Source organism: Spirochaeta lutea (assembly GCF_000758165.1).
GTDB classification, from domain to species: Bacteria; Spirochaetota; Spirochaetia; order DSM-27196; family Salinispiraceae; genus Spirochaeta_D; species Spirochaeta_D lutea.
This window is the reverse complement of record NZ_JNUP01000023.1, coordinates 1-57,671: the sequence shown is the minus strand read 5'-3', so window position 1 is coordinate 57,671 and position 57,671 is coordinate 1. Positions and strand designations below refer to the sequence as shown.

Annotated in this window: 58 protein-coding genes (1 of these 58 running past the window's edge); all 58 read right to left on the bottom strand. The window is 50.6% G+C overall.

The window, feature by feature from the left end:
• A protein-coding gene (locus DC28_RS02415; RefSeq protein WP_037545401.1) for a hypothetical protein crosses the window boundary here: on the bottom strand, nt 1-1,855 show its 5' portion. The gene continues 41 nt to the left of window position 1, outside the view; the window shows 1,855 of its 1,896 coding nt (coding positions 1-1,855); it begins with the start codon at nt 1,853-1,855; its stop codon lies off the left edge, out of view.
• A gap of 54 nt (nt 1,856-1,909) precedes the next feature.
• The gene (locus tag DC28_RS02410; protein ID WP_037545398.1) at nt 1,910-2,560 is read right to left on the bottom strand and encodes a DUF6115 domain-containing protein; all 651 of its coding nucleotides are present in this window, start codon (nt 2,558-2,560) and stop codon (nt 1,910-1,912) included.
• Between the two features lie 20 nt (nt 2,561-2,580).
• On the bottom strand, nt 2,581-2,922 hold the full coding sequence (locus tag DC28_RS02405) for a hypothetical protein (RefSeq protein WP_037545395.1): 342 nt from the start codon (nt 2,920-2,922) through the stop codon (nt 2,581-2,583).
• A gap of 2 nt (nt 2,923-2,924) precedes the next feature.
• Complete coding sequence (locus tag DC28_RS02400) at nt 2,925-4,841, bottom strand: FapA family protein (RefSeq protein WP_238565751.1); 1,917 nt, start codon at nt 4,839-4,841, stop codon at nt 2,925-2,927.
• A gap of 44 nt (nt 4,842-4,885) precedes the next feature.
• A complete protein-coding gene (whiG, locus tag DC28_RS02395) occupies nt 4,886-5,674 on the bottom strand; it encodes an RNA polymerase sigma factor WhiG (protein ID WP_037545389.1) in 789 nt (262 codons plus the stop codon).
• 9 nt (nt 5,675-5,683) lie between these two features.
• On the bottom strand, nt 5,684-6,376 hold the full coding sequence (locus tag DC28_RS02390) for a hypothetical protein (protein WP_037545385.1): 693 nt from the start codon (nt 6,374-6,376) through the stop codon (nt 5,684-5,686).
• 94 nt (nt 6,377-6,470) lie between these two features.
• Nucleotides 6,471-7,334: a MinD/ParA family protein gene (locus DC28_RS02385; RefSeq protein ID WP_037545382.1), complete on the bottom strand. Its 864-nt coding sequence runs from the start codon at nt 7,332-7,334 to the stop codon at nt 6,471-6,473.
• 3 nt (nt 7,335-7,337) lie between these two features.
• A complete protein-coding gene (gene flhF / locus DC28_RS02380; protein ID WP_052078349.1) occupies nt 7,338-8,543 on the bottom strand; it encodes a flagellar biosynthesis protein FlhF in 1,206 nt (401 codons plus the stop codon).
• Between the two features lie 11 nt (nt 8,544-8,554).
• Nucleotides 8,555-10,645, bottom strand: a complete 2,091-nt coding sequence (gene flhA / locus DC28_RS02375) for a flagellar biosynthesis protein FlhA (RefSeq protein WP_037545376.1) — start codon at nt 10,643-10,645, stop codon at nt 8,555-8,557.
• Nucleotides 10,645-11,826, bottom strand: coding sequence for a flagellar biosynthesis protein FlhB (gene flhB / locus DC28_RS02370; RefSeq protein WP_238565750.1), 1,182 nt, complete (start codon nt 11,824-11,826; stop codon nt 10,645-10,647). The genes flhA and flhB overlap by 1 nt, the downstream gene beginning before the upstream one ends.
• Nucleotides 11,823-12,620: a flagellar biosynthetic protein FliR gene (fliR, locus tag DC28_RS02365; protein ID WP_037545373.1), complete on the bottom strand. Its 798-nt coding sequence runs from the start codon at nt 12,618-12,620 to the stop codon at nt 11,823-11,825. The genes flhB and fliR overlap by 4 nt, the downstream gene beginning before the upstream one ends.
• A 12-nt stretch (nt 12,621-12,632) precedes the next feature.
• Nucleotides 12,633-12,902 (bottom strand): flagellar biosynthesis protein FliQ, encoded by a 270-nt coding sequence (gene fliQ / locus DC28_RS02360; RefSeq protein WP_037545370.1) that lies wholly within the window; start codon nt 12,900-12,902, stop codon nt 12,633-12,635.
• A 12-nt stretch (nt 12,903-12,914) separates the two neighbouring features.
• Nucleotides 12,915-13,700: a flagellar type III secretion system pore protein FliP gene (gene fliP / locus DC28_RS02355; protein ID WP_156104542.1), complete on the bottom strand. Its 786-nt coding sequence runs from the start codon at nt 13,698-13,700 to the stop codon at nt 12,915-12,917.
• A 26-nt stretch (nt 13,701-13,726) separates the two neighbouring features.
• Nucleotides 13,727-14,431 (bottom strand): flagellar biosynthetic protein FliO, encoded by a 705-nt coding sequence (gene fliO / locus DC28_RS15085; RefSeq protein ID WP_156104541.1) that lies wholly within the window; start codon nt 14,429-14,431, stop codon nt 13,727-13,729.
• Nucleotides 14,432-14,555: 124 nt separating this feature from the next.
• A complete protein-coding gene (gene fliN / locus DC28_RS02345) occupies nt 14,556-15,659 on the bottom strand; it encodes a flagellar motor switch protein FliN (RefSeq protein WP_037545364.1) in 1,104 nt (367 codons plus the stop codon).
• Nucleotides 15,660-15,701: 42 nt separating this feature from the next.
• Nucleotides 15,702-16,736, bottom strand: a complete 1,035-nt coding sequence (fliM, locus tag DC28_RS02340; RefSeq protein WP_037545361.1) for a flagellar motor switch protein FliM — start codon at nt 16,734-16,736, stop codon at nt 15,702-15,704.
• 148 nt (nt 16,737-16,884) lie between these two features.
• Nucleotides 16,885-17,442 carry a flagellar basal body-associated FliL family protein gene (locus DC28_RS02335; protein WP_037545358.1) on the bottom strand — a complete coding sequence of 186 codons (558 nt, stop codon included), beginning with the start codon at nt 17,440-17,442 and terminating at the stop codon, nt 16,885-16,887.
• 318 nt (nt 17,443-17,760) lie between these two features.
• Complete coding sequence (motB, locus tag DC28_RS02330) at nt 17,761-18,489, bottom strand: flagellar motor protein MotB (RefSeq protein WP_037545356.1); 729 nt, start codon at nt 18,487-18,489, stop codon at nt 17,761-17,763.
• Between the two features lie 9 nt (nt 18,490-18,498).
• Complete coding sequence (locus tag DC28_RS02325; protein WP_037545353.1) at nt 18,499-19,281, bottom strand: motility protein A; 783 nt, start codon at nt 19,279-19,281, stop codon at nt 18,499-18,501.
• Between the two features lie 6 nt (nt 19,282-19,287).
• Nucleotides 19,288-19,485: a flagellar FlbD family protein gene (locus DC28_RS02320; RefSeq protein WP_037545351.1), complete on the bottom strand. Its 198-nt coding sequence runs from the start codon at nt 19,483-19,485 to the stop codon at nt 19,288-19,290.
• 26 nt (nt 19,486-19,511) lie between these two features.
• Complete coding sequence (gene flgE / locus DC28_RS02315; protein WP_037545349.1) at nt 19,512-20,957, bottom strand: flagellar hook protein FlgE; 1,446 nt, start codon at nt 20,955-20,957, stop codon at nt 19,512-19,514.
• Nucleotides 20,954-21,490 (bottom strand): flagellar hook assembly protein FlgD, encoded by a 537-nt coding sequence (gene flgD, locus DC28_RS02310; protein WP_081941808.1) that lies wholly within the window; start codon nt 21,488-21,490, stop codon nt 20,954-20,956. The genes flgE and flgD overlap by 4 nt, the downstream gene beginning before the upstream one ends.
• Nucleotides 21,491-21,503: 13 nt before the next feature.
• Nucleotides 21,504-23,306 (bottom strand): flagellar hook-length control protein FliK, encoded by a 1,803-nt coding sequence (locus tag DC28_RS02305; RefSeq protein WP_156104540.1) that lies wholly within the window; start codon nt 23,304-23,306, stop codon nt 21,504-21,506.
• Nucleotides 23,307-23,349: 43 nt separating this feature from the next.
• Entirely contained in the window at nt 23,350-23,973 is a 624-nt protein-coding gene (locus tag DC28_RS02300) for a periplasmic-type flagellar collar protein FlbB (RefSeq protein ID WP_037545344.1), read from the bottom strand.
• 27 nt (nt 23,974-24,000) lie between these two features.
• A complete protein-coding gene (fliJ, locus tag DC28_RS02295) occupies nt 24,001-24,447 on the bottom strand; it encodes a flagellar export protein FliJ (protein ID WP_037545341.1) in 447 nt (148 codons plus the stop codon).
• A gap of 11 nt (nt 24,448-24,458) precedes the next feature.
• Nucleotides 24,459-25,802: a FliI/YscN family ATPase gene (locus DC28_RS02290; protein ID WP_037545339.1), complete on the bottom strand. Its 1,344-nt coding sequence runs from the start codon at nt 25,800-25,802 to the stop codon at nt 24,459-24,461.
• 1 nt (nt 25,803) lies between these two features.
• Nucleotides 25,804-26,739, bottom strand: coding sequence for a flagellar assembly protein FliH (gene fliH / locus DC28_RS02285; protein WP_037545336.1), 936 nt, complete (start codon nt 26,737-26,739; stop codon nt 25,804-25,806).
• 54 nt (nt 26,740-26,793) lie between these two features.
• On the bottom strand, nt 26,794-27,852 hold the full coding sequence (gene fliG / locus DC28_RS02280; RefSeq protein ID WP_037545333.1) for a flagellar motor switch protein FliG: 1,059 nt from the start codon (nt 27,850-27,852) through the stop codon (nt 26,794-26,796).
• A 3-nt stretch (nt 27,853-27,855) separates the two neighbouring features.
• On the bottom strand, nt 27,856-29,562 hold the full coding sequence (fliF, locus tag DC28_RS02275) for a flagellar basal-body MS-ring/collar protein FliF (protein WP_037545330.1): 1,707 nt from the start codon (nt 29,560-29,562) through the stop codon (nt 27,856-27,858).
• A 182-nt stretch (nt 29,563-29,744) separates the two neighbouring features.
• On the bottom strand, nt 29,745-30,074 hold the full coding sequence (fliE, locus tag DC28_RS02270) for a flagellar hook-basal body complex protein FliE (RefSeq protein WP_052078347.1): 330 nt from the start codon (nt 30,072-30,074) through the stop codon (nt 29,745-29,747).
• Between the two features lie 57 nt (nt 30,075-30,131).
• On the bottom strand, nt 30,132-30,590 hold the full coding sequence (flgC, locus tag DC28_RS02265) for a flagellar basal body rod protein FlgC (protein WP_037545327.1): 459 nt from the start codon (nt 30,588-30,590) through the stop codon (nt 30,132-30,134).
• A 4-nt stretch (nt 30,591-30,594) separates the two neighbouring features.
• Nucleotides 30,595-31,017 (bottom strand): flagellar basal body rod protein FlgB, encoded by a 423-nt coding sequence (flgB, locus tag DC28_RS02260; RefSeq protein ID WP_037545325.1) that lies wholly within the window; start codon nt 31,015-31,017, stop codon nt 30,595-30,597.
• 137 nt (nt 31,018-31,154) lie between these two features.
• Complete coding sequence (hslU, locus tag DC28_RS02255) at nt 31,155-32,624, bottom strand: ATP-dependent protease ATPase subunit HslU (protein WP_037545322.1); 1,470 nt, start codon at nt 32,622-32,624, stop codon at nt 31,155-31,157.
• Nucleotides 32,624-33,166, bottom strand: coding sequence for an ATP-dependent protease subunit HslV (gene hslV, locus DC28_RS02250; protein ID WP_037545319.1), 543 nt, complete (start codon nt 33,164-33,166; stop codon nt 32,624-32,626). Before hslV ends, hslU begins: the two co-directional genes overlap by 1 nt.
• Nucleotides 33,153-34,118 (bottom strand): tyrosine-type recombinase/integrase, encoded by a 966-nt coding sequence (locus DC28_RS02245; RefSeq protein ID WP_037545316.1) that lies wholly within the window; start codon nt 34,116-34,118, stop codon nt 33,153-33,155. The genes hslV and DC28_RS02245 overlap by 14 nt, the downstream gene beginning before the upstream one ends.
• 8 nt (nt 34,119-34,126) lie before the next feature.
• Entirely contained in the window at nt 34,127-35,017 is an 891-nt protein-coding gene (gene dprA, locus DC28_RS15080; protein ID WP_052078346.1) for a DNA-processing protein DprA, read from the bottom strand.
• Nucleotides 35,017-35,775 (bottom strand): tetratricopeptide repeat protein, encoded by a 759-nt coding sequence (locus DC28_RS15075; protein ID WP_052078345.1) that lies wholly within the window; start codon nt 35,773-35,775, stop codon nt 35,017-35,019. The genes dprA and DC28_RS15075 overlap by 1 nt, the downstream gene beginning before the upstream one ends.
• A 9-nt stretch (nt 35,776-35,784) precedes the next feature.
• Nucleotides 35,785-36,621 (bottom strand): deoxyribose-phosphate aldolase, encoded by an 837-nt coding sequence (deoC, locus tag DC28_RS02230; RefSeq protein WP_081941857.1) that lies wholly within the window; start codon nt 36,619-36,621, stop codon nt 35,785-35,787.
• Between the two features lie 17 nt (nt 36,622-36,638).
• Complete coding sequence (xerD, locus tag DC28_RS02225; RefSeq protein ID WP_037545312.1) at nt 36,639-37,541, bottom strand: site-specific tyrosine recombinase XerD; 903 nt, start codon at nt 37,539-37,541, stop codon at nt 36,639-36,641.
• A gap of 14 nt (nt 37,542-37,555) precedes the next feature.
• Entirely contained in the window at nt 37,556-38,800 is a 1,245-nt protein-coding gene (gene ftsZ / locus DC28_RS02220) for a cell division protein FtsZ (protein WP_037545309.1), read from the bottom strand.
• 86 nt (nt 38,801-38,886) lie between these two features.
• Nucleotides 38,887-40,146, bottom strand: a complete 1,260-nt coding sequence (gene ftsA / locus DC28_RS02215) for a cell division protein FtsA (protein WP_037545306.1) — start codon at nt 40,144-40,146, stop codon at nt 38,887-38,889.
• Nucleotides 40,143-41,051, bottom strand: coding sequence for a cell division protein FtsQ/DivIB (locus tag DC28_RS02210; protein WP_037545305.1), 909 nt, complete (start codon nt 41,049-41,051; stop codon nt 40,143-40,145). Before DC28_RS02210 ends, ftsA begins: the two co-directional genes overlap by 4 nt.
• Nucleotides 41,044-42,186, bottom strand: a complete 1,143-nt coding sequence (ftsW, locus tag DC28_RS02205; protein WP_037545303.1) for a putative lipid II flippase FtsW — start codon at nt 42,184-42,186, stop codon at nt 41,044-41,046. The genes DC28_RS02210 and ftsW overlap by 8 nt, the downstream gene beginning before the upstream one ends.
• Before the next feature lie 15 nt (nt 42,187-42,201).
• Nucleotides 42,202-43,281 carry a phospho-N-acetylmuramoyl-pentapeptide-transferase gene (gene mraY / locus DC28_RS02200; RefSeq protein ID WP_037545302.1) on the bottom strand — a complete coding sequence of 360 codons (1,080 nt, stop codon included), beginning with the start codon at nt 43,279-43,281 and terminating at the stop codon, nt 42,202-42,204.
• Nucleotides 43,274-44,737, bottom strand: a complete 1,464-nt coding sequence (locus DC28_RS02195) for a UDP-N-acetylmuramoyl-tripeptide--D-alanyl-D-alanine ligase (RefSeq protein WP_052078344.1) — start codon at nt 44,735-44,737, stop codon at nt 43,274-43,276. The genes mraY and DC28_RS02195 overlap by 8 nt, the downstream gene beginning before the upstream one ends.
• Entirely contained in the window at nt 44,730-45,041 is a 312-nt protein-coding gene (locus DC28_RS02190) for a hypothetical protein (RefSeq protein ID WP_037545300.1), read from the bottom strand. The genes DC28_RS02195 and DC28_RS02190 overlap by 8 nt, the downstream gene beginning before the upstream one ends.
• Complete coding sequence (gene rsmH, locus DC28_RS02185) at nt 45,038-45,991, bottom strand: 16S rRNA (cytosine(1402)-N(4))-methyltransferase RsmH (protein ID WP_037545298.1); 954 nt, start codon at nt 45,989-45,991, stop codon at nt 45,038-45,040. The genes DC28_RS02190 and rsmH overlap by 4 nt, the downstream gene beginning before the upstream one ends.
• A 25-nt stretch (nt 45,992-46,016) precedes the next feature.
• Nucleotides 46,017-46,457 carry a division/cell wall cluster transcriptional repressor MraZ gene (gene mraZ / locus DC28_RS02180; protein WP_037545296.1) on the bottom strand — a complete coding sequence of 147 codons (441 nt, stop codon included), beginning with the start codon at nt 46,455-46,457 and terminating at the stop codon, nt 46,017-46,019.
• Nucleotides 46,458-46,698: 241 nt separating this feature from the next.
• Nucleotides 46,699-48,336, bottom strand: a complete 1,638-nt coding sequence (locus DC28_RS02175) for a glycoside hydrolase family 57 protein (RefSeq protein ID WP_037545294.1) — start codon at nt 48,334-48,336, stop codon at nt 46,699-46,701.
• Between the two features lie 16 nt (nt 48,337-48,352).
• The gene (locus DC28_RS15070; RefSeq protein ID WP_052078343.1) at nt 48,353-49,096 is read right to left on the bottom strand and encodes a DUF4912 domain-containing protein; all 744 of its coding nucleotides are present in this window, start codon (nt 49,094-49,096) and stop codon (nt 48,353-48,355) included.
• 69 nt (nt 49,097-49,165) lie between these two features.
• A complete protein-coding gene (locus tag DC28_RS02165) occupies nt 49,166-50,020 on the bottom strand; it encodes a class I SAM-dependent methyltransferase (protein ID WP_037545292.1) in 855 nt (284 codons plus the stop codon).
• Nucleotides 50,021-50,052: 32 nt separating this feature from the next.
• Complete coding sequence (locus DC28_RS02160) at nt 50,053-50,934, bottom strand: hypothetical protein (protein ID WP_156104539.1); 882 nt, start codon at nt 50,932-50,934, stop codon at nt 50,053-50,055.
• Complete coding sequence (locus DC28_RS02155) at nt 50,927-52,087, bottom strand: hypothetical protein (RefSeq protein ID WP_037545288.1); 1,161 nt, start codon at nt 52,085-52,087, stop codon at nt 50,927-50,929. The genes DC28_RS02160 and DC28_RS02155 overlap by 8 nt, the downstream gene beginning before the upstream one ends.
• 128 nt (nt 52,088-52,215) lie before the next feature.
• Nucleotides 52,216-53,034, bottom strand: a complete 819-nt coding sequence (locus tag DC28_RS02150; protein WP_037545279.1) for a hypothetical protein — start codon at nt 53,032-53,034, stop codon at nt 52,216-52,218.
• Nucleotides 53,035-53,042: 8 nt separating this feature from the next.
• Entirely contained in the window at nt 53,043-54,737 is a 1,695-nt protein-coding gene (gene recN, locus DC28_RS02145; RefSeq protein WP_037545276.1) for a DNA repair protein RecN, read from the bottom strand.
• Nucleotides 54,730-55,590, bottom strand: coding sequence for an NAD(+)/NADH kinase (locus DC28_RS02140; RefSeq protein ID WP_037545273.1), 861 nt, complete (start codon nt 55,588-55,590; stop codon nt 54,730-54,732). Before DC28_RS02140 ends, recN begins: the two co-directional genes overlap by 8 nt.
• 94 nt (nt 55,591-55,684) lie before the next feature.
• Nucleotides 55,685-56,749, bottom strand: a complete 1,065-nt coding sequence (locus DC28_RS02135; protein WP_037545271.1) for a DegT/DnrJ/EryC1/StrS family aminotransferase — start codon at nt 56,747-56,749, stop codon at nt 55,685-55,687.
• A 47-nt stretch (nt 56,750-56,796) separates the two neighbouring features.
• Nucleotides 56,797-57,267: a chemotaxis protein CheW gene (locus DC28_RS02130; protein WP_037545268.1), complete on the bottom strand. Its 471-nt coding sequence runs from the start codon at nt 57,265-57,267 to the stop codon at nt 56,797-56,799.
• Between the last annotated feature and the right edge of the window lie 404 nt (nt 57,268-57,671).

Sequence of the window (57,671 nt, the reverse complement as noted above, 5' to 3'; positions counted from 1 at the left end):
GGGTATGTTGACTGTAGACAGAACCGGTCTGGTGATACCGGGGACCAGCCGCCAGGACCTCTAAGCCAAGGAATTCATCAATGAGTAGAATACGTGCCGATTCGGCTCCCCAGGAAAGAAGCAGGCTTGGCTGATCCATGGATTCCTCCTGAAGCTCCGGTACGGGACGCACCATGAGCCGACATCCGGCTGAATCGGGATAATAGCCTTTGGAGGTTTGTCCAGTGGATTGTGGACTCCGAGGACTCTCAGCTAAGTCCAGATCTCTGGGTAGGCCGGCCGATCCGGGGATGGCGGGGAACCGACTTTGACCGGTGGCAATTGAATCCCCAAGAATCTTTTCACATTCAAGAATCTGAAAGAGTCGGTGCTCCCACAGACCAAACCATTGGGCTGAGATGCGGCGTGGTCTGGCTAAGCCTAGGCGGTGTAAGGGTTCCAGGACCCTGGCCATGGGTAATGCCAGGGCCTGATCCTTTACTCGAATGAGAAAGACATGGAGACTGCCCAGGGCGCGGGGAATTCCGATGCGTATTCGGGTACCGCGACGGGGTTCGCTGGTGTAGGAGTAGCTGCCCTGCAGAAGGGTCTGAACCTGCCACTGTACCGTTCCCTTGCCAAGACTGTGGCCGGATAGAGGCTCTTGGGGAATTGTTGCCCTTCCTGCTGAGGTCTTAGGAGGATCCCCGGTTGCCGTCAAGGAACTAGCGGTGTTTTCACCATCTCCCACCACCGGCGTGTCAGGGGCCCCATCAGAGTCCTGGAGTAGATTCTTCGGGCTGTCACCAGTAGAATCACCCCCGCCATCATCCTCCAGGATTATGACGTGTTCTTGAATGAAGCGTTGGAAGATCACCGTCAGCTGCCCCTCGGGATCCTTACCCCGGGCAAGGCGGGTTTCAAGGGATTCGATTCCATGTTCCAGCGCATTGGATACAAGCTGCCCGAGTATTGCTTCCACGGTATCCGCGATATGGGTTTCCAGGTTCAACTCGCCAACAATTCGTGGATGCACCGTCTTCCCCAATGACCGGCTTTGGTTCAGTACCAAAGAATAAAGCCGCTTCACTAAGGCACCAGGATCCTCCCGTTCGGTATTCAGGGGTAGATCCAAAGCAATGCCGAGGCGGTGCCGCAGCAAGTCTTGGTAGCTCATGGCCCGAATCTCTACCAGAAATATTCCCGGGACAACAATCTCGCCTAAATCCTCGGTGGGATCAACGGGACTAGAGAACACAACCCCTGCGAACCGTTCCTGGGCCAGAAAGCTGGTATGTGCTACGGGGTATTGTTGTTCCAGGGTGATTTTGAGCTGCTGAAATCTCGGTGATGATGAGCCGGCAGATAGGTAATACAGGGCTGTGTAGCAGGTATATCCCCGGGATATCAATCGGAAAATGCCCTCCAGGTTAGTCTCCAAGCGGGATACAAGGGTCCGGAGAATGGGATCGTTCAAGGTACAGCCCTGATAATCCCCACCAGGGATGCCTGCACCCCCTGGAGAAGAAATCGCCCCTGGTAATGATTCATTTCCGGAACCCATGGATGGGTCGTTTCGTAACTGATCCACCTGATCCGCCGCGATGAGGAACTGCCGCTCAAGGCGGTTAATCAGATCTACTTCCTGGGAGCTCGGAGACTCAATGCCCTTCATTATTCCTTGTAGCAACCCCTCCAAGGTATGAATGTGTTTGGCAAGCCCGGGTTCCCCAACCTGAAGGGCCAGGGATTTTAACGCGTGACTTTGCTGCAACAGCACCGTATCTACTGAACCAAATTGTTGATGGTCCAATAGATGCCGCAGCTGGGAGAATAATCCCGAAATATCCTGTATAAACCGCTCTTTTAATTCCATGGTTGTCTTTTTTCCCTGTTCGAACCGTATCCCAACAATCCACCCCTCATCGGGCTATCGCCGCATCAGGGCGATAATCAACTCAATCTCTCCAAGGGTGAATCCAGTGGTTTCAGCAATATGCTGGGGATCCTGGCCTTGGTGATACAGGGTTAATACCTGAGCCTTCCGGGCTTCCCTGGATTCTGGGTTTTGAGCACCGGGTGGATTGTTATCATCGGACTTGGACCGCTGGGTGGAAGGGCCGGATTGTTTAAGAACCTGTGAATGTTCCTGAACCATCTCCGCAGGCAAGGAACTACCTGAGCCTGGGGTGGTTCGCTGCTGCGGATGATGCTGTCCTTGATGGATGGGGCCCCTGGAATCAGAGTTCTCCGCTGGGGTGGCGGGAACAACCGAGTGCTTGCGCCCAAGGTTTCGGTAACGCTCTAGTTTGGTGGTTTGATGGTCTAATTCTTCCCGTCCACGAACCAATAATGCTTCTGCATGCTTTGATACTTCCCGTAAAGATGACAATTTATGCTCGATAAGCTGAATGTTCCGTTCGGTGGTTTGATTCATTTCGGTGACGATGGCACCTACCTCACGCTCCATGTCATCAATGAATTTGGTACTGTTAAATTCCTTGCGTATCCTATGCCGTAATATGAGATAAAGCACCGCCATGGTCGCAATATTTAGAAGCAACAATAATAAAAAGTCCATGTCTGCACCTTTACCACTATCTAGGTGGATATATCAATATGGGTTCCAAGATCAGGATCTTTGAACAAGGAGTCGTCTGATTCATCGGATGAGTCTTTACCCTTCTTCCGGTTTTTACTACCGGTCCCCCTTCTCCGACCGCTTTCTTCCGGGGACTCTTCGTCGAAGTGAGATTGTTCGGGGCCTTCCTGAATCTCGTCTGGTTTACTGACCCGTTTTTGTTTGGCCTTGGCCGATTCCTCAAGTTCCTGACCTTCAACGCTCTGGGCGTGGGCAGCTGCTTCCTGGGCTGCGGCTTGCTGCTTGCTGATCTGATTCAACCGGAGGAAAAGGTTCTGTAAATCAATGGGCCGCAGGGACATGCTTACTCTCCACCGGTAATGGCGTTCAACTCAACCTGATCATCGCTTTCCACATATTTTGTCACCTTAACCATTCCGGACTCCGCCACGAAGGTGACTGCACGGAATTCATTGCGTACCTCAAGGGGTGCTTCTTTGATTATAACCTTGACCCCGGGAAAGACCCGGGCGCTGGCGGAGACCCTTCCGCTGCTTTTGAGTTGAGCGAGATGGCGCTCGGTGGTTTGAATTTCTTCGGAAACCTCCATGATTTCCTGCTCAAGATCACCGACCTGTTCTTGGAGGTTATCGTAAAAACGCTGTTTATCCTTGGGTAGCTCCTTTTTCAGTTTAAGGGTTTTTTCCAGAGTCGCAAGATTCAACCGGACCTCTTCCAGGGCCTTTTCAGCCTCGCTTCTCCGCTCCTGTAGTTCTTCGAGATGGGCTTTGCTTTTCGGGTCATACCCTACCTCCAAGACTGTTTCCATTCCTGCTACAGACCCAAGGGTTTTTGCTGTTATCTCCTCGGTGGCACGAATATGTCCGCCTACGATACTTGCCCGCTTTCCTCGACAGATCACTTTTTTATCCGAGGTTATCTGGGAATTGATTATTCCGTCACTCACAACAACATACCCGCCGGACTCAACCTCGGAGTTCTCCAAAAATTTCGACCAGATGGAGCCTCCGGATCGCACCAAGCCTGCGGATTTTCCATTTATTCCCTGACGAACCACAATGTCGCCTTCAGCGTCGAGCTCACATTTACCGACACTCCCGAGAATCTCGATGTTACCCGCCGCCTTTACAGCAAATCCATCTTCGACATTCCCTTTCACAACCACCGAACCGAGGAACAGAATATTCCCGCTCTTTAGGTCAACATTCCCGTTGACCACATAGATGGGTTCAACGCTGATTTTTCCGCTGAGAAGCAGTACCTGGCCGTTAGCTGAGGCTATGGCTTGGGTTTTATCATCACTGAGCCTCACATTATTGCCGACCTCCAGGGTCACGGCCTTACCATCCCGAGCCGGGAGCAGCTTTCCGGTAACGGTATGGCCTGGAACCCCACGTTTGGGTGCAATCACCTTTGCGAGAACCTGTCCCTCAACAACGTTGTTTATTTTATTCAGTTCCTTGTAATCTACCTTGCCGTCTATTTCTCTGAGCCGGATTTTATCGGTTTCTTTTTCAAAATTATAGATGATCTTTCCATCCTCACCATTCACCGGGGATTGTCCCTCTGCCACCAGGATCTGCTGGTTGTACACCGGATTATCCACCAGCGACTGGATGGCCTCATCGAGGTATCCGAAAACGATATTATTTGCCCGGAGAAACCCGGTAATTCGTTCTGCATCGGGATCCACCCCACCGGGACCTGGTTGTCGGATGGTTATAAAGGCTTTCATTTCCATCTCTGCAAGCTCAAAATTGAGAAGTGCATCGTTCGTTGGATCCCGGTCTATCTCGGCAATCTTGATGAAGTCGCCCTCGGCACGCTTACAGATTTTAGAAACGAGGCTTCGGTCAAAATCGCCGTGGTGGCGCTCCAGGATGGCTTCGAGTACATGCTTTTCGTTAACCTTTATACCGCCGTTCTGGGGTGGTATTACCTTGAGAAGTACACCAGTTTCATCCCGTCGAAGGAAGAACTGACCATCCCTGGATTCTTGTTGTTGTTTATCGAAGGTAAAGTCTTCAAAATCTGCTGCTTCCGCCTCAGCAGCAGCCTTTGCTCCTGGATAGGCTAGGATAAGGGTGGGTTTTTTCCCTACCCCCATGAATCCTTTGCTCCCCCCATCCAAGATTTCATACTCAATAGCCTTTACCGGGAGACTCAACTCGATGGAGGCCTGCTGCAAGGCATCGGCAAGGGATTCTCCGGAAACATTCACATATCGTTGGCCCCTGTCTTCTTCCAAGCGATTTTTCATGTATTGCTGTATTTCGTTGAAAGAAACCATGATCCTCCCCGGTCCTACATAATCCCCTTGCGGATATTCGTCAGCTTTGCTTTTAACCGTGCAATGGCCTTGGTGTGGAGCTGACTAACTCTCGATTCAGTTACCTCAAGAACCTTCCCAATTTCTTTAAGAGTGAGATCCTCGTAGTAGTATAGAACTAGTACCTTTTTTTCCTTATCAGGCAGTTCTTTGATACTCTGCACGATGACTCTACGAATTTCATCTTTTTCGACTATTGTATCGGGATTCATCGAGTGGGGGCTTTCTATGCTGTCTGCGATGGAAACCTTATCGTTATCATCGCCTGTGTACCACACATCGTTCAGACTCATGATGGAGGTTCCCGATACCTTCATCATAGTCTTTTCAAACTCCTTGGAGGACATACCAAGTTCTTTGGCTATCTCTTCATCGGTTGCCGCTCGTCCCAGGGAGGATTCCAACCGCCGGATTGCATCTTCAACCTCCCTGCTTTTTTGGCGAACGGACCGGGGCACCCAGTCAATGGAACGTAACTCATCAAAAATAGCACCCCGTATCCGAGTAACCGCATAGGTTTTAAACTTTACATGTTTTTCTGGATCAAACTTCTCAATAGCGTCGAACAGGCCGAATACACCGTATCCCACAAGATCATCAAACTCCACGTTCTGGGGCATACCTACTGCGACCTTACCGGCTACGTATTTTACCAACGGGGCATACAGCCGCACGAGAGCATCCCGAATAGCCGGATCGCGTCGTTTTTTATAGTCACGCCAGAGGTCCTGTTCCTCTTTTTCTGTCATGAGCTGTTCAGCCATACCGGTTCCTTACTTTTCTTTCTTTAGTGCAGTTTGAATAGCCCGGGCAATCATAACGGGATCCATATCGCCATGCTGACTCGAAGAAGACGAACCCTGGGATGGTGAACCACCAGAAACGGAATCTTCTACATCCCCGGAACCACTGTCTTCTTCCTCCGATGAAAGTCCGACACTCTTACTGAAGCTATCTTCGAATCCGGATATATCTGGCAGACTATCTACACCGCTGTAGAAGGCCTCCTCATCAAAACCGGATTCTTCGGGAGCTTCATCAGCAATCTCTGTAACCGTATCAGAGTCCTCAGCAACCTCTTCAACCATCTCCTCTAATTCCGAAGCCTGATGGCGAGGCTTTTGTGGGGTGGATTCCGCACCCTGGGTATCGAACTCTTCGGAATCCTGCTCATCATCGATGACGATGTTTACATTACTGCCAGGACCGGGATTGGGAGCCCCCTGAACGAGGTCCGAACCAATATCCGAGATCCTGTCATTAGAATCACCCTCCGCGAATAATTCAGGCACAAAATGGGCTAATAACAAATGTACGCCCCCGGCGGCACCGCCGGCTACTGCAGCTGAGAGTAGAGCCCGCAGAAGTATAACACCGAAACCGTTTCCGGAAAGCAGCCCGAGGATGAAGGCTATAACAAAAAATGCGGCGGCTACTACTGTCCCAGTTTTTAGGTATCCTTTCATCTCTCCATTCCATTGTAACTGTTTACCGGCGAATAGACCAGCCAAAGTCTGGGGTTCTGGTCTCCCATTCCAAAAACGATTTCTTTTCCAGGGTTCAGCCCTGAGCTCCAAAGAGGCGCTTTAAAAATTGCCCGATTCCGCCGCCTTCCTTATACTCGACCTTCTCAAGCCGAGAAACTATCTGGTGTACGCAGGCGCTGGCCTTTCCTTTAGGGTCAACGACAGTAAAGGGTTTCTGTTTAAGGACCGATTGCTGCACCACGGGATCATCGTACACGTAGCCAAGGTAATCGACCCGGAGGTTTAAAAACTGACTGGCTATATTAATAACCCGTTCCGCAACCTTCTTGCCCTCGGTGACGGATTTTACCCGGTTTACTATGAGCTTCAGTCCAAGACTCATGCTCTCTACTTCTGTTGCAATGATTTTTATAATTCCGTAGGCGTCGGTTATGGCAGTTGGTTCCGGAGTGGTTACGATTATTGCCTCATCTGCAGCAGCGATGAAGGAGAGCACGTTGTTAGAGACCCCTGCTGAGGTATCTATGATAATGACATCCGCAGAAGATAATTCGGTGAGCTCCTTTATGAAGTTTTGCCGTTCATCCTCGGAAAGATTCGCAATTTTAGAAAACCCGCTCGCCCCGGCAACAATTTGGATCCCATAGTTTGTATCCATAATTATTTCCTTCATGGTTTTCTGCTTCCGGATGAGGTGGTAGAGATTGTATTTTGGGATGATGCCCAAAACGACGTTCACATTCGCCAACCCGAGGTCAGCATCCATGAGGATGACCTTCTTGCCCAGCTTAGCATAGGCGAGAGCAAGGTTGGTGGAGAGGTTGGTTTTCCCCACACCGCCCTTTCCACTGGCGATGGTAATAATACGTGTTCGCGATTTACCGACCTGGGGATTTTGCCTCATTATCTCCCGCAACGCTTCTGCCTGATCTGCCATATGTTACTCCGTTTCTAGTATGCCGAATGAATCTTCCAGTACAGTCCGGTCCAGTTTAAAACCGTCGAGACTGAGCAGTAGCCGCAATACATGGGCCCCCTGAATATCGTGGGGTACATTTTGACCGGTGGTAACATAACTCACCGTTTTATGCTTTTCCCAGAGTGCGGATATTATACTACCTACCCGGTTTGTTTCATCCATTTTTGTGATAATAACAGATTGGTACCCAAAGGGTTCAAACTGCTGGGATATTTCCAGCATATCGGAGTATTTCGTGGTGGCGCTCATGGCCAGATGGACCTCGGCAGTGGTACCGATCCCCTGAAGCAGGCTCCGCATCTTCCCCAGTGTCTCATAATCCTTCGGGCTTTTTCCAATGGTGTCAATGAATATTATGTCTGCATCATGGTATATGTCCAAGTACTTCCGGAGATCTCCGGGAGATTCCACAGCTGAGACGGGAATTTCCATGATCTCCCCGTAGGTCTCTATCTGCTGACGGGCGCCGATACGATAGTTATCTATGGTAAGAATCCGAACGTCCTGGCTTTTTCCTCGGGTGTGTATTCCCAAACGGTACATGGCGGCTAGTTTTGCAATGGTCGTGGTTTTGCCCACCCCAGTCGGTCCGACCAAAACGAAGATATTCGGCCGTTCCGGCTGCCGGGGGGTATGGACTGAAACCATCTCCCCAATCCAGAGGGCTATGGTTGTTTGCAGGCTCTCAAACTGATCTAGGGTTTCCACACTGAGATCCCGGCGCATTCTTGTGGTGATTTCCCTGGTAAAGGTTGGACTGAACTCATTTGCCATTAGAAGCTCGCGAATTTTACCGATGGAAGGATGTTCAACCTGGGTAGAAGTCTGGGACTGGGATTCCCCGGGAGAACGCGCCAGGGATTGCTTCAATTCACGAAACTCTTTGAGGAGCTCCTCCATGGATTGTTGGTTATCCCGTTTCGCAGCTTCTAGAATCCTGCGCTTCTCCTCTTCCAGATCCGGGTTCGGCCGTTTTGTAATCGGTTCATTTGCAATATAGCCTTGAATTTCTACAACATCCTTTTGGAACATACCCAGGAACCCCCCGGTTTTCGCCTGTCGGGTGGTTACTATTTTCGCGCGGCTTCCGTATCTGCTTTGAACCCGGTCAACCGCCTCTCGGTAGGTTGATCCCTGCTCGATAAAAAATTCGTTTTTGCTACCCATTACTCCACTTCTCATAGTTGTATCTCTGCAATGCCTTCTACTCTAATTTCATCAATGATTTCCGGTACTGAAAGTACAATCAAATCCGGTAAATCCCGCTTCGTGCTTTCCTTGACCAGGGGCCGTGCTGCTTCTTGGCATAGAATGATGGGGTAATACCCCTGCTCCTGGACACTTCTGACGGTGTTCAACACCCCGTTAATCCACCTTCTCTGTTCATCCGGAGGTAACCCGGATACAACTCCTCCCGCCGTTTCTAACCGCGAATCTATGATGGACTGCTCTAGGCTCGGTTCCAGGGTAATCACGTGGAGGGTCTTTTGTTCATCCACGTATTGCATGGTGATTTGCCGAGCCAGAGCCTGCCGGGTTTTCTCAATGAGAAATGATAAATCTTTCGTAAGTTTGCCATAATCGGCCAGGGTTTCCAAGATCGCCACCATGTTCCGAATACTCACCTGTTCTCTCAATAACCCTTGAAGCACCTTCTGCACTTCGCCTATACCTAGTACCCCCTGGATTTCTTCTACCACAGCCGAATAATCCTTTTTCAAGGTGTCCAGGATTGCCTTCACCTCCTGCCTTCCAAGAATTTCCGAGGCATGCCGCTTAATGAGTTCAGTTAGATGGGTGGCGATAATGGAGGGCGGATCGACCACGGTGTATCCAGAACGCTCCGCCCGATCACGCTGGTCCTCGGATATCCACAGGGCTGGTAAGCCGAAGGCCGGATCCCTGGTTTTTTCACCGGGGATTTCTTCGGTTACACCTCCGGGATTAATGGATAAGTACATGCCCATCCGCAGCATCCCCCGGCCTACCTCGACACCTCGTATTTTAAGACAGTACTCCGCGGGGTCTAACCGCATGTTGTCAATTATCCGAATTCGGGGAACCACGAGCCCCAGGTCCAGGGCAGACTCCCGGCGGATTTTTGTTATCCGTTCAAGAAGTTCGGCACCCTGATCCTTGTCAACCAGGGGTACCAGGCCGTACCCAAGCTCCAGGCTGATCGGATCCAGAGGGGCAACAGGGGAGATTTCATTGCTTTGATCGGCGGCAGCCTGCTCTTCTTCCGATTTTTTACCCATAACCCCCTCAGCCTCTCTCCGTACCTCTCTTCGGTTGAGCCGGTAGGCAAGGAATCCAGATGCAATTGACATGGGAAGCAGTACGTACCAGGGGAAGCCCGGCAGGAAGGAAAGAACGAGGAGAAAAATGGCGGCAATCCAATACACCCTGCCCTGTCTACTGAACTGTTGGGTCACATCACTTCCGAATGTACCGTCTGAGATAGAACGAGTAACAATGAGACCCGTCGCAGTAGATACCAGGAGGGCCGGAAACTGGGAAATCAAGCCGTCGCCGATGGTTAGGGAGATATAGGTATTGACCGCAACGTCCAGGGTTTCACCGTGGAGTGTCATGCCGACAATCATTCCGCCGACGATGTTTATGACGGTTATGAGGATTCCAACGGTAACGTTCCCCTGAACGAACTTGCTTGCTCCGTCCATTGCACCGTAGAAGTCTACCTCTTTTTGCAGATCGCTTTTACGTTTTTGAGCCTCGGCCTCGGTTATCAGACCGGAAGAATACTCCTGGTCTATGGCCATCTGTTTTCCCGGGAGGGCATCCAGGGTAAATCGTGCTGCAACCTCGGCAACCCTGGTAGCGCCCTTGGTAATAACCAGGAACTGTACAGCCACGACAATAATATAAATGATAATTCCGATCACGAGCCCCTGGGTACCCTCGGTACCAACAACGAAGTTCCCGAAGGCACGTACTAGCTGTCCGCCGAAGTCACTGCCCTGGGCAAGAATGAGACGCGTACTGGAAACATTCAATGCAAGGGAAAAGACCGTGGACACCAACAAAATGGTCGGAAAAATCGAAAAGTCCATAGCCCGCTGGGTGTAGAGCACAATTAATAGGATCAACAGGGTGATTATGAGGTTAAACGACTGAAACAAGTCCAATAGTACGGTGGGTAATGGGATGATAAGCATCATGACCACAACCACCACTCCCACAGCTACCAGGGCATCGCTACGGTCCTTTAAGAAGGCAGATCCGAGCATTGACGGTATATCACTCACTATACAGCCTCCTTCTTTTTGTTCATTCGGTAAATTTCCTTGAAGACAGCGACCACAGCCTCGTAGTAGCGCTCGGGGATGACATCGCCCAGGTCAACCTCGGCATGGAGGGCCCTCGCCAGGGGTCTGTTTTCTATAACCGGAACATCATGCTCAAAGGCAAGTTGCTTGATACGCTGGGCAATGGTATCCACTCCCTTCGCCGTAACCATGGGAGCCTGCATGGAGTCCATCTTATACTCCAGAGCAATGGCGTAATGGGTCGGGTTTGTAATGACCACATCAGCATTGGGTATTTGCTGCATCATGTTCTGGGAAAGGATTTCCCGCATCCGCTGACGAAGCCGGCTCTTTACTAGGGGATCACCCTCATAGGTTTTCCGTTCTTCCTTGATCTCCTGCTTTGTCATTTTGAGGGAATCCAGGTGCTGTTTGCGCTGAAAAAGGTAATCGAATAGGGATAATACCAGAAGGACGATGGCGGTTTGCAGCACCATCGAAAAGGCAATCTGGGCGATAAGCTGAAAGCTCTGCATAAAACTGACTTTCATGAGCTGCAGAAGCTTATTGAAGCTGCCTTGAATGTTCAAAATCGCAATGGTTGCAATGATGATAATCTTCCCAATGGATTTAAAGAGATTATAAAGCGCTTCGGTGGATAGCAGGGCCCGCTTGAAAAAATTAACGAAATTCGGAGCGATCCGTTTAAAGTCAGGCTTAAGGGGTTTGGTAGTGAATAAAAACCCAACCTGCATCAGGTTGCCCGCCAAGGCTGCTACGAAGCATACGAGGGCGATGGGCGCTACTAACCGGATAAAAAACGAGATAAACGCTCGATCCAGTACCCGGTCGGTTACCACATCCACCTCGGTTGCCAATCGGAGATAGTACCTGACCATCTCTCCCATAGTGTTTACAAAATACTGACCGGCCACCGAAAAGGTTATTATGGCAAATATCAGAATAATAGCACTGGTAACATCCGGGCTTTTCGCAACCTTTCCCTCTTCACGGGCCTTCTTTTTCTTATGCTCCGTAGGGTCTTCGGTCCGGCCCTCATCTTCAGCGGCGAACCACTGATAATCCATGGCACGGAAAAAGTCTTCATTCAGAATCTCAAGGGAAATCCGGGGTCGAATACCGTTTGCAGGGCAGGGTCTTGCCGATAAGCTCACCATCATGGCGTGACCTCCGATGGGATCCGGAGCAGGAAGCTCGCGGTTCGAAAGGCGTCCTCGATTAAACTGCCAAAGGTATCCATGAGGGGGGGTAGGACTATGAAAATCACCATGAAGGCAACAAAGATAGCAATGGGGAATCCAAGCATGAGGAGGTTCATCTGGGGAGCAGCCTTGGCCAGCAGCCCCATGGTAAGGCTCACCAAAAAGAGGGTACCCAGGATTGGGAAAGACAGAACTAGGGCCTGCTGGAATAACTTTCCCACACTTCCTACCAGGGCAGACATTAAGCCCTCGCGTATCAGCAGAAAGTCTTGGGCGCGGATGGTACGGAAGCTGTACTGGATTCCCCCGATGAACAGCTTCTGCATCCCCTGGGTGGTGAGAAAGATGAACATCGCAGCGAGGTTAAAGAATTGGCCCATAAGGGGAACCTCAACCTGGGCCAGGGGATCGAAAACCTGGGACGCACCGAACCCCATCTGCATGGAGAAAAATTGCCCCGCCGTTTGAAAGGCGGAATAGACCAGTTGGATTAGGAAGCCGTAGATTAGTCCGATCAGAATTTCTCCGATGAGAAGGGCAATCCAGAGCAGACTGATCCCGGTTACTATAACCTGGCTGCTGGCTGTCACCACAGGGAAGACAACAAAGCTGGTCATCAGGGCCAGAGCGGATCGCACCAAACCGGGTATCCCGGAGGATGACACCAGAGGGGCGACGGAGAGTAAGGCAAAGATACGTGCGAAAATGAGAAAGAACTGAGGTGCTTGTTCTAGAATCTCATTCCAATTCATTCCTATCCTCTTTTACCGTACCATACCTGGTATCTGACTGAATAATGCCACGGTATAGTTCATGAGCGTTCCGATCATCCAAGGTCCGAAAAACATAAGCACGATGAGAATGGCGGCAATTTTGGGTACGAAGGTAAGGGTTTGCTCCTGAATAGAGGTGGTGGCCTGAAAGATTGAAATGATCAGCCCCACGGCCATCCCGATAAGCAGCATCGGTGCTGAGAGAATCAGGATCTGAAATATGCCGCCGCGTAGAATTGTAACTGCCGTACCCATGTCCATTAGATCTTCCTCCTATCCAAAGCTTGCCACGAGCTGCTGGGTTAACAGCGTCCAACCGTCCACGAGAACAAACAGAATCAACTTAAAAGGCATACTTATCATGACCGGTGGAAGCATGATCATTCCCATGGACATGAGGGTGCTGGAAACCACCATGTCGATGATGATAAAGGGGATGAAAAGTAAAATTCCGATTTTAAAGGCCACGGTCATCTCATTTAAGACAAAGGCCGGTATAAGTACATGGGTGGGAACCTGGCTCAGGTTTTCCGGTCGAGGCAGATCCGAGAGGCGCATAAACAACCGGATGGAATCCGGACTGTTGCGCATCTGGCGGTACATAAATACCCTAAATTCCCCTTCAAGCCGGGTATACGCCTCTTCTATGCCGATCTCCTCATTCGCCATCGGCTGGTAGGCATTTTCATAGACTGCACTAAAGGTGGGCCACATGATAAATATGGTTAGAAAGAGAGCGACCCCCATGAGCACCTGAGTCGGAGGAACCTGCTGAAGCCCGATAGCCCGTTTGATAAAATCAAAGACGATAGCGATGCGTAGAAAACTGGTAGTCAGAATAATAATGGACGGAGCAAGGGATAACACAGCCAACACTAGGAGGAGCTGGACTGCCAGGGCCACCTCCTGGTTCCCCTGGGGCTGCCTGACGGATAGGTCGAAGAAAGGAAGAGGCAATTCCTCCCCTCCCTGCAAGATCAACTCAGGCGAAACAGCACTCAAACCGGTATCATCAATGGTCTGACCGAGGGTAGGTATAAGGGGCAGGAAGAGTCCCATCGCAATAAGTATAAAGCGTTTTGGACCTACCATTTTTTTAACCTCTCGCGTTGGTTTTGTAAAAAATCGTATCCTTGTTTCTGGTCTTGGTGCGGGGGTTTCACCTCCCCATCCGGGGTTTGGGCGGCTCCACCGGGCAGCCACCGGGAGAGCAAGGCGGAAAAACTGCGCCCCTGGTCTGCCTGGTTTTTTTGGGAATTGAGAATTATTTCTTGCTTGGTTTCGTCATCGGTGATTTCGGTTAAGAGTTGGAAGGACGAATCACTTGCCCCCAACAGGAAAATCTGGTTCCCGACCTCCACCAGATATAGATTTCGAGATCCACCCAGGGAGGTCTGTTCTCGAAGGGCAATCATACCTGATTCGGATTTCTGAGGCTTGTTGAGGCGCTTGAGCAGGTAATACAAACCGTAGATAACCAAGATGACCAGAACCAGGACCAGGACCATCCTGATGACATCGCTTAATCCAATTGCCTGGTATGCCGAGGAGTCTTCATCCTCTCCGGGCTGCACATCCTCGGCATCCTCCCCGGGGAAGGCCAGACTCTCCTCATCAGTGGGTACATAGTTCCCTGACCCGGAGGCACCTCTCGTGTTTGAGATTGAGATTTCATTCTGATTGGAATTGGGATCCGTAACAGCGTTGTTCTGCGCCTGGTTCGACTGTACAGCACCAGCTCCTTCCCCAAGGGTTGAGCCTGTAGATTCCGATGTCTGTTGTCCGAACACAGCACCCAGGGCTCCCAAACCCCAGGCAAGCGCCAACGCAACAATGGCGTAGCGTTTCAGTGTTCCCCTCCCTTTTACCGGGGGTGATCTGCAGTCACCCTTGTTCCAGTATCTTTACACTATTCTACGTCATATTATTAATTCTTTCCATAGTAGAAATGATCTCAGTGACACGAACACCGAAATTTTCATCAATTACTACTACTTCTCCTCGGGCAATGAGCTTATGATTGACCAAAATGTCCACTGGCTCACCGGCAAGCTTGTCTAATTCAATGATTGTCCCTTCACCCATTCCAAGGATGTCTTTAATCAGGCGCTTGGTTCGTCCTAATTCTACGGTCATCTCCATGTAGACATCCATGAGTAGACCGATGTTACCCTGCTCACCTTGGCCCTGGGCACCTTGGTTGAAGCTCGGAAATTGCACGGACTGAACCGAGGCGCCGTTACCCTGCATGGCCTGACCGCCTCCCTGGGCGCCTCCCCCTGACATGCCCCATCCTTCAAGGCCGGACATATCGGGCATACTTTGATTCTGCATATTCATGGCTTGACTCAGGGGATCATTGGAAGAGGATCCCCCAGACTTTCCCTTCTCCAGCATGGAAGCGACAGCTGGAAGCTCAAAATACTGGTAGATGGTACCTGCATCGTTGCCTTCGATACTCAGCGGGTAGGCAATCCGTAAGAACTTCTGTCCCCGGACGGCTGGCCTTCCGGTGAATTCCTCGCCCTCGGGAGGTTGAGTCATAAAACTCTTCCCTGTTGAATCCGAGAGAGCGGTAACCACTGGTCCGGAGAGGTTTGAAAACGCCTCCTGCAGGGCATTCATGGCGGCATCGTCCAGATCCACCCCATCCAGACCCATCATGGGTCCGGCTATACCGAGGGCCGTCTCCTTGCTGATCAGGTAGCCATGACTGCCGTCTACTCCGTCCTCGAGATCCAGATGGAGTTGTACGCCGCCATCTTCCAAACCGCCGGCTAGCTCAGCCTTGCTAAGCTGCTCGGATTTAGGGGCTCCAATGGTTACGGATTTGCCAAGTAGCATAGCAAAATTCGAGCCTTGAGTATCTACGGTTCCCTGGATGATAGAGATAAACTGCTTAACCTGTTGATCACTTAATCCGTCAGAACCTGCAGGTTTCGGTTCTTCCAAATCCATTCCGGTAGAACCCTGCAACAATGCATCAATTTCATCTTGAGAGAGGGATCCATCACTCATTCTTTTACTCCTTCGGTTGCCTCTATCATCGGCATAATCCGGTTAAACCTCATCGACCTCTGCTGCCAATTCCTCAAATTCATCGGCGTCCGGACCTTTAATCTGTTTAATAATCTGTACGGCCAGTTTTTTACCCATCAATCCGGGTTTACATAGGAATTTTGTTTTATTTCCAACGTTCAGAGACATAGCATCGCTTATCCGCACGTTCTGTAGACGAATGACATCCCCCACCCTCAGGGATAACACATCCCGCATTGTGAGCTGCAATCGCCCGATTTCTGCTACCACATCAACCTCAATTGCCGAGAGGCGATCTCGAAGGGTATTAAGGTTTTCAGTGGTGGTACCGCGGCGTACCGAGCTATACCAGTATTGGGCGGAAAGCTTTGAAATTATAGGCTCGATGGTAAGATAGGGGATACAGAAATTCATCATCCCCTCCACATCGCCGACCTTCGTCTCCAGGGTTACCAGAACGACCATCTCTGTAGGGGGGACGATCTGGGCGAACTGGGGATTCGTTTCTATCTGACCCAGCCGGGGCCGAAGATCGATAACCTGGCTCCAGGCTTCCCGCATGTTACCGAGAATCCGAACAATGATACCCTCCATGACGGACTGTTCAATATCGGTGAGATCCCTGGTTACCTTGGTTCCCTCACCCTTTCCACCGAAGAGGCGGTCAATGATGGAAAAGGTTATGGCTGGATCAATTTCCAGGATTGCAGACCCCTTAAGGGGATCCATATTTATTACCGCCAGGGTCGTGGGGTTTGGGATGGATCGGATAAACTCCTCGTAGGTCAACTGGTCTACGCTGGCAACATGGACCTGGACCAGGCTCCGCAGATTGGCTGAAAGGGAGGTGGTGGTTAACCGGGCGAAGGTTTCGTGCATGATGGACACAGTTCTGATCTGTTCCTTAGAAAACTTATCCGGTCGCTTGAAATCGTAAATTTTTATCTTACGATTAGAGCTTTCACTGTGAGTTGCAACGTCCTCTGTATCGATATCCCCAGATGAAATCGCGGTTAGTAGTTGGTCAATTTCGTCCTGGGACAAAACCTCAGTCATCTCGGGTTCCCCTTTTCATATTCAGTCCTAAGTTTTGCACACCTACCGTGGTTTTTCAAGCGAAGCTCTACCCCCGCAAGGATAGCGGGTCGTCCACCCGTCACCACCCAGGATGGTTGAGAACAGCAGCATTCGAATCACCATTACCCTAGAATTCCAAAACTTGGAATTTCGTAAACCGCACTTCCCTGATATCTCTGGTGAGTATTCGATTCAGCAGAGCCTTGACCTTGTTGCGGATTTCTTCGCGGTTCGAGTTATTTAGTAGGTACGCGGCTGTCTGTTCGCTGAACCAGCCTAAGAGAATATCCGTCATGGGTACCTTACGCTTCAGGATCTCGTTCAGTGTGGCATCATCACCCTCGTCATACCCAATCTGCACCTCTACGACATAGGTCCTACGCACCTCGTCGCTGGTGATTCCCCGCAGCTCATCCAAGGCATGGTAGGAATACACCGGCAGATCCTGCTGGTAATCCTCGGTAATATCTGTTCGCGCCTGTCCAGGCCCGGTTGCCCCGAGGATGTTCAGAGTGACTATGACGATGGTTACCACCAGGATAATAAGTCCCAGAATGATGGCGCCCCACTTAAGTACCTGGATAACTATCGCAGGAAGAAAGCCAACCTTCTGTTTTGCATCCTTCCCTCCAGCACCTTCCGCGGAAAGGACATCATCATCACCTTCCAAAAAATCATCAGACATGACTAACTCCTCCCATTATCCCGATCAGGGTTACAGTAAGAATATCGGCAGATTCAATAAAAAGACAAGTGAGGAATTTGGAATTTCTCGGCTGACCGGAAAATACCTGTCATCCTCAAACAGATAGTGACGATTGGATGATTCCTCCAATCGGCTTCTTCCTGCGGGGAGGATGAGGTGGTGAGTACAACGGTGTAACGACCTCGAGCATCCCAGGGTGGGGCGGAATCCGGCCCCAGGGTAGGGTGGCCGTCAGAATTGTTCCAATCGTTTGGGTAGTGCGCAAAAGGTTGTAAGGCCCGCCCGATAGAGGGGTACTCAGAGGTTACCCTCGGTCAGAATGATTACATCTACCCGGCGGTTGTACGCCATTCCCTCGGGGGTTTGGTTGGAAACCAGGGGCCGGAATTCACCGAAGGTCATCACCTGAAAGCGCGGTTCCGGGGCTCCGAATTCCGTGAGGTAGAGCATGGTGTTTAATGCCCGGGCCATTCCCAGATGCCAGTTTGTAGGCCAGGGTCCATTGGGGTCGGTGGGCTCGTCATCGGTATGGCCTTCAATTCTGAACAGCCGGTTTCCCACCCCGGGACTATTCAGGAGCTGGGCTAGTTTTATCAGAACATCCCGGGTCTGTTCTATTTTAACCTGGGCGCTGGCGGTATCAAAGAAGGCGTCGGAGGCCAGAGAGATTACCAGTCCTCGTTCATCCTCGGTAATCCGAACCTTATTCGCCTTTACCTCGGGTTCAAAAAGACTGACGGCCAGCCGCCGTGCTTGGGCAAGACTCCGCCCTGCTTGCAAACTGGGTAAACTCTCTATATTGTTGCCCAATTCAGCCAGCCTGCCTTCAGCCAGGGTATTACCGCCGTCAAAATTACCCAGCCCCTGGAAGGCTGCAAGAATAAGCTGAAGCTTGTATCCGTCCACCGTGGCAGTGGTGAACATCATTACAAAGAAGGTCAATAACAGGGTAACCATGTCCCCGTAGGTAAGCATGTATTCAGGCACCCCTTCGGGGCATTTTTGTTTCTTTTTACGCTCAGCCATGGGTCACTCCTATGCCTGACTGGATTCGGCCTTGATGGGCTCTCGTTCGCCAGGAGGAAGGAAGCTTAACAGTTTTTCAAGGAGAATACGGGGGTTGTCCCCGCTCTGAATGGAAAGAATCCCTTCAATAACAATCTCCTTCTGCCTCATCTCGTACTTATTTCGGTCGGTGAGTTTGTTCCTGAAGGGCAGGAGGAATATATTCGCCATCATGGATCCGTACAGGGTTGTTATCAGGGCCGTAGCCATACCCTGTGCAATGCCCGCCTGGTCTTCTAGGTTTGCCAGCATGGCAATGAGTCCGATAAGGGTTCCGATCATCCCGAATGCCGGGGCAAGGGAGCCCCAGTTCCCGAAATACTCAATGCCGTCCTGGTGGCGTTCATCTATCTGATTCAGCTCGGTATACAGAATGTTTTTGATAATCTCGGGGTCTGTCCCGTCCACCACCAGCTGAATCCCCTTCCGCATAAACTCATCTTCAACCTCTTCCAGGTTGTCCTCCAAGGCAAGCAGACCTTCCCGGCGTGCCCGTTCGGCAAAGGCGACAAGATCGTTTATGACCTTGGCCTCCTGGTAATTTGGGGTGTTTAGAAGAATGCCGAAGTAACGTCCCAGGCCGAGGGTTCGGGACAGGGGTGCAGAAATAAGCATGGACCCGATAGAACCGCCGACTACAATGAGAACAGAGCCCGGATCAATGTAGTATCCGATACCTACCCCACCGGTAAAGATACCGAATACCACCATGCCAAAACCGACTATCATTCCAACGACTGTTCCCAGATCCATGTAAGATTACTCCTCGTTTTTAAAGGCTCCGATAAGCCTGCGGTAGTCTACTATGCGCTGAAAAATATCTTCGTAGCTTTCTTTCACAATCAGCCGTTTACCCGACAGCATGACCAGGGTTGTATCGGGATTGCTCTCAATATATTCAATCTGGTGCGGGTTCACATAGTATAGTACACCATTCAATTTTGTCACTGGTACCACGGCTATCCTCCAGGCCTTATTCTAGATTATCGCTTGAGGGTAAGCAGTTCTTGGAGCATTTGGTCGCTCGTCTGTATGGTCTTGGAGTTTGATTGGAACCCGCGTTGGGTAACGATCATGTCCGTAAACTCCGTAGCAAGATCCACGTTCGACATCTCAAGCGCACCAGCTATGAACTTACCCTTCCCAGCCTGACCGCTGGGACCAATGTCCGCCTCGCCGGAGTTGATGGTAACCACGTAATTGTTTTCACCTGCTTTCTCTAATCCCCCGGGATTTACAAAGCTAGCTAGGGCGATCTGCCCCAAGGCCCGATTTGTGCCGTTGGAAAAGATTCCCGTAACCGTTCCGCTCTGGTCGATACGAAAATCCTGGAGATACCCCATGGTATAGCCGTCCTGACGTTTGATCTTGTTACTGCTCTCGCTGGCAAACTGGGTGGTTGAGTCCGTGAAGCTTCCCACCTCACCGAGATTCACATTGAATGTCTGGGTGATTGGATCGCCGGGGGCACCGATAAAGGCCGGGTTAACCTCTTCGGGATCAACTACATCCGGAATTGCGGTTTCCGGCACCTGAAACTGCACCTGAATCTGTAAATCGTCAACATTATCAATTCCGCCCGCTGCATTCTGGAGGCTTTCCAGGGTTCCGAAGTTATCAAACTGTATCAGGAAGGTATTATCTCCGTCGCCGTTCGCGGTTCCTCCCACGGATAACTGGGCAGGCACCTCGTTGCCATCCTGATCTACCAGCCGCATGGTGCCCTGCCAGAGATTTGCACCCTGATCTTCCGGTGCCCGGGTATAGTCTATTTCCAAACGGAGATTTCCCCCGAAGGGATCAAAAATCTCATAGCTGGTCTGCCATGTTCCCGCCCGGACGGCTTCGGCTGATGGGTTATCCGCCGGAATTGTCGGGGTTAGCTTATTTAGGTTACTAGCAATAAACACCTCGCTGGTGGCCTTGGCCGGATCCTTACTTCCGATGGGAATCCGTAAGTCTCCGATCTCGGAGCTGGGGTTAACGAAGGTCTGCCCGTCCACGGTCTGGGCTTGCCAGCCCTGGAGACGCATTCCATTGGAGGGATTAACCAAGGTTCCCTCGGCGTCCAGGGAAAAGGCTCCCGCACGGGAGTACAGGCTCTGATCCCCGTCCCGGAAGATGAAAAACCCTTCACCCTGGATGGCGACATCGGTTTTAACCCCGGTGGTCTGAAGGGAACCCTGGGTATGAATGGTATCGATGGAGGCAATGTTTACACCGAGACCAACCTGCTTCGGATTGACCCCGCCGATCCGCTCATTGGGCCGCGCAGCCCCTGCCTGGGTCTGGGAAAGCAAATCCTGGAAGTTAACCCGTCCCTTCTTAAACCCTGTGGTATTAACGTTTGCTACGTTGTTACCGATTACATCCATCCGGGTTTGATGATTTTGCAGTCCTGAAACACCGGCATACAGTGATCGCATCATAGTGTAGTTCCTCCTTGCTGTTCCCTTACCCGTTCTATCTGGCTAAAATCGTAATAGGTTCCGTCCACCAAGACCTGGGGATAGGATCCATTGGTGATCTCGGTTACTGTCCCGTTCACCACCTGCTCGCCCACGACAATTTCCACATCCTTGCCGAGGACCGACAAGGCCTGACCGGAGGTCAGCATTCCCGATAACCGCTCAAAGTTTTGGCTGAGATTGGTCATCTGCTCAAGAGAACTGAATTGAGCCATCTGGGCGATGAATTCCTTATCCTCCATGGGCTTAGTAGGATCCTGGTTCTGCAGCTGGGTAATGAGGATTTTCATGAAATCATCCTTACCCATGGTCTGGTTTATCTTCCTGCCATCGGTCTGCAGGGCGATGTTAGACGCCCGGACAGCCTGGTCCGCCCACTGCCGTTCCGACTCGCTCAGGGTATTGGGGATCTCATTACCCCGGACTGTTACCGTTTTCCGCGTCTCGGCTAATGCAGCATAGTTGGTACCGTTTATCTGATTAACTTCAGTCATTCCTCTCTCCTCCCTATACCTGTAGATTTATCTGCATGGTGTAGGGTTCTTGGGTATTCCCCGTCTGTGCTATTCGAGGCTCTTCACCCTTCTTCTCCGGTGCGTCACCTACCACAACATCAAAACCCAGTACATCAAATCCGCTTTCAGCAAAAGCCTTGCGAAGGGATTCCATGCTCTGGCTAAATGCCTGCTGTACTCCTTCATTTTCGACAGAAACCGAACCTTCTATACGATTATCCGTAAGAAAAAGGGAAATCTTTACCTCTCCGAGTTCTTCCGGCTTGAGGATGAGTTTGATTTCTCCGCGGTTGTCATCCTTCAGTACGAATTTCGCGCTTCTCACAAGATCGTAGGCGCCTGCTCCCTGCAAATAGGAGGTGAAGGCTTGTTTCGCCGACTCGGGATCCGCAATGTTGGTCCCTAGGGTCCCTGGTGCGGCATGCCCGGGTTGATTCTGCACCACACTCTGCTGCACCTGGTTAACACTCCTTTCACGACTCGTGGCTTCCCGGCTCAACAATGAAGAGTCCTGTCTACTGGAATCAGTCAGGGCAGCTTCGCTTATGCCCCTACCCCACAACCGATCCATGGGGCTCTTGGGTTGGCCCTTCAATACCGTCTCCTGCCCGGCGGACATCCATCCTCTCAGGGGAATGAGACTCTCACCGAGGACACCGGTATTAGCCTCGGGTACCACAGGGCTTCCAAAATTGCCTTCAAAGGATACAGCAGCCTGCTGTCCCGGGATTACCGGTGTACCAAGCTGACCGAGCCCCCCTCTGGTCATTCCGATCCCCTGGGTCTCCATGGGTAACCGTGGGGATGAGGGAGACATACCGGAACGCATATTGGTACCGACCCCTGCTCCAAACCGGATTTCCTGGCGGAGCGCTTTAAGCCGTCCCGAGGCGGTTCTCAGGTCCAGAACGCTGACCTTGGGCTGAATCGGGGCATCGGTCTTTTTGGTTTGCAGGATATGTGATTGAATTGGTTCTCGGGAGGCATCGGGAGTCACTGACCCAGCATCTCCCCTGGTATTTTGGGAAATCCTGGATGGCGGCATTTCCTGGTGTGCCAGAATCTGCTCCGGCTGGGTAACCCCCTGTTGGGAACGGGCGGCATCTTCTTGGAGCCCAGATTCTCTTTCAGGCACAGGGAGAGCCTTCCCCCCATTTTTGGAGACTTGGGACGAGGGGGAAATCTGGGAACCATGGTTATCCGGTTTTCGAACCGACGGTGGGAGATCCGAATCCGCCTTAGCCTCAAGTTTTTCTTCCAACCCTGGGGCTTTAACCTTAGGCGGAGAGGCTTCATCACGGATTATGGAACCGGTCTTCCGGTTTCCCCGGGTCCCAGCCCCATCCATTGCGTCATTGCCGGCACTGGGCTTGCCCTCCTGACCTTCCGAAACCCCCTCGCTTTGCCCCATGGAGGATTTCCGGACCTTCCGGGCGGCTTGCAGACCATCCCGGTCCCCAGACTCCGGCTGCTTCTCTGCAGCGTCACCCTTGGCGTTCGTGTTTTCGGCCCGAGCAGACCGGGGCGCCCCAGTATCCCCAGCCTTCCGTTTACCTGCCCCCTCGGCTCCGGTATCGCGGCGTTCTTTCTCCGCTCCCGCCGGCCTATCCGGTTCATGGGAGTCCCGTGCATGGGGGTCGTCTGGTTTCTTGTTTTCAGGGGGATTCGAATGCCTCTGGGACTCTACCTCAGTCTGATACATTCGTGAAAATGGCGTCTCTTGGGTCGTTACGGGCTCTACTTCATAGAGCCGGGGCGTCGGCCCCAAACGCTCGACCCAGGATTGTATCTGCACAAGCACCTCCGGTTTCTGATCCTGCGAGGTGCTTATCAGCTCCCTAACTCGGCGGTTTAATCGCCATCTTCCGCTGAATATCAGCGGCCCGGTCGGGAGGCATCCGGCTCAACCACACCGAAACCAGGGATAATTCACCGGCCTGATCAGCCAGCTCCTGGGTTACCCGTAGGGTATCTATAAGCAGCTGGTCATCGTAACCGATTAATATGGCAACGGCGTCATCCGGACGCATACTGGTAAGATCCTCAGAAATTCGGATCAGGTTTGCTCTTCTATTGTCGTACTCTTGGAGGCGATCATTAAATGATTTTTCTCTATCCTGTTGAGCTTCTTCCCGTTCTTCGAGTTCCGAGAGTTGTTGTTGGAATACCTCCCGCTCCTGGGCGAGGTCTTCCCTGTTCTGTTCCAGCTGTGCTATGCGGAGATTGACTGATTCGTCCAGCTTTTGAATCCTCATAGAATCCAGGAGAAATTCGCTTTCTTGGGGGACCGGTGTCGCCCGGGGGGCCAAGCCTACCAGGCTCAGGACGGGCCTGAAAAAGGCTCTGGCATCGATGAGGCCTAATACATCAAACCACACAATCCCACCCAGGGTAAGGACAATAATCAGGGCTATGTATAGGAGTATCCGGGGCCAGGCCCGAGCTCTAGGAAACTTTGCCAACTTGGTCCTCCATCTTCACCATCCTCATCATAGATCAGTTCCTGAATGATACCGCGATCCGGCGATGTCATCAATTGAACGCTGCTCCTCCCTGGCCGATTCCCGGCGGTACAGAGCATATCGTTTTTCTCGTAGCTTCTCCAAGACGAATGCCTCCCGATGCGCCTCCCGGTATGCAGCTGCCGCATCTTCCCGTCGCAGCTCCAGGGCCGCCCGGTCTTCCTGAATCTCCTCTATCCGCCGATCTAGGCGCTGCAGATAGAGTTCCCGGTAGGCATACCACCGCATCATATCTTCCTTAAAATCATCTTTTCCCCGGGAAACACTGGCGGTTCGCTCCCGGGCAAGAACCCCAAGCTGCTCATCTAAGCGGTTACACTCGCTGGTAATCCCGGCGAGTTCCAGGCGTGCATCCTGTTCCCGTTGCTGACGAATGGAAAGCAGAGTCTCCAGGGAAAAATGAAACCGCTTCATAGTCCTGCCACCTATTCTTTCTCACCCGTCGCCGGGCTCTGGGGCGAAATACCGGTTATCTCAAACAGCCGGTTCCAGGTTTCATCCAGTCCAGACTGCTCCTCGATTCCCTGTTGAAGGAACTCCATAATAGCCGGATAGATCGCGATCGCATTATCCACCTGGGGATTACTCCCCCGGGAATAGGCACCGATGGAAATAAGATCCTCATGATCGCGATAAACCGCCAAATGCCGTCGAAGGATTCCCGCGGCTTTTTGCTGGTCTTGGTTCGTAATCTTCGGAGTTAATCGGCTGATGGATCCCAGAACATCAATGGCTGGGTAATGGTAGGCCTCGGCCAGCTTCCTGCTAAGCACCAGATGCCCGTCAAGGATACCCCGTACGGTATCTGCGATGGGCTCATCCATATCATCCCCATCCACCAGGATCGTATAAAAACCCGTAATGGTTCCCTTGTCGCTGGTTCCGCAACGCTCTAATAGCCGAGGAAGGGTAGAAAACACCGATGGTGGATAGCCCCGGGTAGCAGGAGCTTCTCCGATGGATAACCCTATTTCCCGCTGGGCCCGGGCGAATCGGGTTACTGAATCAAATAGTAGCATGACGTCCTGTCCCTGGTCGCGAAAATACTCTGCCACCGCTGTGGCCATGTAAGCACCGCGTAACCGGCTGAGGGGCGGGGTATCACCTGTGGACACGATGAGAACCGACCGAGCCAAGCCCTCGGGCCCAAGGTCGTTGGCTATGAATTCCTGAACCTCCCTACCACGCTCGCCTATAAGGGCAATAACATTCACATCAGCATTGGTATTCCGGGCAATCATACCGAGCAGAGTAGACTTCCCAACCCCTGAGCCGGCGAAAATTCCCAAACGCTGCCCCTTCCCTGTAGGGAGCATCCCGTCGATTGCACGAATACCGGTACCGATTTGATTGCGGATGGGGCTTCGATCCAGGGCTGAGGGAGGGATGTTGGTGCAGGGATAGTTTTCGGTACTTCCTAACTCTCCAAGGCCGTCCATGGGACGTCCCATGGAATCAATAACCCGGCCCAGGAGTTTCTCGGTCACCGGGGCAGACAGGGGATTCCCGGTACCCACCACAGGGGAACCGATTTCAACCCCTTCCAGATCTGAAAACGGCATGAGCTGAACGGTATGTCCGTGTAGCCCAACCACCTCCGCCCAAATACTGGTTCCCTTTTTTTCTAGAATAATCTGACAGAGCTCTCCCACCGTGGTAGTAGGCCCGGAACTCTCAATTAAAAGGCCCCGGACTCGTTCCACCCGGCCTACATACTTAATGGGGTCAATATCATCTACGACTTCGTTGTATTTTGTGAACAACGGCATACTAGGTACCTACAGGTTTTTTCTGGGCGCTGATTGGGGTTAATTCCAAGATTTTTTCTTCAATTTCCCTGAGCTGACTGGAAATTCTCGCGTCTATTTGACCAAAATCCGTTTCAATTATGCAACCGCCGGGACCAACCGTAGAATCTTCCATCACCGTGATGCTCGAAACACGTTCAAACTTGGCAATCAGTTCTTTGGTATGGGCCGTGGTTGTCTTAAGGTCTAGGAGATTCACACGGATTATTACATCCGCCTTACTCTTTAGTTTGCGTAGGGCTTGAACGATATTGTTGACTACAATATTTTTTTGGTTCTCTGAAAGAACCTTGATAACCTTTTTAGCGATTTGCAGCACCAGTTGTATTAACTGCCCTTCTGATTCTTCGATGATCTCGTTGCGCCGGTCGATAGCTTTAGTAAGGATGAGATGCACACGCTCAACCACCCGGTTGACTTCTTCCTCGCCCTTTTCATATCCCTGGGAAAACCCGATCTGATACCCTTCTTTCTTTGCGGCTTCACGGATATCTTCAGCCTCCCGATTAGCTTCATCCACTAACCGGGTAGCCTCATCCTTCGCAGAATTGAGCATCTTTTCAGCCTCTTGCTCGGCTTCCTGCTTTATTGCCAGGGCTTTATCATTTTTTTTCTTAACTTCCTCAAAGGCGTGTTCTTCAGCTTCCTGGATTATACGCTGGGCTTCCTGTTTGGCATCTTCAATTAGCCGTTCCCGCTGGGCATCCCACTGCTCTTTAAACGCTTCGGCTTCCCTACGCAGATCATCCGCAGTAGGTCCGTCATAGGCTTCAGCCTCTCGGATAACCGCTTGTCGTTGAGCCTGGTGTTGCTGTCTGATCATTATTTCGGGAGGAGAGATATGTACCTTTTCATTGGTAAACTTTACCTCTCCACCCCTAAATAGGTTTTTTGCCATACTATTCCGCCTCTCAAACTATGCAAGGAACATCCTTGGTAGAATCCTCTCCTGCTAAACAACCAGCTCGTCTTCCCCCGCCCGGGCAACAACAATCTCTCCGGACTCTTCCAGCTTCCGGATTATAGACACGATTTTCTGCTGTGCTTCCTCTACATCCTTCATCCGAATGGGCCCCATGTATTCCATGTCTTCCTTGAGAAGGGTAGCTGCCCGCTTGGACATATTCCTGAAAATCTTATCCTGAACCTCGGTGTCCACAGACTTTAATGCCTTGGCTAATTCGGAGGTGTCTACCTCCCGGAGCACCTTCTGAATCGCACGATCGTCCAGCATAACAATATCTTCGAAGACGAACATCCGCTTTTTAATATCTTCGGCAAGTTCAGGGTCTTCTTCTTCTAAAGACTCAATGATGGTCTTTTCGGTTGAACGGTCTACCAGGTTCAGGATTTCTACTATGCTTTCCACGCCACCGGCTGCCGTATAGTCCTCGCTGGACAGGGTTGAAAGCTTCTTCTCAAGAACCCGTTCAACCTCCCGAAGTACCTCGGGACTTGTTCTATCCATGGTTGCAATCCGCTTAGCCACATCAGACTGAATATCATGAGGCAGGGATCCCAGAATAATGGAGGCTTTTGCAGGCTCCAGGTATGCCAGAATTAAGGCGATCGTCTGGGGGTGCTCCTGTTGGATGAAGTTCAACAGGTGAGTAGGATCGGTCCGGCGGATAAAGTCGAAGGGCCGAACCTGTAGTGATGATGTAAGCCGGTTAATAATATCCACCGCCTTTTGGGAGCCAAGACTTTTTTCTAACAGCTCCCGGGCGTAGTCAATTCCACCGGTAGTAATAAAATCCTGAGCCATCATGAGCTCTTGAAACTCATGGAGAACCTGATCCCGCTCTTCCGACTCAATAGTTTCTAACCGGGCGATCTCAAAAGTTAGAGTCTCTATCTCATCCTCACGAAGGTGTTTAAAAATCTCGGATGATATTTCTGAACCCAGGGTTACCAAGAAAACTGCCGCTTTCTGTCGCCCGTTCAGCTCACGTTTACCTCGTTTTCCAGGGCTTCCAGGACTCGTACCAGCCTGATGGGACGCTTTTGCCATGGTTTACTCCTCTAATAGCCAGGTGCGAATCAGCTGTGCAACATCCTCAGGATGCTCTCTGGCCATATTGATCGCGTTCTCCTGCATCTCAAGGCGTGCCCGTTCCTCAACTGACATCTCAACCTCTGCACTCTCTTCTTCCGCACTCCGCAGGGCTGCTTCCCGCATGGCCTGATGCTGCCGGGCAAGCTCTTCCTCCCGCAGCCGTCGGCGCCGTTCAATTTCTCGGGTGATGAGCCTAAAGACAATGAAAATCACTAAAATTGACGCGAGACCGACCATTACCCAGAGCAGAACTGTCTGTACCTGGCGCTCCCGGGCTATCTCTGCATCCTCTGCTCTATGTTCTGCAGTCCGGTCAAACTGAATATTCCGTACGGTTACCTGGTCCCCCCGGTTCTGGGAAAATCCAACAGCGCTTTCAACAAGCTGTTGAGCCGAGGTTAACTGCTCCGAGCTGATGGGTACATACTCCCGGGCAATGCTCCCATCAGGATTAATCTGAAGGTTTCCGTTATCATCGTACTGCTTCACCCAGACACCGTCCAAGGCCACGGCTACACTAATACGCTCTATCTTCGGGCTGCCCGTCTCGTTGGTGACCTTTCGGTTTATCTCATTGTTAATAGTAGTACTTTCACGGGAATACCTGCCGACAAGCCCCTCTAGGTCTTTATAAGCCGGGGGGGTTTGCCCCTCGGTACCCGGAGGTCCCTGAGGATTAAAGCCATTGCCTTCAAAATCCTCGGAAAATTCCTGACGCCCCCGTTCTATAGAGAGGACTGTTTCGGTCTCATCGAAAGGGGTGCGGGGATTGTCCGGGGTTACCACAACGGGAAAGAACTCCTCCTGCTCGATGGTTCGATTCCCATAATCAATCTCAACGTCTATGTTGGGCACCTCTACCCTGTCTTGGGTAAAGATTGAGCCCAGAGCCGACTTGATTGCCTGAATGTACTGCTTCTCGATGTTCCGCTTAATTTCGAGCTCACGCCGATTGACCTCTAACCGATCAAAGTCTTGAAGCGCAACAAAATCGTTCAGGGTCTGTCCCGTTTGATCGGTGATGGTGATATGCTCCTTCAGCAGGCCTGGTACCGCATATTGAATTAGTTTTTCAATGCCTTCGATCTTTTTTCTATTCTCTTTGATGTCTGAGCCGGGTTTGGGAACGATAATCACCGATGCAGTCACCGGATCTTGATCCTCAGCAAAAAGAGAATCCTCGGGGATTACCAGGTTCACATTAGCCCCATCAATATCCTCTAGGGACTTGATGTGCTGAGTCAACTGATCCGTTATGGCTCTTCGCAGATTAACATTCCGTTCAAAGTCTGTGATGGTCCAGCGTTCAATGTCAAAAATTTCCCAGGGATTGGTATTTACCGGAATGAGGTCTTCCCGGACAAGGATTGCCCGGGCCTCCTGGGCAGTGGCGTTATCCGGTGCTTGCACTCGACCGTCTTCGGTAACGGAAAACCGGATGCCTTCCTGATCAAGACGGGCACTGATTCGATTGAGTAATGTCTCATCGGTCACCGGCCGGGTAAGCACGGGCACGGCGGCCGGAGATGCGTTAAAGGTAACGAGTAGTATTAAGCCGGTTATGGAAAGAATAACAACACCAAGGAGTATGCCCTTCTGCAGTAGGCTCCATTTACCCCATTGCTGTTTTATCCGATCAACCAGCTTCTTGAACCATTCGTTCATATCCCCTCCCTTATGAACTGAACGGAAAAACCAGAGACCAGGCTACTGATTCCTATATCTGTCCTCTTGTTTCTACGTTTCTAATAACCACCTTTGGCTAATAAGTTCCAGCAGACCCCAGTTTTGTCTGCTTAGGTGAATTTTACACGGTTTTAGTTTATTTATCCAGGCTTTATTTCAGCTTAGCGGAGATTTGTAATATCTTTATAGCCTTGAATCACCCGATCCACCACGTTTTTCGCAATACTCAGGCTTAAATTCGCCTTGGCCATGGCGATTGTAACATCATGGGCTTCCACCGATTCGGGGTTAACCAGGGCTTGTACCGAAAGGTCGGATGCCTCATTTTGATAGCTGCTCACTTCCTGTAAACTATTCATGAGCATTTTTCCGAATCCGGAGACCTCGCCGGTCGTTTCTTGTTCGGTGATCCCGAAATGTCCCTGCTGAGTTGCTCTGAGAGCAACGGTGTTTCCCTGTACAGCGGTTCCTGTTAATAATTCAATTCCCATAAAAGAAGCCCTCCCGTGTTCTTCTTTTCAACCAATCAGCCGGATGCGCCCCAGGGACTACCGGCCGATCTCCAGTGCTTTCATAAACATCGCCTTTGCACCGTTTACCACAGCGATGTTCGCATCGTAGCTCCGACTAGCTGAAATGAGATCAACCATCTCGGTTACCACGTTTACATTCGGAAATTCCACATACCCCTGACGCGGACCGGTTTTAATTGCATCGGGATGGGTAGGATCGTAGACAAGCCGTGGATTCGAATCCATATCTTCCTGGATCTCATCCACCCGCACACCCTTTCCTACCCCGTTATCCAAGGCGGAAGGAAGAAAGGGGCTCTTCCAGTAGGGTTGATCAACTTGGGGGCTTACAATAACCCGCTTCCGTCGGAATACACCGCCCTCAGGGGTCCGGGTGGTTTCAACATTGGCGATGTTATCGGCAATCACATCCTGGCGAAGCCGCTGCACGGTCAAACCACTGGATGCTATTGATAATGAAGAAAACATTCCCATTTAGTTATCCTCTCAGCACGATGTTCATGGAATTAAAATGGTGGTTCACCGAATTTACCATGAGATTATAGGCGAGCTGAGCAGCTATGTAATTACTGCTCTCCTCTTCGATATCTACGTTGTTACCGTTATTCTTGCTGGTGGTCAGGTAATCTAAAACCCGGCGGGGACGTACATCCTGATAATCAACCTTCCGGTCGAAGGCAATATGACGCTCATGGGTGTAGTAGGGCTGAAAATCATCCCTGGTGGTGTCGGATTGTAGTGCCTGACTCAGGGCAGACTCATAGTTAACCACCGAGCGTTTAAAATTGGGTGTATCGGCGTTGGCGATGTTGTTTGCTATCACCTCTTGGCGCAGCATGTTAACACTCATGCCGCGTTGAAGAACGTCCAGGGATTGTCCCCAGTTATTTTGTATATACATCTTCCGTATCCCTCTACCATATATGGTCGGCCGCTGGTAATCGATACTTTACCGCGGCATTCAAATCCCTGTAAAAAACCCCACCTACCATCCCGTCAGCTCGGGTAAACCAAAAACGCACCCGCTCATACCGATGCCTAGAGAATATAGCGGCTCAGGTCCTGATCCTGCACGATCCCGCTGAGCCGTTCGCGCACATCCCCGTCGGTAATGGTGACCCGTTCCCCGGACATCTCCGGCGCTCGGAAGCTAATATCCTCCAACAAAAGCTCAAGAATCGTATGCAGCCGGCGTGCGCCAATGTTCTCGGTTTTTGAATTTACCTGAGCGGCGATTTTACTGATTTCACGTAGGGCATCCTCGGTGAAAACCAGGGTTACCCCCTCGGTCTCCAGTAATGCCATGTACTGTTTGGTCAGGGCATTCTGAGGCTGGGTAAGAATGGAGTAAAAGTCCTCGGTAGTCAGGGCTTCCAGCTCTACCCGGATCGGGAAGCGACCCTGTAGTTCCGGAATCAAGTCGCTTGGTTTGCTGATATGGAATGCCCCGGCAGCAATAAATAGGATGTGTGAGGTATCAACTACTCCGTACTTGGTGTTAATCTTCGCGCCTTCGACGATGGGGAGGATATCCCGCTGCACCCCTTCCCTGCTTACGTCGGTGCCGCTCCGGCCTTCTTTAGCGGCTATTTTATCGATCTCATCGACAAAGACGATACCCATGGATTCTACCCGGGTGCGGGCGATCTCGGCGACCTGGTCTTGGTCTACGAGTTTTTCCATTTCCTCCTGGATCAGGAGCTCCCGGGCCTGCTTGACCAGGACGCGCTTCTTTTTCTTGCGGCCCCCGAATAGATTCGAGAGGTTTCCAAGGTTCAGATCAATTTCTTCCAGGTTGGCTCCGGAGAATATTTCAATATTTGGACCTCCGGAGCTCTTCGTTACGTCGATCTCTATTTCCTTTTCATCCAATTTCCCAGCCCGGAGGCGTTGTCGGAACTTCTCACGGGTTTCTTGCTTTGGATCTGAAGCGTTATCGGGTTCCTGGGAAGAGGCCTCACCATCCGTCCGCTGATCGGCGACTTGACCGGCAGAGCCGGTACCGGTACGGGGGCTTGATCCAGTGCCGGTGCTAAAGAGCTTGCCCAGGGCTGATCCCTGAGTCTTGGTGGAACTACCCGATCCTGGCAGGAGTATATCTAGGATTGCTTCCTCGGCCAGGGTTTCCGCCTTATCCCGCAGCTGTTCCTTCATCTCCTGCTTTACCATGTTTATGCCCACCATCATAAGGTCGCGGATCATGGATTCTACATCCCGGCCGACGTACCCGACCTCTGTGTATTTGGTTGCTTCGACCTTGATAAACGGTGCCCCGGTCAGCTTGGATAAGCGGCGGGCAATTTCGGTCTTCCCCACCCCGGTGGGCCCGATCATTATGATGTTTTTCGGCGCTACCTCATCACGGAGGTCTTCGGGAAGATTTTGTCGTCTGATCCGGTTACGAAGGGCTATTGCCACTGCCTTTTTCGCCTTTTCCTGACCGATAATATAGCGGTTTAGTTCTTCAACAATTTGTCTCGGGGTAAGGTCCTCAAGTTGTAATACCATTACGATAACTCCTCCACAATTATTGACTGATTCGTATAAATACAAATGTCTCCAGCGATCTTGAGGGATTTCTCTGCAATCTCTCGCGCCGAGAAGTTTGATCCCTCAAGGTATGCCCGGGCTGCGGCGTAGGCGAAGTTCCCTCCGGAGCCGATTGCAATGACCCCATGCTCTGGCTCGATCACATCCCCAGTGCCGGATATGAGTAGAATATTATCCGTACTCGCTACAAGCAGCATGGCTTCAAGGCGGCGGAGCATCCGATCGGTCCGCCACAACTTTGCAAGTTCAACCGCAGAACGGGTGATGTCTCCGCCGTATTCCTTTACCCGTTCTTCAAAGCGCTCGAAGAGGGTGAATGCATCAGCGGTAGCTCCGGCAAACCCAACTAATATGGAATCATCGTAAATCCGGCGAACCTTCTTTGCGTTCCCCTTCATAACTGCGTTTCCGAGGGTTACCTGACCGTCACCGGCCATTGCTACCTGGCCGTCTTTTTTAACGGCGATGATTGTAGTGCTGCGTATATTAGGTTTTTCCATGATCCTTCCTTTCTCTTCGTTGTCCGTGGGGATGGGCCTGATTATAGGTATCCCGTAGCCGGTTCAAGTTTAGGTGGGTATACACCTGGGTTGTACTGAGATTTTTATGCCCCAATAGCTCCTGAACTACCCGGATATCTGCTCCGTTGTTCAGGATATGGGTTGCAAAGCTATGGCGTATTCCGTGGGGACTCAAATGTTTTTGCACATTCATCCCCTGGAGACGCTTTTCTAAAAGATACTGAATTCCACGGACGCTGAGGGGATTTCCATGGTTGTTTACCCATAAATAATCATGATCCACCCTCATCCGGCGGAGGAACGCCCTGCGGTACACCAGATACTCCTCCAAGGCAGCTCTCGCTGGTTGACCGAGAAAAACAAATCGCTGTTTCTGTCCTTTGCCTAGGACCTTCATTCGGGAAGTACCCGAATTAAAACTACCCAGGGTCATAGCCGCTGTTTCCGAAACTCGGCACCCTGTAGAGTACATGATCTCCCAAAGGGCGTTGTCACGGCTTTGCATCCAGGGTGGTTGTGTTCCCCTGGATTCTGCGGCGGGATTCTCCGAAAGTAGGGTCTCCATCTCCTTGGGAAAAAGAAACTCCGGTAAGCGTTTTTTTGTACGTATACTCCGTATTAGGCCCACGGCTGCATCCAATCCGGCCTTGGCTCTTCCCCGAACTCGAACCCAATACCGTGAGTAGCTCCTAAGCGCAGAGAACCTTCTGTTTATTGTCCGCGGAGAAAGGCCCCGGTTTGTACAAAACGCGAGGTAGGCTCGAAGATCCCGGTGTCCGATGGTAAAATCGTTGAGTTCTTGGTCGGCAAACCATTGGGAGGCCGCATCTAAATCGCGTTTATAGGCATTGATGGTATGCTCACTCTGTTTGCGGATGTGTTTTGAATAATCCAGATAATCCTCTATCCCTACTAATCCCTGCTCTCTCATCCTTAATCCTAGATATTCCTTTCCATCACAGGAAGCTCGGCCAGAACCTGTCTGATATCCTCAAACCGACGAATCTTTGGTGCTCCGCCTTGAATTAACTCAGCGGCCCCCCGCCCAGCCTCGCCTCCAGTACATGCAATTCCATGCACCACCACTTCCCGTCCTTCCTCCAGGGCAAACCGGGCAGTATGCAAGGCACCTGAGGAAATCGGGGCTTCAACTACACAGGTAAGCCGCGTTAGTCCTGCTATAATGCGATTTCGCTCTACAAACTGCCATTTTGCTACTGCATCCTCCAGCCCGTATTCACTGATAATACCGCCTCCGAGCTCTATCATCCGCTTTGCCAGGGGCCGGTGAGCCACGGGTGTAACGGTTTGAATTCCTGAGCCGAGCACAGCCCAGGTTTTTCCCCGGGAGTCGATACACCCAACCTGGCCGGCAGAATCAATGCCATAGGCTAAGCCGGAAACTACGCCGTATCCTGCCTTGCCGGCATCATGCCCAATCTCATAGGCAGCCTGCCTGCCTGCGCTGCTGGGCTTTCTCGTTCCCACTAAGGAGAACACCCCTCTGTCCTCCCGGGGAAGACTTCCCTTATAATACAGAATAATCGGAGGGGCGTAGGTCGCAAAAAGTTGTGGAGGGTATTCGTGCTGATCAAGACAAACCCACCGCACCGAAAAACGCCGGCACTGCTCTAGGATACGCCTGCCCGACTCCTCAATTTCCCTTCCTGTAGAGGGCAATCTGCCCTTCTTTGACGGAAGGGCCAGAATCCCTCTATGCCACCACATATCAGGCCCTTGATCATCTACGCAGCCCAATACAATGTATAATTTCTCCGCTCTCGTTAAACCCCGGATCTGGTTGAGTCCAGCGATAAAGTAATCGTTCATTATTCATATATACCGTCCAAAATCGCGCGCTGATTCTTGCGGGCTTCGTCTTTTTGTGGATTCGGAATATCCATGGCCGCTATTTCGCCGTAAAGATCGGCGGCTTCTTGCAGCCGGCCTAAACTGGCGAGAATACGTGCCTTGACGAAAAACGCACGGTGATTTCCGGGTTGAATCTCAATGGTACGATTTATCAGCCCTAATGCCTCCTCATGTTCCTCCAACTGAAAATGCTTCAGAACCGCCGCTGAAAAGAGAGCCTCACCATAGTACGGGTTGATCTCAATGGCCCTGGTAAAGTAGCGATCACTTTTTACATAATACGGCTGAGCCTGCTCTGGGGAGGGTGCGCTGTCGGCCCAGGCCGCTGCATTGGTACCAGCCATGTACAGTAATATCTCGTTGGCTGATTCAACCTCTATTGCTTTTTCCAAATTCTCCAGGGCCAGCTTATGCATACCCAGGCGTTGGTATTCCATCCCCAAGAGTTTATAGGCTGTGGCAAGCCCCCCGGCTGCCTGAATTCGCTCCTCCAAAATCCCCATAAACCCCTGGATAATCCCCTCTAATTCACGAATTCGATCCTCAGAATTTTTCTCCCGAGCATAACTGGGGGGTGATTCCAGTTGATTTAGATCTCTGGCTAATCGGGTGACCGGTCGTTGACAGCCTATAAATACCATGGAGACAAGGATTATTAGAATTACAAATATGCTGACCTTCTGCGTATTTGCAATGCTTGTACCCTCACGGATCATGGATTCCTCCTAATAGCCGCTGGATACCGCACCGTTATCCACTCCGAGGATTGCTGCCGTACTGGATGCACCGATCCTATCAGTCCCGAGACTCAGACACTGAAGGGCAAATTCTCGCGTCCGCACCCCACCGCTCGCTTTCACTCCCCGTAGTTCCCCCGCAGTTATCCTCATTATTTTAAGGGCCTCCAGGGTAGCTCCACCCGATGCAAACCCGGTGGATGTTTTGATAAAATGAGCGCCGGCGAAACAGGAAATGGCGCTACCCTTGAGAATCTCAAGATCTGACAACTCACTCGTTTCCAGGATTACCTTGACCAAGACACCGGTACCCAACCGGGTCCCTACTTCCTCAGCTGTTTGAACCACCGCTGAAATATGGTCAAAGACCCCTAGATAATCACCATCCTTCAGGTACCCCAGGGGAATAACCATATCGATTTCTTTTGCTCCGTGCTGGATGGCAGTCCGGGTATCCTGGACGGTTCCGGCAGTGTTTTCATACCCAAACGGAAATCCTACCACAGTACACACCAACACGGATGAACCTCCCAATGCTTCTGCAGCCTGGGCCACCCGATTCGAGGGCACACAGACACTCCAAACATCCCAGGTTCTTGCATCAGTGTAGAGTTTTTGAAAATCCTCCCTGGTGGCACCCTGCTTCAAGAGGGTGTGATCTATGGCCTTAGCGAGACTATCCTTGGGATTGCGTCGTACCGACGGAATATCGGGATACACCGCTTCGGTAATCCTGCCATTTTTGATCAATAAATCTGCTATGGTATCCCACTCTGCCTTTTGTTCCGGGCTGTACTCGTTTAAAAACGGTGTCTGCTTTGCCATAGATTCTCCTTCCATAATCACCCCCTGGGGTGATGATCCTTATGATATACCTGTAACTCATCGCGGTCGATGTGCGTATAGATCTGTGTAGTACTAATATCCGCATGACCCAATAACTCCTGTACCGCCCGAAGATCCGCCCCCCCCTCCAGGAGATGGGTTGCAAAACTATGGCGTAGGGTATGCACCTTGGCTTGCACTCCCGCCCGCTCGGTAAACTCTTTAAATCGCTTCCACATTCCCTTCCGGCTTAATCCCCGGCCGTGATGGTTAAGAAACACGAAGGGATTCAAGGCTCCGGAGCGCAATAAGGCTGGACGACCATCGGTCAGATACTGCTCTAGCCAATAGCGAGCCTCTTCACCCAGGGGCACCAACCGCTCCTTATCCCCTTTGCCAGTAACCCGGACAACCTGTTCATCCAGAAAAACCCTCTCCATAGTCAGGTCAACCGCCTCGGATATCCTGAGTCCGCAAGAATAGATTAATTCAAACAGGGCTCTATCCCGCAGACCGTTGGGGGTGGTGGTATCAATCTGTTCCAGGATGAGTTCGATTTCCTCAACACGGAGGACTCCAGGCAGCCTCTGGGGCATTCGAGGCAGCTCTAGGTTGTTTGCAGGATTTTCGTGGACGATTCCTTCCAGCATACAGTATTGGAATAAGCTCCGAAGACTGCTAACGACCTTTGCTATTGTCCTACTATCCAGAGACCGAGTTTCACCCCGGACAGAAATGTACTGCTGAATAGTTTGTACCTGTACATCCTTCAGCTCACACTGGGTTTCATGAAGAAATCTAAAAAAATCACTTACCTCCCGCATATAGGTTCTAACCGTACGGCGGGCTAGTTGAAGCTCTGCTAGGAGATAGGCTTCGAATTGTAATAGGATACGCCGATCCGAGCTTATTGCTACCATACTAGTTCCAGCCGTCAGTTTTGATCATTACGTTTCTGCTTCATTCGAAGATATGCAGGTACACCCAGATCATCGCTTGAAAACCGCGTAACCACCGGATCCCGCTTCACCCCTGAGTGACGAGGAGCAGCAGGCGTTTCACCGGAATCCCCGGGGGCCGGCTTATTTTTTCCAGTCATTTTATTCCAGGTGTCCAGACTGATGTATTCAGATTGTTTGGCGGTCTCCTCAGTCCCGGCGTTTTTATACAGTCCCGCCGGCCCGGCATTCCTTCCGAATCCTGGAGCAAACCCGGTGGCAATCACGGTTACGATAAGTTCATCATCCATTCCCTCATCGACCCCGGTTCCTGCAATAACCAAGGCATCCTCATCGGAGTTTGCGGTGATAATCTGGAGAATTTCTTCATACTCCGAGAGGGAAAAGTCAGTTCCCCCGGTGACATTCACTAAAATACCCTTAGCACCCTCAATATTAGCATCCTCCAGGAGAGGATTGTTGATGGCGTTTGTCGCGGCATCCACAGCCCGGTTCTCACCTGTTCCGCGGCCGATCCCCATTAAGGCATCCCCTTGGCCCTTCATAATTGTCCGAACATCGGCAAAATCAATATTAATCTCACCGGGCTTGGTGATGAGATCCGATATACCCTGTACCCCCTGGCGGAGCACATCATCGGCGACCAAAAAGGCCTGTTTTATCGGGGTGTTCTTTTCTACAATTTTTAAGAGATGCTGGTTGGGAATGGTAATGAGGGTGTCCACATGCTCCCGGAGCCGGGAGATTCCCTGCTCTGCTAGGTTTGACTTTTTTCTTCCCTCAAAACTAAATGGTTTGGTGACTACCGCTACGGTTAAAATCCCCAACTCCTGGGCTATCTTGGCGATTATCGGTGCAGCACCGGTCCCGGTTCCCCCGCCCATACCTGCGGTAATGAACACCATATCCGCACCGTGCAGGAGCTTCTCGATGGTCTGGGTATCCTCTATGGCAGCCTTCTCTCCAACCTCCGGATTACCGCCGGCCCCTAACCCGCCGGTAACCTGGGTACCCAGGGGCAGCCGGGTAGGAGCCATACTTGCCTGGAGGGCCTGCAGATCAGTGTTAACCGCTATAAATTCGACATCCGCCAATTTGGATGCGATCATTCGGTTTACTGCATTACTTCCGCCGCCCCCGACACCAACCACCTTAATTACCGTTGGGCTTGATGTTGTATCTTCAAATCCATTTCCATCTTCGACAATCTCGAATTTCATAACCCCTCCCTTTTTTGCTACCATGCTTCTCGGGGAATACGAGGTTCTGCAGTTCTCGTACTCCGTGCATAGATATTATTCTAGTATCATTCTATGAAGTTTTTAAACCATTTTTTCAGGGACTCAAACCGTGTTCCCTTTTTCCGGGACGTCTCGAACCCACGGCTTTCATCCACACCCTCAGAAATCATTTTTTTTGCCCGGTGTAGAATCAACCCTACAGCAGAGGCAAGATCTGGACGCTGAAATTCCGGGGTTAGTCCTCCGATACCGTGGGGCAATCCAATTCGTACGGGCACGGAAAAAATATCTCCGGCTAGTTCTGCTGCCCCTTGGAGCAGGGCTCCTCCGCCGGTTAAGACTATACCTCCTCCAAGGTTTTGCCATCGGGTGAAATGCGCCTCATGTTCCACCTTATCCCTGACCATAGAAAAAATCTCTGTCATCCGGGGCTGAATATACTCACACAGCGTAAGCCGGTCCGCTGCAATGGGGGGTCTTCCTCCAACCCCAGGGATTATTATCTCGGAATCATCCCCTTCAAGCATGGGGGCGTAGCAGCAACCGCTGGTCAATTTGATTTCTTCCATGGTATCCATTGGAGTTTGAAGCATGATTGAAAGATCGGAAGTCACCTCTGCCCCACCCACAGGCACTACATTGGTGTACAGCGGAGCACCGTTTTTATAGAGGATTACATCCGTGGTTCCTCCGCCAATATCGATGAGCATCGTCCCCAATTCCATCTCATCCCGGGATAGCACAGCCTGGCTTGCAACCAATACATCCAAGGCGATCTCATCGACCTTGAAGCCGGCACGATTTACACATTTTAGAAGATTCTGGGCCGCGGTAACACTCCCTGTAATCAGATGGGCCTCAGCTTCCAACCGGACTCCAATCATATCAATGGGATCCTTAACACCCCGTTGGTCATCCACAATAAATTCCTGGGGGATCACGTGGATGAGTTCCCGGTCCATGGGCAGGACGACAGCTTTGGCCGCATCCATAACTCTCTCCACATCTATCATACCGATTTCTCGATCCTTGCTGGTTACGGCCACGACTCCCCGGGAATTCAATCCCTCGATATGTGCTCCAGAGATACCCGTAATGACGTGGGATACCTCCCTACCTGCCATATTCTCAGCCCGTTCAATGGCGGCAGACACGGACCGCAGGGTTGCTTCAATATTGATCACAACACCCTTCCGTAATCCATTGGAGGGAGCAACTCCTACCCCTAGGATATCGATACCCCCGGTTTCGGGTATCTCGGCAATCACCGCACAGATCTTCGAGGTACCAATATCAAGTCCTACAAGAATGTCATCGTTGCTCATGACTGTCCCCCTATCCGGGTGTATACCATATCGTCAGTCCGGAAATCAATCTCACCCACGGGTTCGGGATAACCGGGATCATCTACCATCTGAATCATACGAAGAACGTACACAGCACGCTCCCGGGGAAAACGATCACCGACAAGCACACGAATCTGGGTGTGTGAGGGATAGATCAATACCTGGTAGCCACCGGGTGCAATGTTTTGAAACTCGAACTCGGAAAACATTCGAAAGAGAGCCGGATCTTCCAAACGAAGTTTCTCCAAATCAGCAATAAAGGGCAGATACCGCGGATCCAATCCCTGAGGCCCCTTCCCCGATTTACCAATCTGGAATCCCGTTAGAATGGGCAGTTCGGCCTGTTCCGCCTGTTCTATTGGGAAAATAACCCCAGAAGTATCAATTCCCTGGATGGCACCCTGGTGGAATACCATACCTAAGGGACGACGGACCTCTATCTCGATAGACAGGGTATCCGGGAACCGTTTCTCTACTCTGGCGTTTAATACCCGGGGCAAGGCCTCTACCCGGTTGACGATCTCCGAGGTATTAATATCGGTAATGAGCATTCCGGAGCGAATCTCGGTAGCAGCCATCACCTCGTCCTGGGTTACTCCATACAACCCCGTTATTTCCACCCGGGAGACTTGAATTCGAGGAGCAATAACGGTCATGTACAAGAGAACCCCGGCCAGCGCCACAGAGACTACAATCATTAATGCAGAAACCCAGCGGATAATATTCCGTTTTTTCAGAGCCCCATCATTACGCGATCGTAATGAACGATCCTTCATGGACGCAGAATCGCTGGTGGTTTCTCCTGATCCTGAAACAAGGTACAAACCCGCACCAAAGTCCTGTTGAAAATCGGAGACTAACCGTTGGGGGTATGAATCAGCCATTTTCAGCCTCCAATGTAGAATCTCCTTGACGCGAGAAGGCTCCTAATAACCCCACAATGATCAGGGTCGAGAGCAGAGATGAGCCTCCGGAGGAAAAGAAGGGCAATGGAATGCCCGTAGCAGGGATTAATCCGACCACTACCGCAAAGTTGGTGAGACTTTGAAAGAGGATTAGACTGGTTAAACCGAAGGCTGCAAAGCCCGTGAACGATACCCCCCGGGACATGGCAATTCTATACCCAGCCACGGCAAACACTGCGAAGAGCACCACCACTCCAAGTACACCAATGAAGCCGGCCTCCTCCCCTACTACTGCGAATACAAAATCTGAATACGCCTCAGGAAGATTCCCAAGTTTTCGGACGCCTTGTCCGATTCCACGGCCCCAAAATCCACCACTCGCTAACGCTTGTTGGGATGATAATACCTGAAACCCGGCCCCAGTGGGGTCGCGGTGGGGAGCAATGAAGGTTATTATCCGCTGTACCCGGTATTCCTCGGTCAGTAAAGCTAGCAACCCTAGGGGAAGGGTAATGGTCACCAGGGCTGTAAAGTACATCATACGCACCCCGGCAATGAAGAACATCAGCATTGCCATTACCGCCATAAATATGGCCGAAGAAAAATCATTTTGAATCACCACTAAAAATACAAACCCGGCAGCGGCTAAAAACGGAGGCAGCAAGGTATTTCCTAGATCGTTGAGCTGGTCCTGCTTTTTGGACAGGATAAACGCCAGATACAGTACCATGGTAATCTTTACAAATTCTGAAGGTTGTATACTAGTAAATCCAAGGTTCAGCCAGCGGGTAGCCCCCATGAGGGTAAGCCCAATACCGGGTACAAAAACCAATAACAGGCTGAGATAAGACCCTACCAGTAAAAACGGAACACTTTTTCTAATAAAGTCCACCGGAATTCTGCTTATCCCATACGCCAGACCTAAACCTACCCCGGCGAAGACAACTTGATTCTTAAAAAATCGGAAGGGATCTTGAAATAGAATCATTCCACGATAAAAGGACGAAGACAGCAGCATGGCAAGGCCGGTACCCAAAATGGCAACCGTTGAAATAACCAAGAGCAGGTTGTGGGGTTTTTTATCTAATTTTTCCAAACGGAACCGTTGACCCATACTGTGCTGTTTCTCCTATCGAATTTTCAAGGTTGATAAACTCAGAATGGCGAATAGTCCTCCGAGAATCCAAAACCGTAGCACAACCTTGTTCTCTGCCCAGCCTTTTAGTTCAAAATGATGGTGTAAGGGCGCCATTAAAAAGACCCTCTTTTTCCGTATCTTGAAGCTCACAACCTGGATGATCACTGAGAGAACCTCAATAACAAAAACGCCCCCAACAATCACCAGGAGGAGCTCCTTTTTAATCATGAGACTTATGGCCCCCACAACGCCGCCAAGCATGAGCGAACCAGTGTCACCCATGAATACCTCTGCGGGATTAGAATTGAACCATAAAAACCCGACACAGGCCCCAACCAGCGCAAAACTGAGAATGGAAATCTCACCAGCACCCCGCAGATAGGGAATCTGGAGGTACTCAGAAAAATCAACACGACCGGTCAGGTAGGCCAGGGCAGCAAAGGTAAGACCCACCATAATGGTTAACCCCGTAGCAAGCCCATCCAAGCCATCCGTCAGATTTACCGCATTCGAAGTAGCCACCAAGATAAAAATCCCGAAAGGAATAAAGAAGACCCCGAGGTCAAGCACCGCTCCCTTTACCATGGGAATAAAAAGCTTTGTAGTGTATTCCACCGGAGAATGGTAGAGCATCACCATGATGACGGTACTCACCACCAGAAGCCCCAGCATCTTCACCCGGGAAGGAAGCCCCTGCTTGTTATTAAGAAATACCTTAATGTAATCATCCGCAAAACCCACCGCGCCGAAGCCGAGTATAGCCACCAAGGAAATCCAGGTGTACAGATTGCTTATATCCATCCAGAGGAAAACGGAAAATGCCGTGGAGAACACCAGCAGTAACCCACCCATGGTCGGCGTCCCGGTTTTTTTCTGGTGGGACTGGGGTCCATCGCTGCGGATCCCCTCACCGATCTTCCAACGCTCCAACATCCGTATAACCCGCGGACCGAGAAGCAGGGTCAACAATAGGCTGGTAACGGCGGCATATGCAGCGCGGAAGGTGATATATTGAAACACATTAAAGGGAGTAAAATACTCTACCAAGGGGTAGAGTAGCACCTTAAACATTACCGACCTCCAAGGAATTTGTAATTACCTCTGCCAGATGCTCCAGGGCCATGGACCGGGAAGCCTTCAGCAATACCAGATCACCGGCATTCACAGTATCCTGTACCAAGCGAACCAATTCGTCCCGATCCTCCGTCCACAGAACCTGCCTCAACAAACCTCTCTGTTGCTGAAGCATTTCATAGGTAACCCGGATTTCAGGACCGTATAAAATGATGCTGGACACCCCGCTCTCCAGGACCTGATGAGCCAGATCGCGGTGTGCTTCCCGGGAAAACCGGCCAAGCTCCTTCATATCTCCGAGAACTGCAACCTTCTGCCCTTTTGTCCAAAGGGATTTAAACGATTCCAGACTCGCCCGCATGGAATCCGGATTCGCATTGTAGCAATCCACAAGGATCGTTGCCGGCCCCCGTACAACCTGATTCCTGCCGAACACGGGTCTATACTGTTCAAGCCCTTCCACAATATGATCATCAGGGATTCCCATAACCTGTGCTAGGGTAATGACACCCAGGGCATTGTATAGATTATGAATACCCGGTACGGACAGATGAATATCTCTAGATTTCCACCGTATAATCTGACCGTCCACACCTTGATCAACATAGCCCTGATATCCTGGGGTAGTACCGGGACCGAAGGTAAACACCTTCCCCCGGACCTTGTGTTTCAGGCGCTGGGTGTACTCATCATTCTCAGGCAGCACAGCGATGGTATCGGGTCCGCAATTCCGAAAAATCTCAAACTTCTCCTTGGCTATGCCCATTTGCGATCCGATATTCCCGATATGGGCGGTACCTATGGATGTGATGAGGGCAGCATCGGGAAAAACCAGATCGGATAAACGCTGCATCTCTCCCTTTTCGCTCATAGCCATCTCAAACACCCCGTATTCATGCTCATCCGTAATATCTGGAATAGCCAGGGGCAAACCGATGACTGAATTATAGTTTCCAGGGGTCATGAAGGTTGGCGCATGCTGAGCCAGAACGGAGGCTAAAAGCTCCTTAGCAGTCGTCTTACCGTTGCTACCGGTAATTCCAATCCGGAACAGCTTTTTTTGATTAAGGAGATGTCTCGCCAGAGTATGCAATCCACCCAAAACATCACGAACCAAATACACTACCATGGGGAACTGCTCCAGCAAGGAACGAATCACATTGGTATTATTTCTGTAAAAGTCTCGGCTCACCAGGGCGGCTCGGCACCCTGCCGTCGCTGCCGCCTCAAGGTACGCATGTCCATCCGTCCGGGATCCAACCAGGGGTATGAAGAGATCTCCGGGATGGATACTTCGGGAGTCTATGCTAAACCCGGTAATTCCAATCTTCTCGCTGTGGGGGTCTTCTCCCGTAATTGCCCATCGTCTTGAGGAACAGAGAAAGCCTCCCAAATGGGCGGTTAATTCAGGAAAGGTGAACAGAACGGCAGCACCGCTGGGCTTCTCAGTCATTCTCAGCCTCCCCTGTAGAGGTAGTACTCCCGGTATCAGATCCAACCCAGAAATGCACAGTATTATCCTGATCCGGCCGATCCCAGCCTAGCTCTTCCAGGGCATAATCCCTTACCCGCTGGGGTGATAGAAGCACCGACTCCTCGGTCAATCTGCGTTTATTCCGTTCTACCAGCCTATTCTGGATGAATTCCGCCCGTGAGATTTTTTGATCCAGGGCAAAATGATTTACGCTTAAAAAAACATGGAACAAAAATCCTGCAGGTATCAGCAATGCAGCCACCCAGGCAGAAACCTTCTTCATTGATCCATCCTTGTATCCCTCAGTTTTTGGATAACCCGAAATTTTGCACTCCGAGATGGCGGGTTATTCCGGCATTCCAGCTCTGTAGCCACAAGGGGCTTTTTGGTGAGAATCGAGCCCAATGCCCTACCCCCACAGTTACAGATCGGCTGTTCTGGAGGACAACTACAGTTTCGGCTGTACTCACGAAAGGCTTTTTTCACAATCCTATCCTCCAACGAATGGAAACTGATAACACCCAACCTTCCCCCGGGCTTTAAAACCCGAAATGAGGCCTGAACAGCCCTCTCCACCCGATCCAACTCATGGTTTACCATGATGCGCAGGGCTTGAAAACAGCGGGTAGCCGGGTGTATGCGCCCATGTCGGTACTGATTAGGTACCGCATGCCAGATCGCATCTGCCAACTGTTTTGCAGTAAGGAAGGGCGAGTTCTTTCGCTCCGCTACAATCCTTGCCGCGATCCTTCGAGAGTAGCGTTCCTCACCGTAACGGAAGAATATATCAGCAATCTCTCCCTCGGATCTGCGATTGACCACATCTCCAGCTGACTCCCCTTCCGTATTGTCTAAGCGCATGTCCAGGGGCTCATCACTCGAAAAGGAGAACCCCCGGCCGCTCTGGGCATAATGAAACACAGAGATGCCAAGATCAAACAGAATCCGGTCGGGGCGTTCACCCATGGGATTTAGGTTAAAATACTCATCATACCAGCCGAGGAAGTACTGCATCCGGTCTTCGAATGACGCCAACCGGATTCGAGCCTTTTGCTGAATATCCGGATCGCGATCGATGCCGATTACACGAAGTTGAGGAAAATCTGAAAGGAAACGTTCTGAATGCCCGCCTTCGCCAAGGGTACAATCCACCAGTAAGGAATCGGCATTCGGTTCAGGCTTTAGATAATCCACCACTTCTTCAACCATAACCGGCTTATGCACAATATCCATTCTTCTTCCTTACGTGTATTGACTTTTAGAAGGAGACGAGCCCTCCCAGTTCTTCAGCCGCTTCCTGGAATTCCTCCTCCGTCTCTGCATAGTATCTCTGGTATTCATCCAGATCCCATATTTCGAGGTATTTTTCAATACCAAGAATCACACAATCCTTCTGGAGACCTGCAGCCTCCTGAAGTGTACCGGGGATGTTCACCCGCCCAAGTTTATCCAAATCCATCTCTTGAGCCGGTGCAATAATCCGGCGCTGCAGAAGCCGCGCTTTTTTCTGAAACGGGCTTGCAGCCTCCATCAAACTGGAAGAAAGGGCTCTCCAATCTTCCATGGGAAAAAGCCAAAGGCAGCGGTCAACTCCCCTGGTTAACACCAGACTGTCTCCCGGGATAGCCGACCGAAGGCGGGATGGGATTATTAATCTTCCTTTGTCATCCAGGCTTACCCGGTACTCCCCTGTTAACATCCTATCTCACCACTTTTTCCCTTTTTTTTCCACCTTTTCCCACTGAACCAATACTAAAGCATCCCTAAATTCTGTCAACCTTGTAGACAGAATAAATACACTTTTTTGAGGCCTTCAGAAATTTTCACTCAACATAGTTTTAGCGGTCGTAAAAAAAACCGCCCAGCTACTTGCTGGAGCGGTTTGAAACAATACAACATCATCTTTTTGGTATGGACAATCCTGTCCCGGATTCAGCCCTCTACCGGATAGCGTAGGGATGCCCGTGGTTTCTCTGTTTCTTAAGCCTACGAGAAGCAAACACCCGGTAGTCAAGGGAGGGGAAAATATTATGCTTCTTCTCTACCCGGGTGAGCCACTCGGTGCCTAGATTCCCTTGCCCCAGGGCATCGTAAATCCGATAAAAGTTTGCGATATGCTCCTTCACCCGGTTAACAGCATAGCGTTCCGCCGTACCAGAGCGCATGATCACTGGCCAATCCAGGCTCTGAGCCATCATTATTTCACGGGCGGCCTGATTCAACGCCCTCTCCTTAAGACCGGAAGCATCGGGGAACCGTTCGATCACTTCCTGAAGGCGTTCTATAGCAGTGTGTATATGCCGATAGATCCAATCGTTACTTCCTTCCAGCCAGACCTCAGCGTAGCCCTTGTTTCCCCAGGAGGAAAAAATGGGTTGAACCGTCTGTAATTCCTGATCTTGGTTTCCCAGAAATTTGGTTGGAAGGATAAACTCCAACTCATGGGTTTGATGGACAGTTCTTAAGACCTTTTCAAGCCACTGCGGCCCCTCAAACCACCAGTGCCCGAAAAGCTCAGCAGAAAACGGACAGGTAATGACTGGAGTGGAGTTCATGAGGGGACTAACCTTATTGATGTGCTGGGTATGATGGTAGATGAAATTCTCCGCGTGCTCCCGCACCTTTTTCTGGGCCCGCTCAGGACGATAGATTCGTTTCTGGGGGGTGTTCCCGGTTACAGCAAAATACTTGTACCCGGTGTTTACCCGGATTTTTTCCAGGTGCAAATAGGGCTTAATGTAATCAAAATCAAGATCGTGTCCGATGTCCCGATAAAAATCACGGTATACCGGATCACCCGGATACCCCTGCTCTGATGACCAGACTAGATTAGCGCTGGATATATCACGACCAAATACGGCAAGTCCATTGGGGGTCTGGACGGGAGCGTACACCCCGGATACCGGGATGTCGGGAGAAAAGAGCAGACCATGAGCACTGGTATAAAAATGCTCAATCTCATAGTCCTTCAAAATTTCCTCCAGCCCGGGATAGTAGCCGCACTCCGGCAACCACATACCCTTAGGAACCTTGCCAAAGGCGCGATGGTGGGTATCAATAGCAGCCTCAACGTGTGCCGCGACATTGGATGGGTACTGCTCATAAAAAGGCAGAAACGGGTAGGTACCCGGAGCCGTAAGCAGCTCGATACTACCCTTCTTAAAGTAGAACTCAAAACCACGGAGGATATGCATCTCAAATTTCTGGGTAAAATCCTCCAGATTGCGACTATAAAAATCCAAGTACATTTCCGCCAGGGGAGCAAAATCAGGATCCCCCTTGGTTCTAACAACCTCGCTCTCTCCCAAACGAATGAGTTTTTCCACATAGGTGACGTATCGTTGTTGGAGCAGTGGATCTTCCAGCATGCTAACCAGGGTCGGCGAAAAAGAAATTGAAATATTTATTGGAATCCCATCAGCATCCAACCGGTCAAACATCCGTAGCAGGGGAAGATAGGTCTCAGAGATAGCTTCGAATAACCAGGTTTCTTCCAGGAAGGTTTCATACTCGGGATGACGAATAAATGGCAGGTGGGCATGGAGAACAAAATTTAAATATCCCTTGGGTTGCTGCATGACGTATTGTTCCTTTTTAATCGTTCACATTGATATGACGGAGAATACGCTGTGGTATTCCCTCATAGGTAGATACTCCGAGGTTCTCCAGCCCTGAAAGGGCAAGCAACGCCTCTGTTTCAAACGATTCAATTATATCGAGCTGTCTCGATATACTTCCCGACGGCACTGTAAAAACCCCGCTTTTTGCCAATACCTCGTTCTTATTAGAGAAAACGGCCACCAAGGAAACCCGATAGTGCGTACCCCTTCGGGGAATATTGATGTACCATTTTGAATCATTCAACTGGATTGGAATCTCAACAATGATGGCTTCACGTTCCTCAGATTCACCGCCCTGTACCTCTTCCATGAGAAGCTTCACCTCTTGAAAACTCGGCTCCTCCATCATGACGTTTCGATCATGAAGCGAGATATCCCAGTAGGCAAACACCCAGGCGGGATCGCGGAGCATACAAACAATCCGGGTTACATTGTACTGTTCCGGAAACTCAAAACTTCCGAAATCAATAGGCCGGTCGGTTCCGAAAATATCCTCAATGGTGGAATATCGTTTGTCCTGGTACTGAACCGGTAGGGTACTGTTTTGCTCCCTCTCTATCCGGGTATCTTCCAGTTCTTCGAAAATAAGTTCTTCGACTTGCAGCCTAAGTTCATCCGAGTCAAGAATCAGTAGTTCATCATCAATATCCAGGTCTAATAGCTCAACAAGTTTTCGCAAGTCATCCGCAGACAACTTCCGTATAGTATCCTTTGTCATGAGGTAATCCTAGAAAGAAAGCCGCAACTGTGTCAAGCCAGCTCCAGCCAGACCGAAAGTCCGGCAATACTATCTCTTTTGAGCTAGATAGATCATGACGTCGCCGAATCCAAATACTTTAGCCCCACGATCAAGGATCTTCTTCTTCAGTCCCGAAGCGGTACCAACCGGCGCCCCTCCCCAGGTTTTCCACCGGACAACCCGAAATCCATGGCGTTTCAGCAGTGCGCCGAGGTGCCGGCGTGAAAATAGATGGACATGATCCGCGATGGCACTCCGCCAATTCTTGCCCCTCCACCGAGCCTGAAGGCTGCTACGGTTTGGCGTAGTAACGATAAGATACCCCTGGGATTTGACGATCCGTGCCTGCTCGGCGATATACTCGCCGGGCTCAGGTACATGCTCTATCACATGACTGGAATGAACCACATCGAAATACTGATCAGGAAAAGCCTGGGTTTCCAAGGTCCCTATATGAATCGTAACACCTCGGTGGGTTTTTCCGTATTCTGCAGCCGGGGTACACACCTCAACCCCCTGGGCATCCCAGCCCCTATCCTTAAAATGCCGAACCAGCATTCCTGTTGCACATCCGATATCTAAAAACCGAGGGGTACCACTGCTCCGGGTTTTTATGTCTGCTTCAATGCGAGAGAACCGCACATCCTTCAATCCCAGCTTCATCAGAGCAAAAAAACGCTCATCGTTGTCAACCTCATAGCTTAGGTATTCCCCGTCATACCTCTCTATGAGATCTCCCGCTGCCGGTCTCGGATTCTGATACACATGGCCACATCCCTCACATGAAGAGAATACAAACTCTCCACAATCCCAGAGCTCCCGTACCAAACGGCTTGAGCAAATAGGGCAGTCCACCACCTCCATGTTCTCCATGGTTCCAGGCTGCTTTGAAAACGTCTTCACTCTATCCTCCCTTAATCCATCAGCATAGAATGTTATCGCCCAATCAACGGATAGGAAATTGAGTAACTGATCCCGGAATAATCTGTCACCGCAAGAGAAACTGTTGATACCCCCCGGGGAATTTCAATACGCGTACTATACCGAAACAGCATAGAATCACCCTGAGAATTCAACACCTCCAAGGCCCCTGAAAACCCCGGAATACCCGTGGTAATGCTCTCGTCCCCGCTTTCCATGAGATAGTCATACTCTGATGCGCTGATAACCTCACCATCAAGGGATACTGAAACAGATTGAATACCGGAACGTCCACCCCGCAGTACCGCCTGAAAAACCCCGGACCCGAAGGGCACTTGAGCAGTCCGCCATCCGATAAGTCGCTGTGATTCATCCTGGCCACGATCAGATACCAAGATCGCTCGTTCGATACCGAGACCATGGCTATCCATATACAGGGGCTGAACAGCCTGGGGATTAAGAACCCGCCGTTTCTCCGTGTCAAAAAAAAGAATAGAAAGAGAGGCCTCTTCGGTGACAGGCGATGTGATTCCTAATTTTTGCCCAGCCTGCACTTCCATGCTAAAGGGTGGTAGGTCGATTCCTCCCCCATCGGTCCGGTACTCGGTGACGAACCCCCCGGGCTGAAGGATGGAAACCCAATCTCCCTTCTCGGGAAGCATACCTGCCCGAGTTTTTCCGTATAACGCACGATCAGATCGAAAAAGAACCAGCCCATGCTCCAGAATACTGAAATTGTTGGTTTGAAGGATCAGCTTCGGAGGAGAAAAACCATTGTTTGTGTCACCGGGGTACCACGGTTCTATTGCCGATCGATAACGCTCCTGCCAGTCCCAGGAAAACACTGAAAATCCAAGAAGCACCATCAACACCATGCAGCACATACGCCTAGCCATCAGCACCTCCCTTCCAAAAAAAGGAGGTATAGCCGATTAACCCCTCACCTGCCCATAGATAGCCCTGGGGTGTCATAATAACATCATGGAGATAGGATCCATCGACCATGAACATCCCTTCACCATGATCTGTAACCACCTCAAGGAGCGATCCATCCTGGGTTGTTACCTGGAAGGCCATGCCTATCCCGGGGAATTCGCCCAAGGCAAGCAATAGTTCGCCCTGATGGGATATGCGTCGTACGCTGGTGGTGTCGGTTCCGAGATTATCCAGGACAAGTATTTCTCCACGACGTTCTATGGCTAGGACTTCATCCATAGGGATAATGAGTCCGGCTCCAGGAATGGCATCCCCGGGCAGGGGAATACTTTGCTCTTCTCCGGAGTCTATATCTAGCAGGATCAGGGCCTGATCTTCTTGACCGGCATAGATGAGAATTTGACCATCGTCATACCATGCCAAACCCCGGATAGGGGCGGGATACCTAAATCGTCCAGTTACCCTAATGGAGAACCCATCAGGAGCTGCTCCTGGTGGCGTATCGGAAATGGGTTCACTTCGCCGACCGCCTCCAGGATCGGTATCTGCCGGCCCATCTCCTGAACGTTGGAGCAACCATACCGCTCCGTCCATGAACCCTATGGCCAGCATGGAATCCTTGGGTGAAAGCGCTGTTAATCTCGCTGCCCAGGAGAGTTTTCCACTGACGGAAGAGAAACTTGAATCAGCCACAGAGAGCCCCAGATAATCCTCTTGGAGAAACAGGTTCCAGGACCCGGTAATAAACGGAATACCCCCATTGGCCACAGTATGGACTGTACCGGTATCTCTAGAAAAAACCAAATATTCCGAGTCATCAATTCCGGAAAGCACAACGGTGTCACCGGACCCGGCCAGGACGGTGGATCGGGGGAACCAGTGAATGTCTGAGCCGCTGATATCAAGGATTCCGGAACCTAGCTGACCACGCAGAAAATACCTGGCTTCACCACCACCCTGCCCTGGTAATCGGCCGAACAATTGAGACTCTTCGGAAATCCACTGGTGGGTGTAATAGAGCTCCTTCCCAGCCTTCTGGGGAATGAGAAAAAAAACAGCAATCAAGCTAAGAATCAAGCAGATGAACACTATCCGCGCAAACAGCTTTCCCATAAACCCAGATACTACATGAGAATACTACGAATAGCAAAGGAAAAGTCACTTCGCGTTACACCGTACCTGATGGTTGCCAAAGACTAAGAAAGGGTTCTTCCTTCCTATTGTAGTTATACAGAGATGGATTACCCGGGTTTCTGAGAACCGCTGTTTTGCAGCCTCTTCTCATCATCCTCCATCTTGGCTTTCCAGACATCGGCCTTTTTTCGAATTTGTTCGGCTTGATCATTCTCACCAAGCATCATATGAAGACGTCGCAACGCAGCCAGAAACGCAATAGCCGTTTTAAAATCATCAATTCTTGTAGTAGAAAGCTCGTATTTCTCCCGATAACGATCCGCCGCAATCATCAGCCACCTCTTCGCCAGATTTAAGAGTTTTAACCGTTCCCGATACCCATCAACCCGGGGATCCAAACCAGCGACTACCGATTTCAGATTGATAATATTCTTAGAAACCGCTGCAAACCGACCTTCCAGCTCAACAAACGACCATTTCCATTTTGAGTTGTCCCCAAACCCACGTTCTACCCCCTGAATGGTCAACCCAATTTTACGAACCAAATCATACCGTTCGGGATCGGTAAACCCCTCGATAGCCTCATGGGCCTGCTCATAATCTGAGAAGGGGGCATCAATTCGGCCCGTCACAACATTCTCCAGATGGATTATTGCCTCGTAACAGCTTTTCCGGGCATCGTTTAAAAACGGCTCACTTTTCATACCAAGGAGGGCAATACTGATACGGTTTAACAACAGGTATAAAGATGCAAGATTCGCCCGCTCCTCGGCAAGAGCAATGAGCTTGTATTCTCGGCCCTGCTGATCACGCTCCACCACCTGAAGGATATTTTTTTCCCGAGAGAGTATCTGTTCAATCTCTTGCTTATACCCTCTAACCTTTTCAGCATAGGTATTTTTTGCCTCGGTACTTATCTTTCCCATATCCCCCCCTAAAATTTCTGGTGATACTGCTGTAAAAGCCTTCTAGCATGATCCAACGATATATCCCGCTCTGCAAACCCCGAAAGCATTCGGGCAATTTCCTGTACCCGTTCATCCCCGGTAATCCGATTTGCCTCCGTATAGGTTCGGTCGTTATGTTCTACTTTTTGGATCATGATATGATTATCGGCTCGAACAGCGATACTTGCAAGATGTGTAATAGAGAGCAGTTGCCGAAATCGTCCAATTTTAGAAAAGTATTCGCCAATTGCCACTGCAACCTCACCCCCGATACCGGTATCAATTTCATCAAAAATAAGTGTCCCGATATTATCTGTCTGAGATAAAACTGACTTAATTGCCAACATAACCCGGGAGATCTCTCCGCCGGAAGCGATGGACCGTATAGGCTTTAGGGGCTCCCCGGGGTTCGAAGATAAGAGAAACTCAACCTCGTCAGCCCCGTATAGGCCGCATAAGGGAGTACCCCGCTCCGATTTTCGTTGTGAAACCTGCACAGCAAACCGGATCTTCCCCATTTTTAATTCTGAGAGAATTCCCGACACTTCTTTTTCCATGTCGACCGCAGATGTCTTTCGTTTTTTTGTAAGCTCGGAGGCAAGACTGAGAACATCCTTTTCCATAGTCTTGATTTGATCCAATAGGGCTTCCCGGTTTTCATCAAAGTTTTCCAGTTGGGCGAGATTATCTTCAGCCTGCTGGCGATACGCAAGAATATCACTCAACTCTGGGCCGTACTTCTTCTTTAACCGATACAAGACATCAAGCCTCTCCTCCACCCATTCTAACCGGGCGGGATCAAAGAGAATACCATCCTTATAATGCCCTATCGCCTGTCCTACATCTTCAAGCTCATAATAAAGCTCTGCAACCCGTTTCGATAGTTCTTGCTGATCCGTATCCATGCCTACAATCCGCTGTAGGTTTTGCTTGACCCGATACAATATCCCTAAAATGCCGATCTCAGATTCGTGCAAAGCCTCATAGGATTGCTCGGTCAGACTACGCAGTTCTTCAGCTGACCCGAGGCGTTGCCGCTCTTTCTCCAGCTCCTCGTCCTCCTGGGGCTGAAGTGAGGCAGCATCAATCTCTTCAATAGCGTAGGCTAAGAGCTCCTTCTCGCGCTCCCGCTCCTGGGCATCATCAACCATGGCATCGTAGCGCTTTTTAGCACTACTTAATTGGCTAAACTTTATAGCGAAGCTTCGTACCTCGTGATCATGTCCGCCAAAATTATCCAGATACCTGCGATGAAATGCGGTGTCAAAGAGACTCTGATGCTCATGCTGTCCATGCATATCAAATAGAAGGGAGCTAAATTCCGTGAGATCCTTAACCGGTGTAGGAATATTCTGGATGTAGGCCATACTCTTGCCAGACCGGCGTAAGAGCCGTCGAATAATCACGGTCTTGGAGTCATCAAAGGGTATTCCATGATTTTCTAACCATTCAAGGATACTCGGATCATCTGATACACCGAATGTTCCCGATACTACAGCCTCTTCTGCTCCGGTCCTAATCTGATCAACCGTTCCCCTGCTTCCCGATAATAATCCGAGGGCACCAGCTAAGATAGATTTTCCGGCACCCGTTTCACCGGTGAAGCACGTGAATCCCTCTTGGAGAGTCAGGTGAACCTCCTCAATGAGAGCAAAATTCTTGACATACAATTCTTCAAGCATCAGGCCCTCCCGACCAATTCAGCTTCGATCGCAACACCTCATAAAAGTTTCGTTTCCCTGAAAAAAGTATTTTAACTCGTTTCTCATTCCTGGTAATTCTTACCCGGTCCCCAATCTGGAGGGCACAATCAAGCTGCCCATCCAAGGTCAGGATGACATCCGTCCGCTGTCCCTCTTCCACAAGAACCGTAACCACCTCATTCCCGGGCAATACAAGGGGTCGGTGACTCAGTGTAAACGGACAGATAGGATTCAAGATCATTGCATCCAATTCTGGAGTCAGGATCGGTCCCCCAGCGGCAGCACTGTACGCTGTCGACCCGGTAGGTGTTGCCACTATAATCCCATCGGCCCGATACTGCCCTAATTGGGTCTGGGTGAGCGCTACGCCGAGATTCAGGATTTTCGAAATGCCTGCTCCAGAAATTACCACGTCATTTAGGGCTTTTGCTTCAAATACGACCTGTTTTTTTCGGACAACCTCTATGGACAGCATATTCCGGTACCCAAGGGTCAACCGTCCTTGTAAAAAGGAATCAAGATCCTCGTGCCAATCATCTTTTCCGACCTCGGTTATAAAACCGAAATTCCCAAGATTTATTGGAAGAATAGGTACCTGCTCATCCACTAATGACCGTGCTGCAAATAATACCGTGCCGTCGCCACCCAGGGTAATAGCTAAATCAATACATTCATAATGGGGAATTTTTGACGGCCCTTTGAAACCGAAGAGCCGGACAGATATACCACGACTCTCAAGAAAGGATTGGATTTCCTGAGCTATAGTCTCAGCCTCTGCTTTTTGCAAATTTGCTATTATCAGTACATTTTTACAGGTTTCAGAATTGAGCATTGTCCTAACTATATCCCTCAGTTTCGACGCTGTAAAGTGAGCTTCCTATACCCCAGTACCCACGGCGTACAATACCCTAGACCAACCGGATATGTCAGGGCAACGTAACCAGTACCTTCTGGATAATTTCAAATTCCTTACCCGTTAAGGCTGGATATAAGGGAAACAACAGGGTTGAAAGCTGCAAGGCCGATGCCCCAGGGAATTTTCTCGGCAAGGCTTCCTTTTCTTCTTCGGAAAGAACTTCCTTCTCAGCCAGAAACTGATATATGGAATGAAGATACGCAGGTTGGGTCTCAACGCCCTTTTTCCTGGCATACTGAATAGGCTCATTCATACCACCCCTAACTACCACCGGAAACCCATAAGGTACATACAATGATTCTCCGGGCTGGTGCAGGGTAGAATGGTGGCTTCGCATACTGGCACGAATGTAGGTCTCAAAAAGCTCCCGTCGTTTCTCAATAAAGCCTTTCAACTCCTTAACCTGTGTTCGGCCAAGGGCGGCGCTCATATCAGACAAATAGAGTTCTTGGGGGAGATCAGACACAGCATCCGTCAACGCCTTAGTCTGCTTTTTGTCGCGGGATAGTACAACCATCCCACCGCCAGCAGTGATGACATCCTCGGGCTCCATCCCCACCATTATAAAATCACCAATACCCCCCACCGGTACATCATCAGTATACCTACCGCCAATTCCTTGGGAAATATCCTCAATTATGGGGATCGATAGATCCCGCAGAACCTCATAGGAGGGAACAAAGCCTAACGGGGTGTTCACTATTAGCGCACCAATACTCGGGTCTTGGGAAAGATCCTTCAGGACCTGTTCCTCCACCAGGCCGGATCCCTGGTCCACATCAAGGAAAACAGGTTCCAGGCCAGACTCACATATAGCCCTGTATAACGATACCGAGGATAATACGGAAAGAGCTACCTTCGGCCGATCTTCCAAGGAGAGAGCGTGAAACACAGCCTTGTACGCGGTGACAGGTTCTCGCAGCGCTGCACCACCATCTGCATCCAATAGCTCTAATAACGCGGTAATCAACTCTTCATTCTGTTGCCCGGGCCACAGTTGATCACTCACCATGCAGCTCAACACCGAATCCATGTCTTTTCGTTTTATGGAAGGCCTAAATACAGGTATGGACATTCACATTCTCTTTCTTTTTTTGGAAGGCTTTGTTTTTAGGGTGATTTCTATGCTATCGTCTCGAGGGCTTGCAACTCACGAACGTTAAACATTCTTCGAATATCCAGAATTATGAGATACGAATCATCACGATTCACAACCCCTTGGATATATTCCGCACCGATACCCGTCAACATTTGGGGAGGCGGCTGTATTTCATCTAGATCAATGGTTACCACCCGGGAAACCTTATCAATAATCACCGCCAATTGCATATCATCCAGGCTGATGATAATGAATCCACTCAATAATTCATCTTCTTCGGTCATCTCCAAGCGAGTCAGGTGAAAACGTTTATGAAGATTTATCACAGGGATGATCTCACCCCGGAGGTTAAATATCCCTTCAACATAGGATGGAGCATTCGGAATGTCACGGATCTCTTCAATCTTAACAATACCCTCCACGTCCATTATATCAATGCCGTAGCTTTCCTGGCCCAACTGGAAGGTCACAAGTTGTAATTGTCTTTCAGCCATTCGAATCCTCCGTAATAGTTACAGAATAGCCGTTTTACCCGAGATTTGCAACTCTCGATCACCCAGCCTCCAGCCCGGCTCCACGCCGAGGTAAGCAAGGCAAAGCACACTCCCCTCATGCGCTCTTCGCGCCTTCACTGCCTTCACGGTGTTCCTCGCCCTCAGGCTCCGGTACACCCCTTTCACGGTCGTCGCCAGGGACCCTTTTTCTTTTAAGGCCCATACGGGCCCAAAAAAGAAAAAGCCTTCTCCGCGTCAGCTGAGCTGCCGCTTCGATTCCGCCCCAGGCCGTTGCCTGGGGCTTGAGGTTCCCAGGCTTTTTTTTGTCCTGAGGGTTTCAGGACAAAAAAAGCCTGGCGACACTCCGCTCCGACGCGTTCGCGTCATCGCTCCCAACCGGGCGC

Coding starts and splice junctions, on each gene's coding strand:
- DC28_RS02290 (WP_037545339.1), bottom strand. CDS start 25,802: ATGCCGTTGTTCACAAAATACAACGAAGTCGTAGATGATATTGACCCC.
- fliF (WP_037545330.1), bottom strand. CDS start 29,562: ATGAACGAATGGTTCAAGAAGCTGGTTGATCGGATAAAACAGCAATGG.
- deoC (WP_081941857.1), bottom strand. CDS start 36,621: ATGGCAAAGCAGACACCGTTTTTAAACGAGTACAGCCCGGAACAAAAG.
- DC28_RS02335 (WP_037545358.1), bottom strand. CDS start 17,442: ATGTCTGATGATTTTTTGGAAGGTGATGATGATGTCCTTTCCGCGGAA.
- DC28_RS02400 (WP_238565751.1), bottom strand. CDS start 4,841: ATGAAAAATCGCTTGGAAGAAGACAGGGGCCAACGATATGTGAATGTT.
- rsmH (WP_037545298.1), bottom strand. CDS start 45,991: ATGGATATTGTGCATAAGCCGGTTATGGTTGAAGAAGTGGTGGATTAT.
- fliG (WP_037545333.1), bottom strand. CDS start 27,852: ATGGCAAAAGCGTCCCATCAGGCTGGTACGAGTCCTGGAAGCCCTGGA.
- DC28_RS02210 (WP_037545305.1), bottom strand. CDS start 41,051: ATGGCTGATTCATACCCCCAACGGTTAGTCTCCGATTTTCAACAGGAC.
- DC28_RS15070 (WP_052078343.1), bottom strand. CDS start 49,096: ATGACAAAGGATACTATACGGAAGTTGTCTGCGGATGACTTGCGAAAA.
- fliR (WP_037545373.1), bottom strand. CDS start 12,620: ATGAATTGGAATGAGATTCTAGAACAAGCACCTCAGTTCTTTCTCATT.
- DC28_RS02405 (WP_037545395.1), bottom strand. CDS start 2,922: ATGTCCCTGCGGCCCATTGATTTACAGAACCTTTTCCTCCGGTTGAAT.
- fliE (WP_052078347.1), bottom strand. CDS start 30,074: ATGGGAATTGAATTATTAACAGGAACCGCTGTACAGGGAAACACCGTT.
- fliN (WP_037545364.1), bottom strand. CDS start 15,659: ATGAGTGATGGATCCCTCTCTCAAGATGAAATTGATGCATTGTTGCAG.
- mraY (WP_037545302.1), bottom strand. CDS start 43,281: ATGTTTAAGGTGCTACTCTACCCCTTGGTAGAGTATTTTACTCCCTTT.
- fliP (WP_156104542.1), bottom strand. CDS start 13,700: ATGGGACTCTTCCTGCCCCTTATACCTACCCTCGGTCAGACCATTGAT.
- flgE (WP_037545349.1), bottom strand. CDS start 20,957: ATGATGCGATCACTGTATGCCGGTGTTTCAGGACTGCAAAATCATCAA.
- mraZ (WP_037545296.1), bottom strand. CDS start 46,457: ATGTTAACAGGGGAGTACCGGGTAAGCCTGGATGACAAAGGAAGATTA.
- hslU (WP_037545322.1), bottom strand. CDS start 32,624: ATGGTATTACAACTTGAGGACCTTACCCCGAGACAAATTGTTGAAGAA.
- fliJ (WP_037545341.1), bottom strand. CDS start 24,447: ATGAAGCGGTTTCATTTTTCCCTGGAGACTCTGCTTTCCATTCGTCAG.
- DC28_RS15075 (WP_052078345.1), bottom strand. CDS start 35,775: ATGATCCGTGAGGGTACAAGCATTGCAAATACGCAGAAGGTCAGCATA.
- flhB (WP_238565750.1), bottom strand. CDS start 11,826: ATGATGGTGAGCTTATCGGCAAGACCCTGCCCTGCAAACGGTATTCGA.
- DC28_RS02385 (WP_037545382.1), bottom strand. CDS start 7,334: ATGGCAGATCAGGCAGAAGCGTTGCGGGAGATAATGAGGCAAAATCCC.
- flhF (WP_052078349.1), bottom strand. CDS start 8,543: ATGGGTAGCAAAAACGAATTTTTTATCGAGCAGGGATCAACCTACCGA.
- DC28_RS02155 (WP_037545288.1), bottom strand. CDS start 52,087: ATGGGAAAGCTGTTTGCGCGGATAGTGTTCATCTGCTTGATTCTTAGC.
- DC28_RS02150 (WP_037545279.1), bottom strand. CDS start 53,034: ATGGGAAAGATAAGTACCGAGGCAAAAAATACCTATGCTGAAAAGGTT.
- flgB (WP_037545325.1), bottom strand. CDS start 31,017: ATGTATATACAAAATAACTGGGGACAATCCCTGGACGTTCTTCAACGC.
- DC28_RS02190 (WP_037545300.1), bottom strand. CDS start 45,041: ATGAAGAAGGTTTCTGCCTGGGTGGCTGCATTGCTGATACCTGCAGGA.
- recN (WP_037545276.1), bottom strand. CDS start 54,737: ATGCTTGAAGAATTGTATGTCAAGAATTTTGCTCTCATTGAGGAGGTT.
- hslV (WP_037545319.1), bottom strand. CDS start 33,166: ATGGAAAAACCTAATATACGCAGCACTACAATCATCGCCGTTAAAAAA.
- ftsW (WP_037545303.1), bottom strand. CDS start 42,186: ATGGGTCAACGGTTCCGTTTGGAAAAATTAGATAAAAAACCCCACAAC.
- DC28_RS02390 (WP_037545385.1), bottom strand. CDS start 6,376: ATGAAAGGATACCTAAAAACTGGGACAGTAGTAGCCGCCGCATTTTTT.
- DC28_RS02135 (WP_037545271.1), bottom strand. CDS start 56,749: ATGTCCATACCTGTATTTAGGCCTTCCATAAAACGAAAAGACATGGAT.
- DC28_RS02410 (WP_037545398.1), bottom strand. CDS start 2,560: ATGGACTTTTTATTATTGTTGCTTCTAAATATTGCGACCATGGCGGTG.
- DC28_RS02195 (WP_052078344.1), bottom strand. CDS start 44,737: ATGACTGAGAAGCCCAGCGGTGCTGCCGTTCTGTTCACCTTTCCTGAA.
- ftsA (WP_037545306.1), bottom strand. CDS start 40,146: ATGAGCAACGATGACATTCTTGTAGGACTTGATATTGGTACCTCGAAG.
- DC28_RS02245 (WP_037545316.1), bottom strand. CDS start 34,118: ATGAGAGAGCAGGGATTAGTAGGGATAGAGGATTATCTGGATTATTCA.
- dprA (WP_052078346.1), bottom strand. CDS start 35,017: ATGAACGATTACTTTATCGCTGGACTCAACCAGATCCGGGGTTTAACG.
- DC28_RS02160 (WP_156104539.1), bottom strand. CDS start 50,934: ATGGCTAGGCGTATGTGCTGCATGGTGTTGATGGTGCTTCTTGGATTT.
- motB (WP_037545356.1), bottom strand. CDS start 18,489: ATGGCTGAGCGTAAAAAGAAACAAAAATGCCCCGAAGGGGTGCCTGAA.
- whiG (WP_037545389.1), bottom strand. CDS start 5,674: ATGGCTGAACAGCTCATGACAGAAAAAGAGGAACAGGACCTCTGGCGT.
- DC28_RS02175 (WP_037545294.1), bottom strand. CDS start 48,336: ATGCAGCAACCCAAGGGATATTTAAATTTTGTTCTCCATGCCCACCTG.
- fliH (WP_037545336.1), bottom strand. CDS start 26,739: ATGGCAAAAAACCTATTTAGGGGTGGAGAGGTAAAGTTTACCAATGAA.
- DC28_RS02140 (WP_037545273.1), bottom strand. CDS start 55,590: ATGCTCAATTCTGAAACCTGTAAAAATGTACTGATAATAGCAAATTTG.
- ftsZ (WP_037545309.1), bottom strand. CDS start 38,800: ATGAAATTCGAGATTGTCGAAGATGGAAATGGATTTGAAGATACAACA.
- fliM (WP_037545361.1), bottom strand. CDS start 16,736: ATGACTGAGGTTTTGTCCCAGGACGAAATTGACCAACTACTAACCGCG.
- DC28_RS02325 (WP_037545353.1), bottom strand. CDS start 19,281: ATGGATCTGGGAACAGTCGTTGGAATGATAGTCGGTTTTGGCATGGTG.
- xerD (WP_037545312.1), bottom strand. CDS start 37,541: ATGGTAGCAATAAGCTCGGATCGGCGTATCCTATTACAATTCGAAGCC.
- flgC (WP_037545327.1), bottom strand. CDS start 30,590: ATGGGAATGTTTTCTTCATTATCAATAGCATCCAGTGGTTTGACCGTG.
- fliQ (WP_037545370.1), bottom strand. CDS start 12,902: ATGGACATGGGTACGGCAGTTACAATTCTACGCGGCGGCATATTTCAG.
- DC28_RS02130 (WP_037545268.1), bottom strand. CDS start 57,267: ATGGCTGAAAGACAATTACAACTTGTGACCTTCCAGTTGGGCCAGGAA.
- flgD (WP_081941808.1), bottom strand. CDS start 21,490: ATGACTGAAGTTAATCAGATAAACGGTACCAACTATGCTGCATTAGCC.